The organism is Nonomuraea wenchangensis (assembly GCF_900111685.1).
GTDB lineage: Bacteria > Actinomycetota > Actinomycetes > Streptosporangiales > Streptosporangiaceae > Nonomuraea > Nonomuraea wenchangensis.
The window spans coordinates 226,724-282,307 of record NZ_FOHX01000011.1 but is presented as its reverse complement, the minus strand read 5'-3'; the positions used below and the strand labels follow the sequence as shown (position 1 = coordinate 282,307).

Below are 55,584 nucleotides of genomic sequence, written 5' to 3'. Positions count from 1 at the left end.
GCGCGACGGCGGGCAGGGTTGGGTGAGTTTGTGGGTGTGTTGGGGCAAATCCGCCGGACGGTGTGTGGCGAGGAGGCACTCGGCGACGCTCGCAACGGTAACCTCTCCTGAGGTGACCGGAATCGGTTGGGTGGATGAGGAGACGCAGTGAGTCAGCAGCGGCGGGGATTGGGCAAGGGGCTCGGGGCGCTCATCCCGACCGGTCCCATTGTTGACGGCCCCGGGATGGCGACGGCGACCGCCCCGGCCAATGGCAACGGCGCGCCCTCGGTGAGCGAGGCCGGCCCGAAGCCGATCGCTGGAGCGTACTTCAAGGAGGTCGCGCTCAAGGCGATCGTCCCCAACCCGCGTCAGCCGCGTAAGGTTTTCGACCCGGAGCGGCTGGATGAGCTGGTCGCGTCCATCCGTGAAGTGGGGCTGCTGCAGCCGATCGTGGTCCGGCCGGTCGGTGGCGGCCAGTACGAGCTCATCATGGGGGAGCGGCGCTGGCGGGCGTGTCAGAAGGTGGGCCTCGATCCGGTGCCCGCGATCGTCCGCAACACCCAGGACACCGACCTTCTCCGTGATGCCCTCATCGAGAACCTGCAACGAGAGCAGCTGAACGCGCTCGAAGAGGCGGCGGCGTACCAGCAACTGCTTGACGACTTCCAGGCGACGCACGAACAGCTGGCCGCGAAGGTGGGCCGTTCGCGCTCGCACATCACCAACACCCTTCGGCTCCTGAACCTGCCGCCGGAAGTTCAGCCCAAGGTCGCCGCCGGGCTCATCAGCGCTGGACATGCCCGCGCGCTGCTCGGGCTCAGCTCGGCCGAGGAGCAGATCGCGTTGGCCAAGCGGATCGTCGCGGAGCTCCTGTCGGTGCGGGCGGTGGAGGAGATCGTCGCCATGGGGAGCGCCAAGGCGGCGAAGGGGCCGACGCGGGAGCGTCCGGTCGCCAAGCCCACCGCTCCCGGTCTCACCCACCTCGCCGACCGGCTCTCCGATCACTTCGAGACGAAGGTGAAGGTGGACCTCGGCCGGAGGAAGGGGCGGATCGTGGTCGAGTTCGCGACGATCGACGATCTGGAGCGGATCATCGGGACAATGGCTCCGGAGGCGGTCCGGGCGATGCGCGAGGCCGAGGAGTAAGGACGCCGCCACCACCGCCACCTCTATCTGTTGCTGTTTCACGTGAAACAGTGGCTGTCAGCCCCGGCTTCGGATGTGTCCGGAAGTCGGGGCTGACGGCTTTTCGGGGTTTCACGTGAAACAGAGGTGGCGGGTTTCACGTGAAACAAAGGGGGGTCAGAGGGCGGCTGCGGCCTTGTGGAGGTCGGTGAGGAAGTCGTCGACGTGTTCCGGGGTGGTGTCGAAGGCGGTCATCCAGCGCACGATGCCGGCCGGCTCGTCCCAGTAGTGGAAGAGGTAGCGGCGGCGGAGGGTTTCCGTGACGGCGTGCGGAAGCTGGGCGAAGACGGCGTTGGATTCGACGGGGTAGGCGAGGGACGTCCCAGGGACGTCCGCGAGACCGGCGGCCAGGCGGGCGGCCATCTGGTTGGCGTGGTGGGCGTTGCGGTGCCAGAGGTCGTCCGAGAGCAGAGCGGTGAGCTGGCTGGAGATGAAGCGCATCTTGGAGGCGAGCTGAAGGGACTGCCGCCGGAGGAAGGGCACGGCCTCGGCGAGGGACGGGTCGAGGACGACCACGGCCTCGGCGGCCAGCGCGCCGTTTTTGGTGCCGCCGAAGCTGAAGACATCCACGCCGACGTCGGTGGTGACGGCCTTCAGGTCGCAGCCGAGATGGGCGGCGGCGTTCGCCAGCCGGGCGCCGTCCACGTGGAGGCGTAGGCCGGCGGCGTGCGCCGTCGCGGCGAGGGCGGCGATCTCGTCGGGGGTGTAGCACGTGCCGAGCTCCGTCACCTGCGAGATGGAGACGACCGCCGGCTGCGACTCGTGCGGATTGCCGAGGCCGCCCAGGCGGGACTCGAGGTCGGCCGGGCGGAGCTTGCCGTGCGAGGTGGGGACCGTCATCAGCTTCACGCCGAGCAGGCGTTCGGCGGCGCCGCCCTCGTGGGTCGCGATGTGCGCGCTGTCGGCGCAGACGACGGCGTCGTAGCGGCGGGGGAGGGTGAGGGCCAGGCCCACCATGTTCGCGCCCGCGCCGTTGAGCACCGCGAAGCCCTCCGCCTCCGGGCCGAACACCTCCTTGACCTTCTCCGCGAAGCCGGCGGTCCAGGTGTCGTCGCCGTAGGCGGGGGCGTCTCCCCGGTTCGCCGACGCCATGGCTTCGAGGATGTCCGGGTGGACGCCCGCGTGGTTGTCGCTGGCAAAGCTCTTGGGGTACATCGGATCGATCAGCACACGGTAAGGCTACGACCCGGGGTCAGGCGCGGGCGCGGGCGGCGGCGTTCTGGAGGAGGGCTCGGCAGAGGTCGCCGAGGTCCTGGCCGGCCGCCTCGGCGGCCATAGGGAGCAGCGAGGTCTCCGTCATCCCCGGCGCCACGTTGACCTCCAGGAAGTGCGGGACGTCGTCCGCGTCCACGATGAGGTCCGTACGGGAGATGTCCCGCAGACCGAGCGCCGTGTGGGCGGTGACCGCGGTCTCGGCGCACGCGGCCGCGGCGGCGGGGGACAGGCGGGCCGGGGCGAAGAACTCGGTGTGCCCGGCGGTGTAGCGGGCCGCGTAGTCGTAGACGCCCTTGTCGGGGACGATCTCGACGGCGGGAAGGGCGATCGGGCCGTCGCCGACGTCCACGACCGAGACGGCGACCTCCACGCCGTCGACGTAGCGCTCGATGAGGGCGGTGTCGCCGTAGGCGAAGCAGCCGACCATCGCGGCGGGCAGCTCCTCGGCGGTGCGGACGATGGAGGCGCCCAGCGCGGAGCCGCCCCGCGCCGGCTTGACGAACAGGGGCAGGCCGAGCCGCTCGATGATCCGGCCGAGCACGACCGTGGCGCCGAGGTCGTGGAAGGTCTCCTTGGGCAGCGTGACCGACTCCGGCGTGCGCAGGCCGACGGAGCGGACGACCGCCTTGGCGGTGGGCTTGTCGAAGGCCACCCGGCAGGCGTCGGGGTCGGCGCCCACGTAGGGGACGTCGAGGAGTTCGAGCACGGAGCGGATGGCGCCGTCCTCGCCGGCGCCGCCGTGCAGGGTGACGAACACCGCGTCCGGAGGATCGGCGAGGACCGAGGGCACGAGGGAGGCGTCGGTGTCGCGGGTCTCGACGTCGACGCCCGCGGTGCGCAGCACCTCGCTGACCCGGCGGCCCGAGCGCAGGGACACCTCCCGCTCGTAGGACAGGCCTCCGGCCAGCACCAGCACGTGGCCCAACTCGCTCATCACTTCTCCTCTGCTGACAGAACGCTGTCCGAGCGTACCGGCGTGGAGGGCGAACGGTGTACGTGAGGTGGTCGGGCGGAGTGGTGTCCGGCCCGGCGCGGGCGGCCGGGCCGGACGAGGGTCAGGCGAGGTCGGGGCCGGGCGTGTCGACGCCGCTGTGCTCGCGTACGGAGCCGGTGCCGAACGTGTCGCGCAGCTGCATCTCCTGCTCGATCACGCCGGCGAGCCGGCGCACGCCTTCGCGGATCCGGTCGGGCTCGGGATAGCAGTAGGACAGGCGCATGTGCCGAGCCCCGCTGCCGTCGGAGAAGAAGCCGGTGCCGGGGACGAAGGCCACGCGCTCGGCCACGGCCCGCGGCAGGATGGCCTTCGAGTCGAGCCCTTCGGGAAGGGTGGCCCAGACGAAGAAGCCGCCGGCCGGCCGGGTCCAGGTGACCTCGGGCGGCATCAGCGACTCAAGTGCGTCGAGGAGCGCGTCGCGCCGTTCGCGGTAGAGCTCGCGGAACGTCTTGATCTGCTCCCGCCACGGCTGCGTGGCGAGGTATTGGCCGACCGCGAGCTGTGTGAACGACGAGTGCGACAGCACCGCGGACTCCATGGCGAGCACGAGCTTGTCGCGGATCGCGTGCGGGGCGAGCGCCCAGCCGACCCGGAAGCCCGGGGCCAGCGTCTTGGAGAACGAGCCCAGATAGACGACCCCGTCGGCGTTGTCGGCCCGCAGCGCGGGCATGGGCTCGCCGTCGAAGCCGAGCAGCCCGTACGGGTTGTCCTCGATGATCAGCACCCCGGCGCGCTGGCAGATGTCGAGCACCTGCTGGCGGCGGGCGATGTTGAGGGTGACGCCGGCCGGGTTCTGGAAGTTGGGGATCGTGTAGAGGAACTTGATGGGCGCGCCGGCGGTCTCCAGCGCGTAGATGGTCTGGGCCAGGGACTCGGGCACGATGCCCTGATCGTCCATGGCGATGTGGACCACCTTGGCCTGGTAGGCGGAGAACGTGCCCAGCGCCCCTACGTACGAGGGGCCCTCGGCGAGCACCACGTCGCCCGGGTCGATGAAGATGCGGGTGATCAGGTCGAGCGCCTGCTGCGAACCCACGGTGACGACCACGTCGTCCGCCGCGGCCTGGATCCCCTCAAGGCGCATGACGTCGCAGATCTGCTCGCGCAGATGCGGATCGCCCTGGCCGGAGCCGTACTGGAGCGCGACCGGGCCGCGCCGGGTGACGAGCTCGGAGACGAGCTCGCCGACCATGTCGAGAGGAAGGGCGGTGACGTACGGCATGCCGCCCGCGAGCGAGACCACCTCGGGCCTCGACGCGACGGCGAAAAGAGCTCGGATCTCGGAGGCGACCATCCCGGTAGCTCGCGCGGCGTACCGATCGACGTAGGCGTCGATGCGCGACCCTTGGGTCGGCGCTGGTGTCTGACCGTGATCAAGCTCTTCCGTCACGGCCCACCTCCTAGGTGTCATATCGGGCGGAAATACCAGATTACGCCAGCCGGACATGTCGTACGTGACAGGGCTACGCCGTCGTGGTGTCCGCTGACGTTCTCTTCACTGAGCTACGATGCCACCTGGGGACGCGGTTTTCGCGCGCTTTTCCGGGTCAACGATAGGGGCGGTAGTTGTCGCGCCGGCTGGTCAACATAACCCTGGACAATCTTGAAGATCTGCCGCGGCGGTGCCGGCGGTGCGTGTTCTGGGAGCTCGACCCGATGAGCGGGGAGCGCGCGGTGGACTCCGGGGATCCGGGGCTGGAGAAGGAGGCCTGGCTCTCCGCCACCCTGCTGGAGTGGGGGAGCTGCGGCAAGATCGCGTACGTCGACGGCGTGCCTGCCGGGTTCGTGCTCTACAGCCCGCCGCTCTACACGCCGCGGTCGGTGGCGTTCCCCACCTCGCCGGTGAGCGCCGACGCGGTGCTGCTCATGACGGCGCACATCATTCCGGAGTTCTCCGGTGGCGGGCTGGGGCGGATGCTCATCCAGGGGATGGCCAAGGATCTGACGCGGCGCGGGGTGAAAGCCATCGAGGCATTCGGGGATCTCAAGTGGGAAGAACCTAGTTGCGTGGTTCCTGCCGAGTATCTGCTTTCTGTGGGATTTAAGACTGTTCGTCCGCATTTGCGTTTTCCGCGGTTGCGGCTCGAACTGAAGAGCGCTGTGTCGTGGCGGGAGGACGTCGAGGTGGCGCTGGAGCGGTTGCTCGGGTCCATGAGCCCCGAGCGGGCCCTGCGTCCCGTGTGACGGCCTGCCGCGCGGCGGGGCACCCACGGGAGCTCCCGAGGGGAGCACGGTCCTCCTGCCACCCACTGGGACCCGTCCAGAGGTGCCGGGAAGCAGGAGAGCCTCCCGCGTGGTCGCGGGAGGCTCTGTGCGGGGCGAAGCGCACCACGAGAGACGATCGTCAGGACCGCCGGAGGACGCGGCCTAGATGACGCCGTCGAGCTCGCGCAGCAGCATGGCCTTCGGCTTGGCGCCGATGATCTGCTTGACGACCTCGCCACCCTTGTAGACGTTCATCGTCGGGATCTGGAGCACACCGTACTGGCGCGGGATCTCGGGGTTCTCGTCGATGTTGAGCTTGACGATCTCCAGCTTGTCGCCGTGCTCCTTGGCGATCTCCTCGAGGATGGGCGAGACCTGACGGCACGGGCCGCACCACTCCGCCCAGAAGTCGACGAGCACGGGCTTGTCGCTCTTGAGTACCTCGGCTTCGAACGTGGCGTCGGTGACTGCCTTCACGGTGCGCTCCTTACTTGTCGTTGTCGGCGAGCCAGCGCTCGGAGTCGAGCGAGGCCGCACAGCCGGTGCCGGCCGCGGTGATGGCCTGGCGGTAGGTGTGGTCGACGACGTCACCCGCGGCGAACACGCCGGGGAGGTTGGTCGCCGTGCTGGGGGAGGCGACCTTGATGTAACCGTTCTCGTCCAGGTCGATCTGGCCCTTGACCAGGTCGGTGCGCGGGTCGTGGCCGATCGCGAGGAACAGCGCGTCGGTGGCCAGCTCGCACTCCTCGCCGGTCTTGACGTTGCGCAGCTTGACGGCCTCCACCTTGGTGTCGCCGAGCACGTCGACGACCTCGGAGTCCCAGACGAAGCGGATCTTGTCGTTGCCGAGCGCGCGGTCCTGCATGATCTTGCTGGCCCGCAGCTCGTCCCGACGGTGGACCACGGTGACCATGCGCCCGAACCGGGTGAGGAACGTGGCCTCCTCCATCGCCGTGTCGCCGCCGCCGACGACCACGATGTCCTTGTTGCGGAAGAAGAACCCGTCACAGGTGGCGCACCAGGACACGCCGTGGCCGGACAGGCGCTTCTCGTTCTCCAGGCCGAGCTCGCGGTAGCCGGAGCCCATGGCCAGGATGACGGACTTGGCGTAGTAGGTGTCGGTGTGGGTCTTGACGACCTTGGGCTCGGCCGCGAGGTCCACCTCGACCACGTCGTCCGCGACCAGCTCGGCGCCGAAGCGCTCGGCCTGCTTGCGCAGGTTGTCCATGAGGTCGGGCCCCATGATGCCGTCGGGGAACCCGGGGAAGTTCTCCACGTCGGTGGTGTTCATGAGCGCGCCGCCGGCGGTGACGGAGCCCTCGAAGACCAGGGGCTTGAGCTCGGCGCGCGCGGAGTAGACGGCCGCGGTGTAGCCGGCTGGCCCGGATCCAATGATGATCACGTTACGAACGTCGCTCAACGCTCCACGCCTTCCTCGTCTGCGATTGCACCGGCGTCAACAGATCCTAGGCCGCCCTGATTCCCCTCCCTACCCGCGACCCGGCCGCAGGCCGCACGAATCGCGCGGCGACCTGCGGCGGGACCTCGTTGCGCGTACTTTTCCACAGGGTTGTGCACAGGACAAAAAAGAAGAGCCCGCCGAAGCGGGCTCTTCACAGGTACAGGGACTACCAGCGCCCGAGGGCCGCCTTACGCAGGTTCTTGCAGTTGAACGGGTCGACGATGTCGATGCGGATCCTCTTGGCCGTCCGGTCCTTCCAGGAGACCACGACGAGCGCCTCCTGGCCGTTGTACTGCCCCTGGTCGGCCGCGAAGGTCTCCAGGCCGTTGCGCTCGCCCACCTTGGCGACGCACTTGGCCGCCTTGGCTGCCGCGTTGTCGCCGCCGAGCGGCTGCTGCGCCTGCGCGAAGCCGAAGAACTGCTCCATCGGCTGGCGGAGGGCGTAGTCGCTGTAGTTGTAGCCGCTGTCGGTCAGTTTGTACGCCGGCGCCACCAGCGGGCTCTTCGACACACCGGTGGACGGCAGCGCGACCGGCGCGGAGCCGCCCGACGAGCCGCCGGAGGCGAGCAGGTTGGTCGAGACCACCGCCGTGCCGACCACGGCCGCGGCCGCCGCGGCGGCCACCGCGGGCAGCGCCCACCGGCGCTTCCTGGCCGAGCGGGTCCTGGCGGGGACGATGGTGCCGTCGTCGGAGACCACCCCGAGGCGTACCGGCTCATGGACGTCCGCCGTGGAGCCGTTGACCGAGCCCACGGGCTCTGGCGCCCCGACCGGCCGCTCCCAGGGGGCGTCCCGCATGAGCTCGTCCCAGTCCGGTGGCTCCGCGAGACCGACGCCGCCGCGCCCTGTCTCGGCCTCGGCCGCCAGGGCCTTGTCGATGCGCAGTGCGACGCCCATCGGCATGGCCGGTGTGGGGGTCGCCGCGAGCACCTCGCGAACCGCCGCCAGGTCGGCCAGCAGCTCCCCGCAGGGGTCGCAGACCGCGAGATGTTCGCGGACCTGGCGTGCCTCGACAGCGTTCAGGAGACCCTCGGCCAACTCGGCGAGAGTTTCCAGATCGTAGTGCGTATCACCCGTCACGAAGTTCTGCTCCCTTCGCGGATGAGACGCGATTGAGGTCTGATCGGTTCCGCAGATGCGAAAGAATTGGGGCAAGTTTCGCGCGCCCGCGGGCGCACCGGCTCTTCACGGTGCCGCTCGGCACCTCCAGCACCTGAGCTGCGTCTTCGACCGAATAGCCCATCATGTCGACGAGCACCAGGGCCGCGCGCTGGTCGGCGGGCAGCAGTTTCAGAGCGGCCGAAACCTCCATGGAGACCTCGCGCTCCAGGGTCTGGTCCGGCAGGGGCGTCTCGCGCTCGGCAGCCTCGATGAGCTCGTCGTCGGCCACCGGCCGGACGGACTTGCGCCGCATGCGGTCGAGACAGGCGTTGACCACGATGCGGTGCAGCCAGGTGGTGACGGCGGCCTCGCCGCGGAACGTGGCGGCCTTGCGATAGGCGGAGACGAAGGCGTCCTGCACGGCGTCGGCGGCCTCGTCCGGGTCACCGAGCGTGCGCAGGGCGACCGCCCACATGCGGTCGCGGTGCCGTTTGACGATCTCGCTGAAGGCGTGAGGATCCCCGTTGATGTGCGCGGTCAGCAGGTCGGCGTCCGTGACCGCAGGCCGATCCGCTGCTGAAGGTGTCTCGGGTGGGGAGTTCACAAGAGAGTTTCCTGATTATGCCGATCCGGGAGAGTGCACCACTACTTCATAGATGGTGCCATGAAACTTGCCCGCATCTGCCGGAACACGCGTAAACCAGATCAAAACGTACTGTCCGGTTGCGGCTTGATCGGGCTTCAACGTGGTCTTGCCCGAGGCGTCCTTCGCCGTCGCGACCGTCTTCAACGAGCCGAGCTCGGGCGCGTCGCCCACCTTCAGCTCCACGTTCGCGCCCGGGCTGCTGCCCAGCGTCGCCACCACGTCACTGACCTGCACGGACTTGCCCATGTCGAGCAGCAGGCCGACGCCCTTCTTGAGGTTGCCGAGCTCTGGGCTGGTGTAGCCCTCGGTCTCCCAATAGGTGCTCGGCTTGCCGTCGATCGCCAGCCCGGCCTTGTCCGACTTCTCGTCGCCGTCGTTGCCGAGCGGGTCGAAGCCCCGGGCCTTGGCCGGCTTGACCGTCTGCGCTGGCGTGGAGGAGGACGGGCTGGTGGCGCTCGGCGTGGTCGGCTGGGCCTCGGGCTCGGTGCCGCTGCCGAGGCTGCGGCCGACCGTCCACGCCCCCACGCCGACCGCGGCGATGACCAGCAGCACCACGATCGTCATGAGCACCCGGTTGAGCGCGCTGCCGCCGCCCTGCTGCCGCCGCTGCACGGGCGGCAGCGGCGCGACCGTGGTCTGGTTGCGGTGGGTGACGTCGAGGCCCTCGGTGTGCGAGGCGGAGGCCACCGCGGGCGTGCTCGGGTAGGAGATCGGGATCGGCATCGGACGGGCCACGCCGGCCAGCGCCTCGGTGATGTCCGCCGGGCTGGACAGCGCGCCCTGGCCCTTGCGCGACTCGGGCAGGCAGGCCCGCACCGTGACAGTGTCGAGATAGCCGGGCACGCCCGCGGTGACCTGGCGCGGCGTGCAGAAGTGGCCGTCGGTCATGGGGGCGGCGGGCAGGCCGCCCTCCTCCTCGTCGCCCGGCCAGTGGCCGGTCAGGCCCGCGTACAGCAGCCGGCCGAGGCCCTCGGCGTCGTCGAGCGCCGGCTGGTCGGTGGTCAGGCCGTACATCGCGGCGTCGACGGCCACGCCCAGCACCTTGACGGTGTTGCCGGTCGTCCACACCAGGTGGGCCGGGCGCAGGCACAGGTGGTAGAGGCGGGCCTCGTGGGCGTGCGCCAGGGCCTCGGCTGCCTCGGCCACCAGGCCGGCCGCCCGCTCGGGCTCCAGCGGGCCGTTGGCCAGCAGGTCGGTCAGCGTCTCCCCGGTGACCCACTCGCTGACGACGTAGGCGTGCTTGTCGTCCTCGGCGGCGTCGAAGACCTGCGTCAGACGCGGGTCGGTGAGCCGGCTCGCCGCGCGGGCGGCTGTCACGACCTCGTGCACGCGCGGGAAGTCGGGTGCGAACGTGTGCACGGCCACCGGCCGCGCGAGGATCTCGTCGATGGCCTTCCACAGCGTCGCGCCGTCGGACTCGCTGACGCGGTCCTCAAGCCGGAAGCGCTCGGCGAGGCGGGTGCCGGGGGCGACGGCCGACGTGCTCACAGGCTCACTCCGCTAGGCCGATCGGACATGGTTGGACTCGCCCGCGTGGTGGTGTCCCACGAAGGCACGCTATGCCGGGTGGATCCGCCCACGCCCCTCCTGCTTCCATTCGCGCGTGTCGGACTCCATCGTAGTGCCGAGTTTCTTTACCGACCTACCCGTCGCGCGACCATCCCAACGATCGAGTTGACCTCCGGTATGCGCATTCTGTGAGCCACACCGAGGTAGAGCACCAGGCCGAGCCCGCCGCCGACCGCCAGGACGATGAGCGAACTGACGAAACGCAGCCCGCCGAACGCCTCCGTGACCCCCCAGACCGCGGCCAGGGCCAGCACGGCGGTGGGCAGCGAGGCGAGGTACATCCGGGTCATCGCCATGCCGACCGTCCACCCGTCGAGGCCGCCCACCCGGCGGGCGGCCAGCATCCAGGCGAGCAGCGCGCCCAGCCCGTACGCGATCGCGTACGCCAGCGCCAGCCCCATGACCGCGTACCTGGCGGGCAGCACCAGGTAGAACACCACCATCAGCCCCGCGTTGACCGCGGTCGTCCCGGCCCCGACGTAGACCGGCGTCCGCGTGTCGCCGAAGCTGTAGAAGACCCGCAGCAGGAGCTGGAAGACCGCGAACGGCACCAGCGCCAGCCCGTACACCTGCAGCACGTTGCCGATGTAGACGGCGTCGGCCACGCTGTTGGCGCCGTGGCCGTAGATCGGCACGGTGATCGCCGGCCCCAGCACCATGAGCAGCAGCGACACCGGCACCATCAGCGCGCAGATGAGCCGCACGCTGGAGCCGAACTCCTCGCGCACGTCGGCGAGCCGGCCCTCGCCGACCGCCCGGCTCATGCGCGGCAGCATCGCCGTGATGACGGAGACGCCGACCACGCCGTACGGGAGCTGGAAGAGCTGGAAGGCCAGCGTGTAGGGGCTGATGCCGTGGCCGGACACCTGGTCGCCCGCCGAGGACGACAGGTTGGTGGTCAGCATGAAGCCGAGCTGGGTGACGACGACGTAGCCGATCGTCCAGACGCCGGCCTTGCCCATCTCGCCGAGGCGGGCGTTGCGCAGGTCGAAGCGGGGCACGAAGGAGAACCCTGCCCGGCGCAGCGCGACGATCAGCACCGCCGCCTGGGCCACGATGCCGGCCGTGGTGCCGAGCCCGAGCAGCGCCAGGTCGGCGGTGGTGACCGCGTCGATGTTGTCGCGGCCCTGGCTGACCAGCGCGTACGTGACGAACACGCAGATCACGACCAGGTTGTTGAGCACCGGCGCCCACATCGGGGCGCCGAACCGGTCACGGGTGTTGAGTATCGCGCCCGCCACCGCGCCGATGCCGAAGAAGGCGAGCTGCGGCAGGATGAACCGGGCCAGCATGACGCCGACCTCGTACTTCCTGCTGCCCGGCGCCCAGTCGGTGTAGAGGTCGATGAGCAGCGGCGCGGCGAGCACGGCCAGCACCGCGACGACGGTCAGCGCGACCGTCGCGACGGTCAGCAGCCGCTGCTCGTAGGCCCGGCCGCCGTCGGGGTCCTGCTGCTGCGCCCGCACGATCATCGGCACCACGACGCTGCTCAGGACGCCCAGCAGCAGCAGGTCGAGGATGCTGTACGGGATCGCGTAAGCCGCGTTGTAGGAGTCGCCCAGGGCCCGCGTGCCGATGGCGTAGGCGAGCACCATGGTGCGTACGAACCCGGTGACCCGGGACACCATCGTCCCGGCCGCCATCAAGGCGCTGGCCCGCAGCATGCGGCTCATTCGGTCTCACTCTCCCGGTTTCCCGCGGACGCCGCGCGCCTGCGCTCCGCCCTGCGCCGCAACACCCGCGTGACCACGGCCGCCAGCATGACGGTGAGCCCCGCCCCCACGATCACCGCGGCGATGCCGGTGTAGCCGGTGGTGCGGATGGTGAGGCGTTGCGGCTTGCCGTAGGCCTTGCCGTCGGCCGTCCTGAGCTGGACGGTCACCGTGGCGTCGCCGCTGGTGCCCGGCGTGGCGTTCATCGGCACCTGGACCGTGCCGCTCTGCCCGGGCCCGATGGACAGCGGCTCGTCGTCCTGCTCGTAGGTGACCTGCAGCAGTTTCTGGTCGTCGGAGCGGACGTCGATGAAGATCCTGATCTCGGCGCCGCTGGCGTTCTTCACGCTGATGGGGACCACGCCGTTGCTGCCGGCCAGCGTGCGCGGCCGGTCGGGCCCCGCGCCGGTGATCTGGACGCGGTCCATGCGCTCGGTCACGGCCTTGCTCACCGCGGTGGTCACCGAGCGGCCCATGCGGGTGCTGTTGCGCCAGGCCGAGGAGGTGGCGCGCAGCACCGCGGCGTCGAACGTGGACTGCGGGCGCGTGGCCGAGATCAGGGTGGTGAGCTGGGCCCGCTCCGCGGTCTCCTTCACCGGCGCCAGGTATTTGCCGCTCAGCTCCTCGCGGCGGTTCTGGTCGGTGTAGGTCAGGCCGGCGCGCGGGACGGACGCCTTGCCCGCCTTGATCGTCTCCAGTGCGGTGAGCTGCAGCCAGGGCAGCTGCTTCGCGGTCTTGAGCAGGCCGGTGACGAGCGTCGGGTTGGGGTCCCAGCGCCGGGACGGCGCGACGACCAGCGACCTCGGCAGGGTCTGACCGGGCTCGGCGGCGATCATCGCGGTCTCGGCGATGAACCGCTGCGTGCTGAGCAGCAGGGACGTGCTGGTCTCCGGCTCGAACAGGCGGCTCAGCCCGGGGTCGGAGACCAGCGCGGTCACCGGCCCCTCGACCGAGTCGAGGGTCGAGGCGGCGTCGGGCGTGACGGTGAGCTGCTGCGCCGCCGGCAGGTTGGCGGCGTCGAGCAGGACCGTGTCCACCTTGTCGTCGCTGACCGAGAGCAGGTCGAGCGCGTCGGGGTCGAGCAGGCCGCCGGCCGGCCAGTTGATCGTCGTCCTGACGTCGCGGCCGAGCAGCTCCTTGGCCTTCTTGCCGCCGAGCGCGATCGCCCGGTTGGGCTGGTCGTCGAGTCCCTGGTGGGCGAGCGCGGTGAGGTCGGGGTCGGCGTACGGGACCGCGACGACGGGGGCGGCGGCGAGTGCGGTGCGCAGATCCTGCAGCCACCGGCCGGCCGCGGGATCGGCGGGCCGGCTCTGCTCGCCGTCCTTGGTCTTGACCTTGTAGCCCTTGGCCATGGTGTTGAGGTCGTCGAGCAGCGAGGGGTCGACGAACCACGTGACGCTGCTGGGCGCGGACTGGGCGATGCGGAGCAGGTCGGCGAGGCGGCCCTTGCCGGCGATGGCCTGGCTCAGCTTGTCGTCGACGAACACGGGGTCGTCGGTGGCCCGGTGGGGCTGGTCGATGACCGGCAGGGCGACGGCGAGCCTGGTGCGCGGCAGCTTCTGCGGGGTCGGCGGCGCGTACGTGAGGAAGGTGCGCTCGGCCTGGAGCGGCACGCGATATTGGGCCACATCCACGGCGATCTTGTAGACGCCGAACTCGCGCAGGCCGAGCTGCACCGGCGTGGCCTGGATCTCCCAGCGGACGGCTCCGCCGGCGGCGAGCGGCTGCAGGTCCATGTAGGAGTTGCGGGTGGAGACGTTGACCGGCAGCGTCGCGGTGGACTGGTCGCTCATGTAGGCGTCCATGGAGGCCCGGTCGGGCAGTTTCTGGGCGTCGTAGCGCAGGCGCACCTGGAGGCCGGCCATGTCGGCGCCGGTGTCGTTGCGTACCGTGCCGCTGATCTTGATGATGTCGGTCGGGGATCGCGGCACCGCGGGCGTGATGGCGGTGATGGCGACGGAGAGGGTCTGTCTGCTGGTCTGAGCGCTCGTGGCAGCCGTGCTCGGCGCCGCCGCCATGGTGGGGGCGAGCAACGCGGCGGACAGCACGGCGAGCAGCGCGGTCTTACGGATCACGCGGCTGCCCGGGCTGGAGTACGACGACGCACGCCCGCAATGGTACGGGTTCAGTGCCGCCGCGCGACCGCCGCACGTGATCCTCCGGGCCTCGCCAGGCGGAGGTCGACCGTCTTGCCTGGCAGGAGAGTCAGCAGGTCGAGCGCACGAATGCGGAGCGCCGTGCGGCGCTCGCCGGTGGCGGTGAAGATCGGCCCCGCGCCGGCGCTCAACCGGTCGTCGAGCAGACCGGCCACGGCTCCGGGACGCGGGCCTGCGGACACCGGGGAGGCGACGGCCACGACGGCCTCGCCGCCGACCCTGGTGGCCACCTCGAACACCGTGACCGTCAGGCATCGCCCGGGGGCCGCGGAGAGCGCCTGGGGAAGCTCTTCCGCGCGAGCCAAGGGGCGCGGAAGGCGTACGATCTCATGATGGACCTGGTGGGCGAGGAGCCAGCGGTGGATCGCGAGGGCGTCCTTCATGTAGACCTCCTGACCTCGTTGCCATGGCCCCCGACGGTCCCTTGACCGACGGTAACCCGGACCTCATGTGGCTCGGGGGATATGTTCCGGATGACGAAGGACCGACCCGGTTGTGGTGGATGCAACTTTGACCGAAGGCCAGCGGCGGGCGATGACCGACCTGTTCCGCAAGATCGCCCCGGTGGCCGACGAGCTCGGCCGCCTGTTCGCCGCGCAAGGGCACGAGCTGGCCCTGGTGGGCGGCCCGGTGCGCGACATCCTGCTCGGCCGGGTCGGCAACGACCTCGACCTCACGACCGACGCGCGCCCCGAGCGGGTGCTGGAGATCGTCCGTGACTGGGCCGACTCGGTGTGGACGATCGGCATCGACTTCGGCACCGTCGGCGTGCGCAAGGGCAGTTGGCTGATCGAGATCACCACCTACCGCAGCGAGTCGTACGACCCGAAGTCGCGCAAGCCCGAGGTCATGTACGGCGAGACGCTGCAGGCCGACCTGGAGCGGCGCGACTTCGCGGTCAACGCGATGGCCGTGCGCCTGCCCGGGCACGAGTTCGTCGACCCCTACGGCGGGCTCGACGACCTGGCCGCGAAGGTGATGCGCACTCCCGGCCCGCCCGAGCGCTCGTTCGGCGACGACCCGCTGCGCATGCTGCGCGCGGCCAGGTTCGCCTCGCAGCTCGGCTTCGCCGTCGATCCCGCCGCGCTGGCGGCGATGACCGCGATGGCCGAGCGGATCGAGATCGTCTCCGCCGAGCGCATCCGCGACGAGCTGGACAAACTGATCTGCGGCGCCAACCCCCGCGAGGGGCTGCGGCTGCTGGTCGAGACCGGCCTCGCCGCCCACGTGCTGCCCGAGCTGCCGAGGCTCCGCCTGGAGATCGACGAGCACCACCGGCACAAGGACGTCTACGAGCACACGCTCACCGTGCTCGACCAGGCCATCGCCCAGGAGGAGGACGGCAAGCCCGACCGCATCCTGCGCTGGGCGGCGCTCATGCACGACGTCGGCAAGCCCAAGACGCGCCGGCACGAGGCGGGCGGCCGGGTGTCGTTCCACCACCACGAGGTGGTCGGCGCCCAGATCACCAAGAAGCGCATGAGCGAGCTGAAGTTTCCCAAGGACGTCGTGGCCGACGTCTCCCGGCTGGTCGAGCTGCACCTGCGCTTCCACGGCTACGGCACCGGCGAGTGGACCGACAGCGCGGTGCGCCGCTACGTCCGCGACGCCGGTCACCTGCTCTCCCGGCTGCACAAGCTGACCAGGGCCGACTGCACCACACGCAACAAGCGCAAGGCGTTGGCGCTCTCGCGCACCTACGACCACCTGGAGGAGCGCATCGACCGGCTGGCCGAGGAGGAGGAGCTGGCCAAGATCCGGCCCGAGCTCGACGGCAACGAGATCCAGCGGGTGCTGGGCGTCGGGCCGGGGCCGGTCGTGGGCAGGGCCTACAAGTTCCTGCTCGACCTCAGGCTCGACAAGGGCATGATCGGCAAGGAGGCCGCGACCGAGGCGCTGCTGGAGTGGTCGAGGTCAGCCGAGCTCGGCTGAGGGCGGCCCAGGTCGGCCGAGTTCCGCACGTGAGCGCGCGGCGATCGCCCGGTAGGCGAGCGCCGCGAGCGGATAGCCCACCGACATGATCGCCACCGCGAGGTACGACTTGCCGTCGGCCGGCAGGATCGCCGCCGACAGGGCCGCGGCGAGCACGTACATCCCGTTGAAGAGCATGTCGTAGATGGAGAACGCGCGCCCCCGGTAGATGTCCGAGACGTCGCGCTGCACGGTGGTGTCGGCGCAGATCTTGACGCTCTGCCCGGCCACCCCCAGCACGAACCCGGCGGCGGCGAGACCCCACTCCTGGAACGGCAGCACCAGCACCGCGGTGAGCACGCCCGCCGCGGTCAGCGCGATCGGCACCCAGCGCTCGATGGTGAACCGCTCGGTCGCGTAGGGGGTGATGAGCACCGCCACGAAGTAGCCGACGCCGGAGGTGGCGACGACCAGGCCGATGCCCTTGAGCGCGGCGTCGGGATCGCCGTCGGTGAAGTAGTAGCGGTAGAGGATGATGCCGAGGGCGGTCGCGATGCCGTAGAAGAAGCGGTGGGCGGCCATCGCGCCCATGGTGCCGGCCGCGATCCGGTGGCCGAGCAGGTGCCGCGCGCCGTCGGTCAGGCCGACCACGACGTTGCGCAGCGCCTCGCGGGCCTGCGGCTGGTCGAGGTCGGGCCAGGGGCCGAGCAGCATGCGCTCCATGCGGCGGGCGATCAGCGAGCTCAGCGCGAACACCACGCCGGAGACGACCAGCAGCACCGCCACGCCGGAGTCGTCGCCGCCGACCAGCGAGCGCAGCAGGAAGCCGACGCCCACGCCGACGAACGTCACCACCGTGCCCGAGGTCGGCACGACGGCGTTGGCCGAGAGCAGCCGCTCGGTCGGCACGACGTGGGGGAGCGAGGCGCCGAGCGCGGCCAGGAAGAACCGGTTGACCGCGAGCACGGCCAGCGCCGCCGCGTAGAAGGCGGGGTCGGGCGCGTCGGCGGCGACCAGCCAGGCGGCCACCAGCAGCAGCGCGCCGCGCGCCACGGGCGCGAGCACCAGGACCTGCCGCCGCGGCCACCGGTCGATGAACACCCCCACGAACGGCCCGAGGAGGCTGTAGGGCAGCAGCAGCACCGCCAGCCCCGCCGCCACCTGCAACGCGGTGGTCTGGCTCTCAGGGCTGAAGAAGGCGAACCCGGTCACGGCGAACTGGAAGATCCCGTCGGAGAACTGGGAGACCAGCCGTGTGCCGAACAGGTGCCTGAAGTCTCTGCCCCGGAGGACCACGCGGAGATCGGCGACGAAGGACACGCGGTCAGCCTAGCCAAGCCCGCGCCGGTCCCGATGCGCGAGAGGCGGGCGCAGCGGGCCGGTCCGGATGTTTCTCGTGGTGGCCGTCATTGCGTACGCTTCAAAGCGTGACGACCGAGGAACACGTTGTGCTGGTAGACCGTGACGGCCGCGCGCTCGGCACCGCGCCCAAGACGTCGGTGCACGGTCCGGAGACGCCGCTGCACTTGGCGTTCTCCAGTTATGTCTTCGACGGCGAAGGCCGGGTGCTGCTCACCAGGCGGGCCGACCACAAGGTCACCTGGCCGGGGGTGTGGACCAACAGCTGCTGCGGCCACCCGCTGCCGGGCGAGGCGCTCGGCCGGGCCGTGGTGCGGCGGCTGGCGTACGAGCTGGGGCTGCGCTCCGCGGGCGCCGACCTGATGCTGCCGGGCTTCTCCTACCGCGCCGTCATGGCCAACGGCATCGTCGAGCACGAGCTCTGCCCGGTCTACCGGGTCGTCGTCGAAGGGCCCGCGCAGCCCAACCCGGAGGAGGTGGGGGAGACGATGTGGATGCCGTGGAAGGAGTTCGCCGAGGGGGCGCAGAACGGCCTGCTGGCGCTCTCGCCGTGGTGCCGCGAGCAGGTGCCGCTGCTCGCCGAGCTCGGCTGCGACCCGCTGACCTGGGAGCCGGCCTCCGCCGCCGAGCTGCCGCCGGCCGCCCGGGGCTGAACGCGCGAACGGCGCCACACTCCAGCGGGAGCGCGGCGCCGTTCGCGTAGGTCAAGCGGGTCAGCGGGTCAGCGCTCGACCTCGCCCCGGATGAACTTCTCGACGTACTCGCGGGCCTCGTCGTCGGAGAACTGCTTCGGCGGCGACTTCATGAAGTAGGAGGAAGCCGACAGGATCGGCCCGCCGACACCCCGGTCGAGGGCGATCTTGGCGGCGCGTACGGCGTCGATGATGATGCCGGCCGAGTTCGGCGAGTCCCAGACCTCCAGCTTGTACTCCAGATTGAGCGGCGTGTCGCCGAAGGAGCGCCCCTCCAGCCGCACGTACGCCCACTTGCGGTCGTCCAGCCACGGCACGTGGTCCGACGGCCCGATGTGCACGTCGGCCTTGCCCATCTCGTGCGGGATCTGCGAGGTGACCGACTGCGTCTTGGAGATCTTCTTCGACTGGAGGCGCTTGCGCTCCAGCATGTTCATGAAGTCCATGTTGCCGCCGAAGTTGAGCTGGTAGGTGCGCAGCAGCTCCACCCCGCGGTCCTCGAACAGCTTGGCCAGCACGCGGTGCGTGATGGTGGCGCCGACCTGCGACTTGATGTCGTCGCCGACGATCGGCACGCCCGCCTCGGTGAACTTCTCGGCCCACTCGGGGTCGGAGGCGATGAAGACCGGCAGCGCGTTGACGAAGGCCACCTTGGCGTCGATCGCGCACTGCGCGTAGAAGCGGTCGGCGTCCTCCGAGCCCACCGGCAGGTAGGACACCAGGACGTCGACCTGGTTGTCGCGGAGCACCTGGACCACGTCGACCGGAGCCTCGTCGGACTCCTCGATGATCTCCTGGTAGAACTCGCCGAGGCCGTCGAAGGTGTGACCGCGCTGGACCGTCACCCCCAGGGGCGGCACGTCACAGATCTTGATCGTGTTGTTCTCGCTGGCGACGATCGCCTCGGAGAGGTCGCGGCCGACCTTCTTGGCGTCCACGTCGAACGCCGCGACGAACTCGACGTCGCCGACGTGGTAGTCGCCGAACTTCACGTGCATCAGGCCAGGGACCCGTGTGTCCGGGTCGGCGTCCTTGTAGTAGTGAACGCCCTGGACCAGCGACGACGCGCAGTTGCCGACACCGACAATGGCCACGCGAACCGAACCCATCGCACTCGCTCCCTTACTCATCAGTTGACGTGGTATCCCTCTCGGGCCCTTCAGAGGCCCGACGCTCCGTTGCGATCAGCTCGTTGAGCCAGCGCACCTCGCGCTCGACCGACTCGAGCCCATGACGCTGCAGTTCGAGCGTGTAACTGTCGAGACGCTCCCTGGTGCGCGCCAGCGCCGTCCGCACCGCGTCGAGCCGCTCCTCAAGCCGGCTACGGCGGCCTTCGAGAATGCGCAGCCGCACCTCGGCCTCGGTGTGCCGGAAGAACGCGAAGTGCACACCGAAGCTCTCGTCCTCCCATGCGGAGGGCCCGGCCTGCGTCAGCAGCTCCTGCAGCCGTTCCTTGCCCTCGGCGGTCAGCCTGTAAACGATCTTTGATCGGCCGCCGACGATCGCGGTGGGAGCGGGCTGCTCCTCCGTGATGAGGCCGCGAGCGAGGAGCGATCGCAGACAGGGATACAGAGAGCCGTAGGAGAACGCGCGAAACATGCCCAGCAGGGCATTGAGGCGTTTGCGCAGCTCGTAGCCGTGGAGTGGCGTCTCGTGCAGCGACCCGAGCACGGCCAGTTCCAGGACCCTGCCCTGTCCACCGGCCATGGGAACCGCCCTCCTCTCGCGTCGATGTATCGAGCCGATACATCCCCAGGATACGTCGCTCCGCTATATCGCGGCAATCTGTGGATTTCCCAAGGCGTTGGGATGATCCGCTGAAACGCCGTAGTCTGGCGCTCATGTGGTCACAGCGAAGGGTGGTGGATTACGGCCTCGCGAAAAGGGCGGTCGTCCGCTCCCTGCGTTCCGGGCGCACTTCGCGCGGCGACGTCTGTGACGCACAGCCGTACCTCCTTCGCGCGGCACGCCACTTCGGCGAGCCGACCGAACGTCTCTGCCCGGTGTGCGAGAGGGAGAACGTCACCCACGTGACGTATGTCTATGGCGATTCGCTCGGCTCACATGCCGGACAGGCAAAGGCCGCTTCGGAACTCGCCGCCATGGCACATGATTACGATGAGTTCCGGGTGTACGTCGTCGAGGTCTGTCAGGGTTGTTCCTGGAACCACCTGACGGTTTCGTACGTCCTCGGGAACGGACCGCCTGAGCCCGCAGGCCAGGCGTGACTACACCACCGAGGGCGGCCGAGGAACCTCACGCCCAACCGCCGCTTTTGTTCCGACGACAGTGCGAGGACGTGTGAGTAACAGCATGAATGAGGGAACGGCTCGCCCGGGGAGGCGCCGTCGCTCCACTTCATCCCGTTCTGTGCCCCAAGGTTCTCCACCTCAAACCGGCGAATCTTCCTGGAACCAGCCGCAGCCGCCGCGTCGTCCTGAAGCCGCGTACGAGCAGACGGGCGCGATGGCCGCCCAGCAGTACGACGGGCAGCCCTCGCAGGCTTACGGCGCGCAGCCTTACGAGCCGCAGCCGCCCCGGCGCGAGCCCATGCCGCCGCGGCGCGAGGGCGTCCCCCCGGGTGCCCCCGGCCACGGCGACCAGCCGCCGCCGCGTCCCGGGCGCCGCGCCCGGCAGGATCGTGCCGACACCCGCGCGGTCAGCAACCAGGACACGATGATGGCCGAGGGCCCGCGCCGCTCGCGCAGGCGCGCCCAGGGCGGCCCGCCCGAGCCTCCCGGCCCTCCCGGCCCGCCCGGCGAGAAGGACGACGGCGGCCGCGGCGGCTGGCGCCGGTTCCTGCCGAGCTGGAAGCTCGTCGTCGCCGGCTTCGTCGTCATCGCGGCCGGCCTGTTCGGCATGATCATGGTCGCCTACGCCAACACCGATGTGCCCACCGGCACCCAGGCCGACGCGATCGCCCAGCAGAGCACGATCTACTACGCCGACGGCAAGAGGGAGATCGCCAGCCTGGGCACGAAGCGTGAGATCGTCAAGCTGTCCCAGATGTCCCCGGTCCTGCGCGACGCGGTGATCGCCATCGAGAACCCCGAGTTCTACGACGACTCGGGCATCTCGATCTCCGGCATCTTCCGGTCCGTCTACATGACCGCGACCGGCCAGCAGGTCCAGGGCGCCTCGACCATCACCCAGCAGATGGCCCGCAACTACTACGACGGCCTGAGCCGCGAGGTGTCGGTCAAGCGCAAGGTCAACGAGATCTTCATCGCGGTCAAGCTCAACCAGACGCTGCCCAAGGACGAGATCCTCCAGCGCTACCTCAACACGGTCCCCTTCGGCCGGGCCTACGGCGCGGAGGCCGCCGCGAAGGCGTACTTCAACACCTCCGCCGCGAAGCTGACCCCCTCGCAGGCCGCCTACCTCGCCGCCCGCATCCAGCAGCCGGCCTGGACGCCCGAGGCGGACGGCCTGAAGAACCGCTTCCAGACCGTCGTCCAGTACATGGCGAGGCAGTGGCCGGACAAGTACGGCACCCTCCCGCAGACCGCGAAGTTCCCCAAGGTGGTCAAGCAGAACACCAACAACGAGATGGGCGGTCTCAAGGGCTACATGGTCGAGGTGGTGCTGAGGGAGCTGGCGTCCCGTGGGCTCAGTGAGGACGAGGTCCGCAGCGGCGGCTTCCGCATCGTCACCACCTTCGACCGCAAGCTCATGCTGGCCGCCAAGGAGGCGGTGACCAGCACGATGTCGTCGATGAGCAAGGAGTACCACGCCGGTCTCGCCGCGGTGGACCCGAGGAACGGCAGGGTGATCGCCTTCTACGGCGGCACCGACTACGTCTCCGACCCCTGGAACGAGCCCTTCGACTCCAAGAAGCAGGCCGCCTCCGCGTTCAAGCCGTACGTGCTGGCCGCCTGGCTCCAGGCCGGCTACTCGCTCAAGAGCTACGTGCCCGGCAACGAGACGGTGCCGAAGGTCCTGCCCGGCCAGCAGCCCGGCGGCATCAAGAACAGCCACAACGTCGGCGTCGCGGTAGACGTCGTCAAGGCCACCGCGGATTCGGTCAACACCGCGTTCGTGTCCATGGCGTACAAGCTGCCCGGTCAGCTCGACGAGGTGCGCAACCTCGTCGAGGCGGCCGGGTTCAACCCCAAGGACATGAAGGCCGACATCGAGGAGCACCACTACCAGTTCGCCATCGGCAGCGCCCCGGTCACCCCGGTCGACCAGGCCGCCGGCTACTCCATCTTCGCCAACGGCGGCAAGTACACCCGCTGGCATGTGATCAAGGAGGTCAAGCAGGGCAACAAGCTGGTCTACGGCGAGCAGCGGGTGTCGAAGAACGTCATCGACGCCGGCGTGGCCGCCGACGCCACCGTGGCCATGCAGGAGGTGCTGCGCAGCGGCACCGCGCGGGGCAAGGGCCTCGGCAACCGCCCGGCCGCCGGCAAGACCGGCACCAACAACGACGAGAACGGCGCCTGGTTCGTCGGCTACACCCCGCAGATCTCCACCGCGGTCGGGTTCTACCGCGAGCAGTGCGTGACGAAGAGCGGCAAGACCGTCCCGCCGCTCCACTCCAACTGCCCGATCACGCCCAAGGGCAAGCCGAGCAAGAAGTACGGCCCCGACAACCCCTACACCACGCCGCGCGAGGTCTCGCTCGGCTTCGAGGGCGCCGGCCCGCCCACCATCGCCTGGCAGAAGTTCATGCTGGCCGCGCACGAGGGCAAGCCGATCGAGCAGTTCCCGCAGAAGTCCGACGTGGGCCTGCCGGAGAACATCGTGCCGAGCCCGACGCCCACGCCGACGGCGACGAAGACCCACGACCCGTCCGACGTCGACGACCCCTTCGGCGGCAACGAGGACAACGGCAACGGCAACCAGGACTGCCTGGTCCAGCCCTGTAACGAGCAGGGCCCCGGCGATGAGGACAACTTCGGCATCAACGACGACGGCGGCGTCGACCAGGGCGACAACGACGGGTTCGGCGGGTTCGGCGGCGCGTTCGCGCCCGGGCCGCGTCCCTCGGGACGAGAGGACTGGTGAACAGCCTCGCGGCACGCGTCCCGCTGGCGGCGCGTGCCATCCCCTTCCTGCCTCTGGGGCTGATCGCGGCCCTGGGGGCGAGCCTCGCGTACGTCGTGCGCCTGCCCTGCCGCACCGGCGGCTGGAACGACCAGGTCACGACGTACACGAACTTCTGCTACACCGACATCTACCCGCTGTTCTTCGACCGCGGTCTGTCCACCCAGAACCCCTACTTCGCCGACGTGCCCTTCGACAAGCAGGTCGAATACCCGGTGGTGCTGGGCGAGGTCATGCAGGTGATCAGCTGGGTCGTCCGGTGGGTGGAGGACGACGTGGTCGGGCAGGCGGTCAAGTTCTACGACCTGACCGTGATCCTGCTCGGCGTCTGCCTGGTGATCGGCGTGCTGCTGATGGCCGCGGTGGCCGGGCCCACCCGCCGCTGGGACGCGCTCTGGTACGCGATCTCGCCGGCCGTGGTGCTGGCCGCGTACATCAACTGGGACCTCGTCGCGGGCGCGCTGTCGATGGGCATGCTGCTGGCTTGGGCCAGGCAGCGGCAGGTGCTCGCCGGGGTGCTGCTGGGGCTGGCGATCGCCACGAAGTTCTACCCGCTGATGTTCGCCGGGGCGCTGTTCCTGCTCACCCTGCGCACCGCGAAGTGGCGGCCGTTCCTGGTCACCATGGGCTCGGCGGCGGGCGCGTGGCTCGTCGTCAACCTGCCCTTCATGCTCCTGGCGTGGGAGGGCTGGCGCCGGTTCTACGTCTTCTCCGCCGAGCGCGGGGTCGACTGGGGCTCGCCGTGGCTGTTCTTCCAGACCAAGGGCTGGCACATCCTCGGCGAGAAGGACGTGAGCACGCTCGGCATGGTGTCGCTGGCGCTCATGTGCGCGGGCATCGCGGTGCTGGCGGTGGCCGCGCCGCGCCGGCCGCGGCTGGCGCAGCTCTGCTTCCTGGCGCTGGCCGCGTTCATGATGACGAACAAGGTGTGGTCGCCGCAGTTCGTGCTGTGGCTGGTGCCGTTCGCGGTGCTGGCCCGGCCCAACTGGAAGCCGCTGGCGCTGTGGCAGCTCGCCGAGCTGTGGTATTTCGCCGCGATCTGGCTCTATCTGCTCTCGCAGTCGCCGCTCGACCGGGACGATCTGGGCATCGGCGATGACACCTACTTCACGGCGGTCTGGGGGCGGATCATCACGATCGCGATCATGATGGCGTTCGTGGTGCGCGACATCCTGCGCCCTGACAAGGACGTGGTCCGGCAGGCGGACCTCGACGACCAGTCGGGCGGGGTCTTCGCCGGCGCGCCCGACCGGTTCACGCTGGCCACCGTCCTGCGATGATCACTCGCGCCGCCGCACGGGACGCGCTGCTGCTCTGGTTCGGCTCGCGGGCCGGGCTGCTGGTGGCGACGTTGCTCGGCGCGACGTTCGCCGGCTACGCCGACCGGTGGCGCAAGTGGGACGCCGGGCTGTTCATCACCATCGCCCAGTACGGCTACGACGGCGAGCCGGGCCGTCCCCCTGACGCCGGGCTGCCCGCGTTCTTCCCCGGCCTGCCGGCCGCGCTGCGGGTGGTGCACCTCGTGGTGCCCGACTGGGAGACGGCCGGGCTGCTGATCTCGCTGGTGGCGGGCGCGGTCGCGATGGTGGCGCTGGCCCGGCTGGCCGAGTTCGAGGGCGCCGACGGGTGGATGGCGGTGGCGGCGCTGCTGACCTTCCCGCTGGCGGTGTTCCTGTCGGCGGGCTACAGCGAGGCGTTGTTCCTGGCCTTCGCGATCCCGGCGTGGCTGGCCGCCCGGCAGGGCCGCTGGGCGGCGGCGGCGCTGCTCGCGGCGGGGGCGTCCGGCGTGCGGATCACCGGGTTGTTCCTGGCGGTGGCGCTGGTCGTGGAGTTCGTGGCGCGGCGGGAGTCGCCGCGCCGGGCGGGGTGGCTGGCGGTGCCCTTCCTGCCGCTGGTGGCGTACTCGTTCTACCACTACTCCCGCTCGGGCGACTGGCTGGCGTGGAAGCACGCCCAGGAGGCCGGGTGGGGCCGGGAGTTCGTCTGGCCTTGGGAGGCGTGGCGGACGACGTGGGGCTCGGCCATGGGCGGCGACGAGTTCGCGGTGGCCTTCCGCATGGAGATCGCCGGAGCCGTGGTGGCGGTGGCGGCGCTCGCGTGGCTGCTCGCGCTGCGCCGGTGGAGCGAGCTGGTCTACACGGGGGCGCAGGCAGGGGCGCTGATGACGTCGGCGTACTACCTGTCGATCCCGCGTTCGCTGCTGCTGTGGTTCCCGCTGTGGGTGCTCGTGGCGAAGGTGGCGACCAGACGGCGATGGGTGATCGCGGTGTACGTGATGGTGTGCGGGCCGCTCATGCTGCTGAACACGCTGCGTTTCCTCAGCGGCGCGTGGGCAGGGTGAAACCCTTACCCGTTTTTCCGTCTCGGTAATCCAGGGAAGTTATCCACAGCCTGTGTGTAAAGGTCACAGGTTCTTCCGCAGGAACGCGATGTCGTCCGCCTGACCGTCGCCCGGCGTCTCCACCACGACGGGCGCGCCGGCCTCGCGGCAGACCGCCAGGATCAGCTCGGGGTCGATCCTGCCCTGACCGAGGTTGGCGTGCCGGTCGGCGCCGGAGCCGAACTCGTCGCGCGAGTCGTTGCAGTGGACGAGGTCGATCCGGCCGGTGATGGCCTTGACCCGCTCGACCAGGCCGACCAGCTCCTCGCCGCCCGCGTGCGCGTGGCAGGTGTCGAGGCAGAAGCCGACGTCGAAGCCGTCGAGGGCGTCCCAGAGCCGGCCGATGCGCTCCAGCGTGCGGGCCATGGCGTTGCCGCCGCCCGCGGTGTTCTCGATCAGCACGGGGATCGGGCTCTCCATGCGCTCGAACACCTTGCGCCAGTTGTCGAAGCCGGTCTGCGGGTCGTCGCTCTTGTTGACGTGCCCGCCGTGCACCACCAGGCCCTTCGCGCCCAGCCCGGCGGCCGCCTTGAGATGCTGCTCCAGCAGCTTGCGGCTGGGGATCCTGATGCGGTTGTTGGTGGTCGCCACGTTGATCAGATAGGGGGCGTGGATGTAGACGTCCACGCCTTCGACCGGCTTGGCGGGCAGCACCGGCTTGGCGTAGCCCTGGGGGTCGCCGAGGAAGAACTGGACCACCTCCGCGCCGATCTCCCCCGCGCGGGCGGCCGGGTCGTCCTGATCGACATGAGCTCCGATGCGCACCATGTCACCGAGCTTATCCGTTTGGTGCACGCACCAGAGGGCAGTCGCCAAGGGCCCCCTACCCGAGGAGAATCGACATGTCGAGGTGGCGCTTACGTGCGCTGATCGTCTTGGTCTACGTGATCGTCGGCATCTACGTGGCCTGGGTCTACGACTACATCACACCCGGTCTGCTCAGGGACGTCGCCGAGGCGTTGCTGGCGGTGTTCCTCTGGTTCCTGGTGCTGCTGGGGATCGACCTGCACATCGGTTGAGCGACATAGCACGAGCGACACAACACGAGCGACACAGCACAACGGCCCCGGTCGAACCGGGGCCGTCGCCTTGCGGAGTGATCACTAGGGGAGGAACCCGCCGTGGGCGATGCCGAGCGCGGCACCCACGAACGAGCCGACCAGCCCGACGATGTTGACCGAGCGCTGCGGCGTGGTCACCGAGACGTACTGGGAGAACATGCCGACGGCGAAGCCGAGCGTGCCCGCCCAGGACGAGACGACGTGCGCGGCCGGCCAGAAGGTAGAGATGAAGGCCACGAGACCCAGCACCAGCGTGGCCACCGACAGGATGTTCTCGGTGGGGTGCGAGACCCCGTCACTGTTGAGCGTGAGCCTGAACCGCTCCCCTTGGGAGGGCTGAAGCACATGTGGCACTGCCACCACCCCCTTGTCTGCTAGATGCCTTCCCATGTACCAGTGGCTGGTAACCTGGGACACGCTGCGTTGTGATGGGTGATCCATCGCCCCGGCGGCGCCGAAATGGGCGTCCCCGGTTCATGCGTCAGCATCCTCCTGTCACGGCAGAGCGTCGTGACCGCAAAAGTCCAGAGGAGGTCGGAGTCCGCATGCGTCGTTACGAAGTAATGGTCATCCTGGACCCTTCACTCGACGAGCGCACCGTCGCGCCGTCCCTTGACCAGTTCCTCACCGTGGTCCGCAATGACGGCGGCACCGTGGAGAAGGTCGACGTCTGGGGCCGCCGCCGGCTCGCCTACGACATCAACAAGAAGTCGGAAGGCATCTACGCCGTCATCGACCTGTCCGCGGAGCCCGCGACGGTCAAGGAGCTCGACCGGCAGATGAACCTCAACGAGGGCATCCTGCGCACGAAGGTGCTCCGCCCCGACGTGCACTGACTGCCGACTTTTTGTCGGGAGGCAGCCGTAGTCTGAGCCGTAACCCAAGAAGAGGCGTGCAGGAAGGCGAGCGCAAGCCATGGCAGCAGGCGACACCGTAATCACCATCGTCGGCAACCTCGTCGACGACCCCGAGCTGCGCTTCACCCCGACGGGGCAAGCGGTGGCTCGTTTCCGCGTCGCGTCCACTCCGCGGTTCATGGACCGCCAGACCAACGAGTGGAAGGACGGCGAAAGCCTCTTCCTGACCTGCAACGTGTGGCGGCAGGCGGCGGAGAACGCCGCCGAGAGCCTGCAGCGCGGCATGCGGGTCATCGTGCAGGGGCGGCTCAAGCAGCGGTCCTACGAGACCAAGGAAGGCGAGAAGCGCACGGTCTACGAGGTCGAGGTCGACGAGGTCGGCCCGTCTCTGCGCAACGCCACCGCCAAGGTCAACCGCACCTCCCGTCAGGGCGGTGGCGGCGGCTTCGGCGGCGGCCCGGCCGACGACCCGTGGGCCTCCGCGACCCCGGCCCCGCCTCAGGGAGGCGGCGGCTTCGGCGGTGGCGGTGGCGGCTACGGCGGTGGCGGCGGCCAGCAGAGCGGCGGCGGCTTCGGCGGCGGCAACGACTTCAGCGACGAGCCTCCCTTCTAATCCCTGTCCATCAGTCCGAGACCATTCCCGCCCGAAAGGCGGGGCTCTGAGAGGAGCACCACGATGGCCAAGCCGGCACTGCGCAAGCCCAAGAAGAAGGTTTGCCTGTTCTGCCACGACAAGATCTCCTATGTCGACTACAAGGACACGGCCCTGCTGCGGAAGTTCATCTCCGACCGTGGCAAGATCCGTGCGCGCCGGGTGACGGGCAACTGCACCCAGCACCAGCGCGATGTCGCGACCGCGATCAAGAACGCCCGTGAGGTGGCTCTGCTGCCCTACACGAGCACCGCGCGCTAAGGAGGTTCTGTCGACATGAAGCTCATCCTCACCAACGAGGTCTCCGGCCTCGGTGCCCCTGGCGACGTCGTCGAGGTCAAGGACGGCTACGGCCGTAACTACCTCATTCCCCGCGGCTACGCCATGCGCTGGACGCGCGGCGCCGAGAAGCAGATCGATACCATCCGCAAGGCTCGCGACGCCCGCGAGATCCGTGACCTCGGCACCGCCAAGGAGGTCGCGGGCCAGCTCGGCGCGCTGAAGGTGCGCCTGGCCACCCGCGCAGGTGACTCCGGCCGCCTGTTCGGCTCGGTCACCACGGGCGACATCGCCGACGCCGTCAAGGCCGCCGGCGGGCCCGTGCTCGACCGCCGCCGCATCGAGATCGTCAACCCGATCAAGAGCGTCGGCTCGCACCGCATCACCGTGAAGCTGCACCCCGAGGTGTCGGCTTCGCTGGACGTCGAGGTCGTCGCCGACTGAGGTCGGCCCCGACGAAGCCCCTCACCCTGTGGTGAGGGGCTTTTTCCTGCTCCCGTACAATTCCACTCGTTCCCCGGTACGTTCCCCCTGGAGGCTTGGCCATGGCCCGTCCCCTCATGCTGCTCGCGCTGGCCGTGGCGCTCGTCGGTTGCGCTCCCGTTGACGAGCAGGCGCCCACCGCCTCCTCGGCCCCGGCCGCGCCCAGCGCCTCCACGGCGTGCACGAAGGAGCAGCTCACCCTGGTCAACGCGGGCAAGCTGACGATCGGCACCGACAAGCCCGCCTACGAGCCGTGGTTCAAGGACGACGACCCGAGCAACGGCCAGGGCTTCGAGAGCGCGGTGGCCTTCGCCGTCGCCGGCGAGCTGGGCTTCGACCGCAGCGAGATCGAGTGGGCGACGGTCAAGTTCGACTCGGCGTTCGCGCCGGGCAAGAAGACCTTCGACTTCGACATCAACCAGGTGTCGATCACCCCCGAGCGGGCCGAGGTCGTCGACTTCAGCAACGGCTACTACGCCGTTAAGCAGGCGGTGGTGGCGCTCAAGGGCGGCAAGTACGCCACCGCCAAGACCCTCGCCGAGCTGCAGGACGCCAAGATCGGCGTGCAGGTGGGCACGACCTCCTTCGACGCGGTCAAGAGCGTGATCAAGCCGTCCGCCGACCCCAACGTCTACAACGAGCAGGTCGACGCCATCAACGCGCTGAAGAACAAGCAGGTGGACGCGCTCGTCGTGGACCTGCCGACGGCCTTCTACGTGACCGCGGCGCAGGTCGAGGGCTCGCAGATCGTCGGCCAGTTCAGCTCGACCGGCGGCACGCCGGAGGAGTTCGGCCTGGTCATGGAGAAGGGCAGCGCGCTCAAGCCGTGCGTGGACAAGGCCGTTGACGCGCTGAAGTCCAAGGGCGAGCTGGCCAAGATCGAGCAGGAGTGGCTGGGCTCGGCGGTGGGCGCGCCCGAGCTCTCATGAGCGACCGGATCAGCCCCGTAGAGGGCCCGGGCGACTGGGTCAAGAGCGAGCGGCAGCACGAGCGGGAACGGCTCCGCCGGTCCCACGGGCGCCGCTCGGCCTCGATCGCGACGGTCTCGACGGTGGTGTTCCTCGTCCTCGTGGTGTGGGGGGTCACGAGCTCGCCCGGCTGGCCCCGGGTGGCGGCGACGTTCTTGGACGGCGAGGAGTTCGTCCACGCGCTGCCCGACGTGCTGAGCGGGTTCGTGCTCAACATCAAGATGTTCCTGATCACCGAGGTGCTGGTCCTCGCCGTCGGCCTGCTCGTGGCGCTGGCGAGGGGGATCAGGACGCCGGCGTTCTTCCCGATCAGGGCGCTCGCCACGCTCTACACCGACATCTTCCGCGGCGTGCCGACGATTCTGTTGATCCTGCTGGTCGGGTTCGGGCTGCCCGCGCTGCGGTTGCAGGGCATCCCCACGGACCTGGCGACGCTGGGGATCATCGCGCTGACGTTGTCGTACGGCGCGTACGTCGCCGAGGTCTTCCGCTCCGGCATCGAGTCGATCCATCCGAGCCAGGTGGCCGCGGCGCGCTCGCTCGGGCTGAGCCACGCCAAGACCATGCGCTTCGTGGTGCTGCCGCAGGCCACCCGCCGGGTGGTGCCGCCGCTGCTCAACGACTTCGTCTCGCTGCAGAAGGACACCGCGCTGGTCGCCGTCATCGGGCCGCTGGAGGCGCTCAGGATGGCACAGATCCACGTCGCTCACTCGTTCAAGTACTCGCCCTACCTGGCGTCGGCGCTGCTGTTCCTGCTGCTGACCATTCCGCTGGCCCGGTTCACCGACCACCTGGCCGCACGGACCAGGAGGAGGCGCGGCGCATGAGCCTGCTGAGCATCGACGGGGTGTGGAAGCACTTCCACGGGCAGAGCGTCCTGCGGGGCATCGACCTGGAGGTGGACGCGCACGAGGTGGTGAGCCTCATCGGCGCGTCGGGCTCGGGGAAGTCGACCCTGCTGCGCTGCGTCAACCTCCTGGAGACGGTGGACGACGGCGTGATCCTGCTCGACGGCGAGGACATCACCGACCCGCGCATCGACGTGGACGATGTGCGCAAGCGCATCGGCATCGTCTTCCAGTCGTTCAACCTGTTCCCGCACATGACCGTGCTGGACAACATCACGCTCGCCCCCCGCCAGGTGCACCGCGTGGCCAAGGCGCAGGCGGAGGAGCAGGCGCACGAGCTGCTGGTGCGGTTCGGGCTGGAGGGCAAGGCGCGGGCCTTCCCCGACCAGCTCTCCGGCGGGCAGCAGCAGCGGGTGGCGATCATCCGCGCGCTCGCCACGCAGCCCCGGCTGATGCTGCTCGACGAGGTCACCTCGGCGCTCGACCCGCAGCTCGTGGTGGAGGTGCTGGCGATCATCAGGGAGCTGAAGGACTCCGGCATGACGATGGTCCTCACCACGCACGAAATGAGCTTCTGTCGCGACATCTCCGACACGGTGTGCTTCCTCGACGGCGGCGTACTGGTCGAGAAGGGGCCGCCCGAGCAGCTCTTCGACGCGCCGGAGCACCCGAGGACCAAGGAGTTCCTGCGCAGCGTGGTGCACTCGGGCCGCTTCTAGCGCCGGTGCCGCCCCCCGCTGCGGGCGGGCACCGGCGCGGCCGGGCGGGCGAGCACGCTGTGGCGACGCCCGTAGGCGAGATAGACCCCCAGCCCGAACAGCATCCACAGCGCGAACCACAGCCAGGTGAGCAGCCGCAGGTTCACCATGAGCCAGAACGTGGCCACGAGCGACAGCGCGGGCACCACCGGCGACAGCGGCACCCGGAACCCGCGTTCCAGGTGCGGCATCCGCCGCCGCATCACGATCACCCCGGCCGCCACGAACCCGAAGGCGAACAGCGTCCCCAGCACGACGAGCTCCTGCAGCGTGAGCACCGGCACGAACTCCGCCAGCACGATCGCGACGCCCCCGATCACCAGCGTCACCCGCGAGGGTGTGTGGTAGCGGCGGCTGACCGCGGCGAGGCCGCGCGGGATGAGCCCGTCGCGGGCCATCGAGAACAGCACCCTTGTCTGCCCCACCATCAGCACCAGGATCACGGTGGTCAGCCCGAGCAGCGCGCCCACGTCGATGACGTGCGCCATCCAGCCCTCGCCGGCCGCGCGGAACGCGCTGGCCAGCGGCGCGTCCACGGAGATCTTCGTGTACGACACCATGCCCACCATGACCAGCGCCACCGCCACGTACACGACGGTGGCCACGACCAGGCTGCGGATCATGCCCCTCGGGACCGCCCGCGGCGCGTTCACGGTCTCCTCGGCCGCCGTCGCGACCACGTCGAAGCCGATGTAGGCGAAGGCGATGGCCGAGGCCGCCGAGAAGATCCCGAACCAGCCGAACGCGTGGCTCTCGCCCACCACGATCTCCAGCACGGTCGCGGGAGCGGTGGCGAGGGTCTTCGGCGGGACGTAGAAGTCGCCGAAGTTGCGGGCGTCCAGGTGCGGCAGGCCCACGACGATGACCGCGCCGATCGCGAGCAGCTTGGCCGCCACCATGACCCACAGCGCGCGCAGCCCGACCCGGGCGCTGAGCGCGACCACGCCGGTGAGCAGCACCAGGATCGCCAGTACGAGCAGGTCGGCGACCCGGCCGGGGGAGGGGAGGCGGACGCCGGCGTTCGCCAGCGCGCCGACCGCGATCTCGCCCCACGCGCGGGCCACGACGGCGGCGGCGAGCTGCAGCTCCAGGATCAGCGCCCAGCCGATGACCCAGGCCCAGACCTCGCCGAAGATGACGTAGGTGAAGGTGTAGGCGCTGCCCGAGGCCGGGATGGTGGACGACAGCTCGGCGTAGCACAGGCAGGCGAGCAGGCACGCGATGCCCGCGATCATGAAGGAGAGGATCACGCCAGGCCCGGCCGCGGTCGCGGCCTGCCGCCCGGCGACGGAGAAGATGCCGGCGCCGATCATCACGCCGAGGCCGAGCACGACGAGGTCGGCCGGTCGGTAGACCTCTGCCAGACTGTGCCGGGCGCCGGTGCGTAAGCCGGTGGCCGCGGAGGGCGGCAGTCGTCGCAAGATACTGGTCAAGGAACACCCCGCTCAGGGAACGCTCCGACTCTGTCTCACCACTTGGACAACAGCAAGCACGGGACGATTACGCCCCGGTCACCAGCCAGGCGGTGCCCGCCGCCCGCCTGGTGAGGGTGACGAGCCGGGCGATCATCCACACCCCGAGCGCGCACCACAGGGCGACCACGCCGAGCCCGGAGGCGAGGAAGGCGGCCGGCAGGTACGCCAGCGTCGTCCACACCCCCGCCCACGCCAGATAGCGCTGGTCGCCCGCCCCGATGAGCACCCCGTCCAGCACGAACACGATCCCGCACACCGGCTGGAACAGCGCCACCGGCCACAGCAGCGCCAGCAGCAGCTCCGTCACCTGTGGGTCGGCGTCGAACAGCCCGGGCACCAGCGGGCGCGCGAGCAGCACCAGCAGGCCGAGCACCGCGCCCGACCAGAGGCCCCACTGGACCATGCGCCTGGTGGCCGCCCTGGTGGCGGCCACGTCCCCGGCGCCGAGCGAGCGGCCGGTGATGGCCTGGCCCGCGATGGCGATGGCGTCCAGGGCGAAGGCGAGCAGCGTCCACACCTGGGTGGCGATGGCGTACGCGGCCAGCTCGGCCTGGCCCATCCTGGTGGCGATCATCGTGGCCGCGACCAGCACGACGCGCAGGCACACGGTGCGTACGAGGAGGGCGAGCCCCGCCGTGCCCGCCTGCCTGATGCCCCCCAGGCTCGGGACGAGCGAGGTGCCGAGCCGCCGCGCGCCCCTCGCCACCACGACCAGGTAGACGGCCCCGCCGAGCGTCTGGGCCAGCACTGTGCCCCACGCCGACCCGGCGATGCCCCAGTCGAGCCCCAGCACGAACCAGGCGTTCAGCGCCGCGTTGAGCGCGAACGAGCCGACGGCCACGGCCAGGGGCGTGAACGTGTCCTGGAGCCCGCGCAGCACGCCGGTGCCGGCCAGCACGACCAGCATCCCGGGCGCGCCGAACAGGCTGATCCGCAGGTACGTCACCGCCTCCGCGGACTGGCCCGGGTCCGCGCCGAACAGGCTCACCAGGGCCGGGGCCAGCGGCCAGACGACCGCGATCAGCGCCACGCCGATGGCGAGGGCCAGCCAGACGCCGTCCACGCCGCTGCGCATCGCCCGGTCGCGCCGGCCCGCCCCGGTCTGTCGGGCGACGGAGGCCGTGGTGCCGTAGGCGAGGAAGACGCACAGGTTCATGAGCGTCCCGAGCACGGCTCCCGCCACGCCCAGCGCGCCCACCGCCGTGGTGCCGAGGCCGTGGCCCACGATGGCGTAGTCGGCGAGCAGGAAGAGCGGCTCGGCCACCAGCGCGCCGAACGCCGGGATCGCCAGCCGGAGAATCTCCCTGTCTCTGGACGTAATGGGCATTCATCCATTATGCCCATTACACGACATGCGGCGCCAACTTTCTTTCCTCCACAGCCGGTGGACAACGTTTCCGCAGGTAGAAGGCTTGCTGACGGAAATCCTCAGAAGTTATCCCCAGGCGTCATCCACAGGCATTTCACATGTTGGGGGCAGTCGTACACAGCTTGACCACAGGGTTGTCCACAGGCCACGTTGGCGTCCGGGCCCCAGGTCCGGGAAACTGTCAGACCGGTCGACTACAAGTGGGGGTGGTGCGACCGCCTGCAAGGTTGTTCGAGGGGGCGCGGTGAGCATTGACGAAGAGATCCCGGCGGGGCCCGGTTTCGAGCGCACGCCGCCGCACAACATCGAGGCGGAGCAGTCGGTCCTCGGCGGCATGCTGCTGTCCAAGGACGCCATCGCCGACGTGGTCGAGATCATCCGCGCCGACGACTTCTACCGCCCCGCTCACCAGATGGTCTACGAGGTCATCACCGACCTCTACGGCCGAGGCGAGCCCGCCGACGCCGTCACCGTCTTCGACGAGCTGCAGAAGCGCGGCGAGATGGCCCGCGTGGGCGGCGCCGCCTACCTCCACACGCTCACGGCCGTCGTCCCCACGGCCGCCAACGCCGGCTACTACGCCAAGATCGTCCGCGAGCAGGCGATCCTCCGCCGCCTCATCGAGGCCGGCACCCGCATCGTCTCCTACGGCTACGGCGGCCAGAACGAAGAGGTCGACGACCTCGTCGACCGCGCCCAGGCCGAGATCTACAAGGTCACCGAGCGCCGCACCTCCGAGGACTACGCCCCCCTGGCCGACATCATGCCGGGCGCCCTCGACGAGCTGGAGGCCATCGGCAGCCGCGGCGGCCAGATGGTCGGCGTGCCCACCGGCTTCCAGGACCTCGACCAGCTCACCAACGGCCTCCACCCCGGCCAGATGATCGTGGTCGCCGCCCGACCCGCGATCGGGAAGGCGCTGGCGCTCGACACGCCGCTGCCCACGCCCGACGGATGGACGACCATGGGCGACGTCAAGGTGGGTGACCGGCTGATCGGCGCGGACGGCAGGCCCACCAGGATCGTGGCGGCCACTGAGGTGATGCACGGCCGCCCCTGCTACGAGGTGGAGTTCAGTGACGGCACCGTGATCGTCGCGGACGCCCAGCATCAGTGGCGCACCATCACCCGTGCCCAACGCAAGCAGCGCCGGAGCGGCCCTTCCTACCACTGGGCCCGGGAGGCCGTCGAGAAGGTCAGGATCGCCTACGAGGCCGCGCTCGGCGACCGGGAGAGGCTGGTCACGCACCAGGAGGCGCTTCAGCTCGTGGGGGAGGAGTTCCGCCATGTCCTGCACGTCGTGCAGAAGCAGGTGGGCATGGCGGACAAGGTGGTCGCCTCCGTCGGTGGCGCGATGCGCAGCTACGAGTGGCGCACTCCCGCCTACCGGGCGATAGATCTCTTCGCCGCCCTGCACGCCAGGGTCACCACGCCCAAGAACGCCACCATCACGGCGGTTCCTCGCCAGACGGTCACCACTGAGGAGATCGCCGCAACCCTGCGCACCTCCGACGGTCGGCCGAACCACGCGGTGGCGGTGACCGCGCCGTTCGACCTCGACGAGCGTGCACTGCCGCTGGCGCCGTACGCGCTCGGCATCTGGCTGGGCGACGGTCACAGCGCGGGCGCCCGCATCAGCACGGCCGATCCGGAGGTCATCACCAATCTCGAAGCCGAGGGCCTGTGCGTCACGCGCGTGGGTTCCTCCATCTCCTACCAGCTCACGCTGCCGGCACCGGACTCGCCGGCCGGCCGCACGTGTGTGGTGTGCGGCCAGGAGTTCGTCCCACGGACTTCACAAGTCCGTACGTGCGGAAGGAGCTGCGGCGGACGGGCACGCTTCGTCTCGGCGCCGGTGCCCGTCCCCACGTGCCCCGACTGCGGCGCCCCGACAAGCGGATTGCGGCGCTGCCAGGCGTGCCATCGCTCACACGGAACCGTGCAGGGCATTCTCCGTACTCTGGGCGTGCTTCACGACAAGCACATTCCCGCCGCCTACCTCCGCGGTTCGGAGGGGCAGCGGCGAGCCCTGCTGGCCGGGCTGCTCGACTCGGACGGTCACGTCAACACCGGAGGCCAGATCCAGTTCGCCGTCACCAACCGGCGGCTGGCCGCCGACGTCCACGAACTGATCCTCAGCCTCGGCTACAAGGCGACCATGCGGACCAAGCAGGTCAGAGGGAGGAGCGCGGACTCCTCCACGGTCTACATGATCAACTTCACTGCGTCCGACAAGCTCTTCCGCCTGCCCCGCAAGGCCATCCGGCAGACCGGCGAAGCTCGTCCCAGCACCAGGCTCCGCTACATCGTGGACGTGCGTGCGATCGCGAGCAGGCCGGTCCGCTGTGTCCAGGTGGACAACGACGATCACATGTACCTTGCCGGCCGCACCTGCATCCCCACCCATAACAGCACCCTTGGTCTGGATTTCGCCCGTTCCGCGGCGATCAAGAATGGCATGACCACCGTCATCTTCTCGCTGGAGATGTCGCGCAACGAGATCACCATGCGACTGCTGTCCGCCGAGGCCCGGGTCGCGCTGCACGCCATGCGCTCCGGCATGATGAGCGACGAGGACTGGACCCGGCTGGCCCGGCGGATGAGCGAGGTGGCCGAGGCGCCGCTGTTCATCGACGACTCGCCCAACATGTCGATGATGGAGATCCGGGCCAAGTGCCGCCGGCTCAAGCAGCGCAACGACCTCAGGTTCGTGGTCATCGACTACCTCCAGCTGATGAGCTCGCCGAAGAAGACCGAGAGCCGCCAGAACGAGGTGTCGGAGATCTCGCGTGCCATCAAGCTGCTGGCCAAGGAGCTGGAGGTGCCGGTCATCGCGATCTCCCAGCTCAACCGTGGCCCCGAGCAGCGCACCGACAAGCGCCCGCAGGTGAGCGACCTCCGCGAGTCGGGCTGCCTCACCGCCGGCACGCGTGTCCTGCGAGCGGACACCGGCGCGGAGACGTCGCTGGGCGAGCTGCTGGAGTCCGGCGCGCGCGACATCCCGGTGTGGTCCCTGGACGAGAAGCTGCGGCTCGTCCCGCGGACGATGACGCACGTGTTCCCCAGCGGCACGAAGGAGGTCTTCCTGCTGCGGCTCAGCTCCGGCAGGGAGATCGAGGCGACGGCCAATCACCCCTTCATGACGTTCGACGGGTGGCGCCCGCTGGGGGAGCTCGCCCCCGGAGCACGCGTGGCCGCACCGCGGCACGTTTCCGCGCCCCGCGGCCTCCAGGAGTGGCCGGACGACCAGGTGACCCTGCACGCACACCTGGCCGGGGAGGGCGGAGCCGTCCCCGAGGGGGTCTTCTCCCTCCCCAAGCGGCAGATCGCGCTGTTCCTGCGCGGGCTGTGGGCGAGCGGCGGCCAGGTCGGGTGGGACGACGAGGTGGGCGAGGCGCGGCTCTCCTGCACCTCCACGAGCCGCCGCCTGGTCGACGACGTCGCGCGGCTGCTGCTGAGGTTCAACGTGATGACGAGGATCGAAGAGGTCAGGCAGGCCCATCGGCTGTGGGTCACCGGAGCCGACAACCAGCTCCGGTTCCTCGACGACATCGGCGTCGCCGGTGAGCGGTTCGAGCCGCAGGCCGGGCGGTGCGCCGCCGCCCTCCGGCGGCTCGTGGGCGACACCGGCGCCGGCGCCGTTCCGCGCCAGGTCTGGGACCTCGTCGGCGACTCGCTGGCGGTGCGGGGCGCCACGAAGGGCGCTCCGGGCCCGGAGCGCCTGCGCCGGATCTCCACGATCCTCGACGACGCCGACCTTGAGCTGCTGGCCACGAACGACGTGTTCTGGGACGAGGTCGCCTCCGTAGAGAGCCTCGGCGAGCAGCCGGTGTACGACGCCACCGTCCTCGGCACCCACAACTTCGTGGCCAACGGGATCAGCGTCCACAACTCCATCGAGCAGGACGCGGACATGGTCATCCTGCTGCACCGGGAGGACGCCTACGAGCGGGAGTCGCCGCGGGCGGGTGAGGCCGACCTGATCGTGGCCAAGCACCGTAACGGTCCCACGGCGACGGTCACGGTGGCGTTCCAGGGTCACTACAGCCGGTTCGTGGACATGGCCCAGCACTGAGGGCTTTGACGGGCATTGGAGTGAAGCGCGCGGGTTCGCGGATTCCTCGTCTCCGAGCCCGTGGAACTCGTTCGTGATGGGGGGCGAGCGATCGCATGCGCCGGTGTCATCCGCGCGCTGGTCAGCCCGGCCGTCTCCAGACCCGTCGCCCTACCGGACATGGCGTCGCCTGGCGACCACAGGTTGACAACGAGCGCCCCATTCCAACACCCTTTCACTATTCGAATAGTGAAAGGGTGTTTTGTTTGATCGAGTTCAACTTGGACCGCGGCTCGGGGGTCTCGACGTACCTGCAGCTCGTTCACCAGGTCAAACAAGCGCTCCGGCTCGGTACGCTGCGGCCCGGCGACCAGTTGCCGACCGCCCGCGAGGTGGTCGAGAGCCTGGCCATCAACCCCAACACCGTGCTCAAGGCGTACCGGGAGCTGGAGCGCGAAGGGCTGGTCGAGGGGCGGCCGGGGATGGGGACGTTCGTCCGGCAGGGCATCACGGGGGCGACGCTCGCCGAGCACACGCGGCTGCGGCGCAGCCTGGAAGCCTGGGTGCACGACGCCCGCGCGGCCGGGCTCGATCAGGAGGACCTGCGGGTGCTGTTCACCGTGGTCCTGGCCGACGCCGCGAAGGAGGGCGTGGCATGAGTCCCGCGCTGGAGGCGACCGGGCTGGGAGTCCGCTATCGCCGCACGTGGGCGTTGCGCGACTGCTCACTGTCCGTGCCCACCGGGCGCGTGGCGGCGCTTGTAGGGCCCAACGGAGCGGGCAAGACCACACTCATGCACGCGGCCGTCGGCCTGCTACGGCCCGCGCGAGGCAGCGTCCGCGTGGCCGGCGAGGCGGCGTTCGTGGCACAGGACAAGCCGCTGTACGAGAGCTTCACCGTCGCCGAGATGCTCACCTTCGGCCGCCGCATGAACACCCGCTGGGACGACGCCGCCGCTGCCGACCGGCTCGCCGGGCTGGGCATCCCTCTGAAGCGGAAGGTGAGCGGGCTGTCCGGCGGGCAGCAGGCGCAGGTCGCGGTCACGCTGGCACTCGCCGGCCGGCCCGACCTGCTCATACTGGACGAACCGCTGGCCAACCTCGACCCGCTCGCCCGCCACGACGTGATGCGCTCGATCATGGCGGAGGTAGCCGGACGGGAGCTGACCGTGCTGCTGTCCTCGCACGTCGTCTCCGACCTGGAGGAGACCTGCGACTGGCTGGTCGTGCTGAACGGGGGTCGGCTGCAGGTCAGCGGCGACATCGAGGAACTGCTCGACGGGCATCTTGTGCTCACCGGGCCGGACGAGGCATCGGCGGCCGGCACGCAGATGGTGGGCGGGAGCCGTACCGGCAGGCAGGTCAGCATGCTGGTCAGGGGCGCGCCACCGCTCGATCCACGCTGGCAGGCGCGCCGCCCCGGGCTGGAGGAGCTTGTCATGGGCTACCTGCGCAGCCCCGAGTCGGCGGCGCTACCGGGACTGACGGGGGTGGGCGCGTGATCTGGGTGACGTGGCGCCAGCACCGGGCGCAGATCCTCGTGACGGCGACCTTCCTGGTACTGCTGGGGGTGCTGCTGCTGGGTTCGGCGATGGAAGCGAGCCGGTACGTTGCCGAGCACGCCCCGCCCGGCTGTCCCGGGGCCGCCGTGGCGTGCGGAGACCTGGCGGTGGCGCTCGGGCAGCGCTACGACGCGGTCTACTCGGTCTTCGGCTGGATGCCGCTGGTGGCGCCGGCGCTGATCGGGGCGTTCTGGGGCGCGCCACTACTCGGCCGCGAGTACGAGCGCGGCACCCACCGCCTGGCCTGGACCCAGGCTGTGCCCGTGTGGCGGTGGTTGGCAGTCAAGCTGTCGCTCCTGGGCGGGGCAGTCGTGGCGGGCGGGCTGCTGCTGTCGCTCATGGTGAGCCTGTGGCGGCCGGTGTTCAGGACGGGGGTCGACTCCACGTTCGGCAACATCGGCGTGTTCAACATGGTCGGGGTGGAGCCGGCGGCGTGGTGGCTGTACGCGTTCGCGCTCGGCACCGCGGCCGGCACCCTGTTCCGGCGTACACTGCCCGCGATGGCGCTGGTCGTGGCCGGTGTGGCGGTGTCGATGTTCACGCTGTTCCAGCTGAGTGACTACTACGCCGAGCCGGCACGTACCGAGCTGTCCGGCACCGTGCTGCTGGACGATCCCGACGCCCGGCTGGTGAGCGCCGCCTGGGTGGAGCCGTCCGGGAGGGAGGTCGCCGAGCCGGCCGACAGCGGCTGCCCGCGGCGGGTGGACGTGGGGCAGAGCAGCAAGAATGCTGAGGCGTGGCAGGCGTGCCTGTTCGGCAAGGGCTACCGGTACGCGGTGTACTACCATCCGCCGTCCAGGTTCTGGCGCTTCCAGTGGACCGAGGCGGGGATCCTGGCGCTCGCGTCGGCGGCCCTCGGCGGCCTGGCCGTGCGCCGCACCCTCCGCCGCCCCGGCTGACAGGCCTGTTCTGTCAGCCGGGGCGAGGCCCGGACTGGCGACTGTTGTCGCGGCACCGCGACGGGTTGCGGGATACTGCTGCTCGCTCCCTTCCCGGCAATTAGCCCAGCGCAGACGCCCTGCGGCCGGAGCCCGACAAGGCGACGAACCCTCCATGTGATGAAGCAGACAGGCGGCGGCGGAATGGAGCTGATCATCCCGGTGCTGCAGCGGATGACCGTAATGAAGGGAAGTCCGCCATGACCATCCTCGTCGCCTACGACGGCTCGGCCGACGCGCGCGCCGCCATCGAGTTCGCCGCCAAGCACCTCGCCGCCGGGCCCGTCGTCGTCCTGACCGTGTGGGAGCCGCTGCTCGTGCAGTTGCGTAAATACCCCCTCGCCGCCGGCGTGCTCACGCCCGAGGCCGAGGACGAGGCGCGGGCCCAGGCCGAGGCCAGCGCCAGGGAGGGCGCCGAGCTGGCCGTCGCGTCGGGCCTCGCCGAGGTGACCCACCGGGCCGTGGCCGACAACGAGTCCGTGTGGAAGACGATCGTGGACGTGGCCGACGAGCTCGACGCCTCGCTCATCGTCACGGGCTCGCGGGGTCTGGCCGGGGTGCGTTCGGTGCTGCTGGGCAGCGTCTCCAACCACGTGCTGCACCACGCGCAGCGGCCCACGCTCATCGTCCCGCCCGCCCAGCGCACGGCGGGCTAGGGCCGGTCCCCGGCCGTGTTGCAGCAGGCTCCTGGCGGCGGGGACAGCCGGGTGTCGATGCGCCGGGCTCCCGGCCCCTCGTCGCCGAGCCGGTCGTGCGGGTTGGCGACGGGGCACAGGTCGAGCGACAGGCAGCCGCAGCCGATGCAGTCGGTGAGGTCGTCGCGCAGCCGCTGGAGCTGCAGGATGCGGTCGTCCAGCTCGCCGCGCCAGGCGGCCGAGAGCCGGGCCCAGTCGGCGCGGGTGGGGGTGCGCTCGCCGGGCAGCTCGTCCAGTGCGTCCTTGATGGTCTTGAGCGGGATGCCGATGCGCTGCGCCAGCCGGATGAAGGCGACCCTGCGCAGGCTGTCGCGGCTGTAGCGGCGCTGGTTGCCGGCCGTGCGGCGGCTCGTGATGAGGCCCTTGGCCTCGTAGAAGTGCAGGGCCGAGACGGCGACGCCGCTCCGCTCGGCCAGTTGCCCGACCGTGAGCTCCTTGGTGTTCCAGGCGACCTTGGTCATACCGGAAGCTTAGTTGAGGTTGCTCGGGAAGCGGCGCGCCGCAGTCACTCCCACCGGAACAGCCGTACGGCGAGCCCGCCGAAGACCACCAGCCCGGCGGCCATCACGATCAGGTGCAGCGGCTGCGGCGCGTGGCCCGCCCAGGTGTCCTTGAGCGCCTGGGCGAACGGCCCGGCCACCGAGTAGTCGCTCACGGTACGGAGGGCGTCCGGCATGGCCTGGCGCGGGATCCACATGCCCGCGACGAACATCAGCGGGAACATCACCAGCGACCCGATCCCCGGCGCAGCCTTGCCGTTGGGCGCGAGGGCGGCGATGACCAGCCCCATCGCCATGAGCGCCGCCGTGCCGAGCAGGAACACCAGCACGAAGCCCGGCCACTGCCCGGGAGGCGCGGCGTCGAAGACCAGCATGGTCCCGACGACGAGGATGGCCGTGGCCACGACCGCGACGGCCAGGTTGATGACGAGCTGCACGGTCAGCATCCGCGCGGGGCTGACCGGCGTGGTGGACATCCGCCGCAGCACACCCTGCTCCCGGTACGTCGTGAGCACTGCGGGAAGCACGCTGCACACCAGCGTGAGCAGCGAGAGCAGGACCATGAGGCTCGGCCACTGCGCGTCGACGAACCGTTCGCCGGTCTCCGTCGCCTCGCCCATGCCGGGGATGGTGAGCCCCAGCACGACCAGGAGGACGACCGGCAGCGCGATGGAGAAGGCCAGCGACGGCCAGTCGCGCAGGTAGAGCTTGGTCTCCACGAGGAGCATCTTCTTCATGACAGCTTCCTTCCTGTGAGCGCGAGGAACGCGTCGTCCAGCGTGGCCTGCTCGATGCGCAGGTCCCCGGGCACGATGTCGTGCCGGGCGAGGGCGAGGGTGACGGTGGCGGCGAGGTTGCCGGCGCCGCTGACGGCGACCTGGTCGCCGTGCCGCTCGACGGCGCGCACCCCGGGGAGGGCGAGCAGCACGTCGTCCGTGACCGGCGCGGAGGGCCGGAAGCGTACCCGTTGCTCCCCGCCGACCTGCTCGATCAGCCCGGCGGGCGTGTCGGTGGCGACGACCTTGCCGGCGTCGATGAGCGCCAGCCGGTCGCAGAGCCGTTCGGCCTCCTCCATGAAGTGCGTGACCAGCACGATCGTCACCCCGGACGCGCGGATCTGCTCGACGAGCTCCCAGACGTCGCGGCGGGCCTGCGGGTCGAGGCCGGTGGTCAGCTCGTCGAGCACGGCCACGCGCGGCCGGCCGACCAGCGCCAGCGCCACGGACAGCCGCTGCCGCTGCCCCCCGGAGAGCTTCTTGAACGTCGTGTGCCGCTTGTGGCCGAGCCCCACCCGTTCCAGCAGCTCGTTCCAGTCGGCCGGGTCGGGATAGAAGGAGGCGTAGAGGTCCAGCGCCTCCCACACCTTGATCTTCTCCGGCAGGTTGGCGCTCTGGAGCTGCATGCCGAGCACTTCGCGCAGCTGGGCGCGGTCGCGGCGGGGGTCGAGCCCGGCCACCCGTACGGTGCCGCCGTCCGGCGCCCGCAGGCCCGCCACGCACTCGACCGTCGTGGTCTTGCCGGCGCCGTTGGGCCCGAGGATGCCGAAGATCTCACCCTCGGCGACCTCGAACGACACGTCGTCGACCGCCAGGTGTTTGGGGTACTGCTTGCGCAGGTTCCTGACCTCGATGATTTTCATGGCTACGACGGTAGGAACGCCGCGTCCGCTGGGGAATGCGGCTGGATGCCGGGCAAGGGTGTACCTAGGTGCAGTGACCCGGAGGTCATGGCTTGGGCACACTGGGAGCATGTTGAGGAGGTACGGCCGGGTCGCGACGCTGCTCGCGCTGCTCGTCGTCCAGGTGCCGCTGATCGCCGTGTCCCTCGTGATGCTGGTGCTGTCGGTGGCGTTGGGGATGGTGTTCCTGTTCCCGCCGCAGGTCCGCATGGTGCGCCGGGTGGCCGAGCTCAACCGGCGGCTCATCCGGAGCTGGACCGGCCTGGCCATCGAGGCCCCCTACCTGCCGAAGCCGCCGCCCCCGGTGCCGCAGGCGGACGGCTTCTACCGCCACGACCGCACCCTCTACAAGACCCCGCGCATCCCCGCGTGGAACGACCGCTGGAAGTGGCTGATCACCGACCCGGCCACCTGGCGCGACGACTGCTGGCTGCTGCTGGACCCGCTGATGAAGCTGACGCTGGCGCCGGTGTTCCTGCTGCTCCCGGCCCAGGGCCTGCGCCTGTACGCGCTGTGGAGCGACCTGCTGCTCGGCGCGACCGCCAACAGCCGCCTGGCCAACCAGGTCACCCACCTCAGGCGCACCCGCAACCTGGCCACCGACTCCCAGGCGGCCGAGATGCGCAGGATCGAGCGTGACCTGCACGACGGCACGCAGGCGCGGCTGGTCGCCATCGGCATGACGCTCGGCGCGGTCGAGCAGCTCGTGGACCAGGATCCGTCGGCGGCCAAGGCGCTGCTGGCCAAGGCCCGCGAGGCGTCCTCGGAGACGCTGACCGAGCTGCGCCGGGTCATCCGCGGCATCCATCCGCCGGTGCTGGCCGAGCGCGGGCTCGGCGACGCCGTACGCGCCCTCGGCATGGACAGCCCGCTGAAGGTCTCCGTGGACGTGGACCTGCCGAACCGCCCGGACGCGCCGGTGGAGGCCGCGGCCTACTTCGCGGTCAGCGAGCTGCTGTCCAACGCCGCCCGGCACGGCGAGGCCCGTACGGCGGCCGTGGACATCAGCTCCAGGGAGGCCGACCTGCGCATCACGGTCACCGACGACGGCATGGGCGGCGCCGACCCCACCAAGGGCAGCGGCCTGGCCGGCATCGAGCGGCGCCTGGCCGCCTTCGACGGGGTGCTCGCGCTGAACAGCCCGCCGGGCGGCCCCACCACGGTCACGATGCACCTGCCCAAGGTGCTGCCCCAGCACTGGGCGTCGGACCTGCCCAAACTGCCCCGCCACAAGATGGTCATCGTCGGGTTGCTGTGGGCGACCGCCTGGTGCCCGACCTTCCCGCAGGGTTTTGTGGCGGCCATCTTCAAGCTCATCGACTTCGACGAGAAGACCTGGTTCCTCGCCCTCCACCTACCGGAGCCCTGGCAGTGGCCGACGATCACCGCGATGATCGCGCTCGGGCTGACCATGCACATCATGGCCATCCGCATCCCGGCCGTGCACAACCGGGAGCGCTGGATGATCGAAGCCACCCCGACCAAACCCTGGTGCCCATGAACGTGCTCATCGCCGAAGACCTCTACCTGCTCAGGGACGGCCTGGTGCACCTGCTCCAGGCGCACGGCTTCACCGTCGTGGGAGCGGTGGACAGCGGCCCTGAGCTGCTCAAGGGGCTGCTGGAGCTGCGGCCGGACGTCTCGATCGTGGACGTGCGCCTGCCGCCCACGTTCACCGACGAGGGACTTCAGGCCGCGCTGGCGGCCAGGAAGTCGGTGCCGGGCCTGCCGATCCTGGTGCTGTCGCAGCACGTCGAGCAGCTGTACGCGCGCGAGCTGCTGGCCGACGGCTCCGGCGGCATCGGCTACCTGCTGAAGGACCGCGTCTTCAACGCCGAGCAGTTCGTCGACGCCGTACGCCGGGTCGCCGAGGGCGGCACCGCGATGGACCCGGAGGTCATCGCCAAGCTGCTGGCCAGCAACGCCAGGCGCGAGCCGCTGGCCGCGCTCACGCCGCGCGAGCGGGAGGTGCTGGAGGCCATGGCGGAGGGCCGCTCCAACGCGGCCATCTCCCAGCGGCTCTACCTGAGCGAGAGCGCCGTCGCCAAGCACACCGCCAACATCTTCGCCAAGCTCGGCCTCGCCCCCTCGGACGACGACAACCGCCGGGTGCTGGCCGTTCTCGCCTACCTCCAGAGCCGCGCCTGACTCTCCCGCACCACCGGCACCACTGCGGGCCCGGGGTTGTCGGTGGCCTCGGCTATTTTCGTAGGGGCATGGCGACGAAGGGGTGTGACAGGTGAAAATCCGGGTTAACCGCGATGTTCTGGCAGAAGCGGTGGCATGGGCTGCCCGAGTCCTGCCCAGCCGCCCTGTGGTGCCCGTCCTGTCCGGGCTGCTGCTGGAGGCCGGCGAGGAGCTGACGTTGTCGGCGTTCGACTACGACGTCTCGGCGCGGGCCACGATCGACGCCGACGTGGCCGAGGAGGGCACCGTGCTCATCCCGGGCCGGCTGCTCGCCGAGATCAGCCGCAGCCTGCCCGCCGACGACGTCGAGATTGTCACCGAGGGGCCCGAGGCGGTGCTGACCTGTGGCAGCGCCGAGTTCGGGCTGGTCACCATGCCGGTCGAGGACTTCCCGACCCTGCCCGCGATGCCGCCGGTCGTCGGCGCGGTGGGCGGCGGCGTGTTCGCCTCGGCCGTCGGCCAGGTCGCCCCGGCCGCGAGCCGCGACGACACGCTGCCGATGCTCACCGGCATCAGGGTCGACATCGACGGCGAGTCGGTCGCGATGGCGGCCACCGACCGCTACCGCATCGCCGCCCGCGACTTCACCTGGCGCCCGGCCACCCCCGACGTGTCCGTCTCGGCGATGGTGCCGGCCCGGGTGCTGGTCGAGGTGGCCAAGTCGCTGCGCGGCGGCGAGGTCGCGGTGGCCATGGGCGACGGGGTGGCCGGGTTCGAGAGCGTCGGGCGCAGCACGACCGTGCGGCTGCTCGACGAGCAGTTCATCGACTACCGTTCCCGGCTGAGCAGCGACTGGTCGATCCGGGCCGACGTGGCGGTGGGTCCGTTCGTCAACGCGATCAAGCGCGTGGCGCTGGTGGCCGAGCGCAACACCGCGATCCGGCTGTCGTTCACGCAGGGGCAGGTGCTCATCCAGGCGGGCGGCGGCGACGTCGGCCGCGGCACCGAGGTGGTGCCGTGCGAGCTGCGCGGCGACGACATCCAGATCGCCTTCCAGTCGCAGTTCCTGCTCGACGGGCTGGTGGGCATCGAGGGCGAGCTGGCCCGCATCAACCTGGAGTCGCCCACCCGGCCCGCGCTCATCCAGGACGTCCCCGGCGACGCGCAGCCGGCCTTCCGCTACCTCGTCATGTCCCTGCGCCAGAGCTGAGCCCGGCGGCCCCTCACGGGCCCGGCGTGCTGGTCTGGCGTTCGGCGACGAGCTTGAAGACCCTCTTGAACTCCGCGTACGCCCGCTCGCCCACGGCCCGCGCGTGCGCGGCCTCCATCTCGGCGAGCACCGCGTCCGACCTGGCGAGGAAGTCGAGCCCCTTCCCGGTGGGCACGATCAGCTTGGCGCGGCGGTCGGCCGGGTCGGGCCGCCGCTCCACGTAGCCGAGCTCGACCAGCTCGTCCACCAGCGTGCCGATCACCTGCTTGTGCTGCCCCGACTGGGCGGCCAGGTCGGTGGCCCGGCTGCCCTCCTCGTCGAGGTAGGCGAGCACCGCCCCGTGGCGCGGCCGGAGTCGCGGATGCCCCTGCTCGCCCAGCTTGGCGAACAGCTCACGCTGCAGGGCGAACAGCGTCCGGCTGGACAGGATGCCGAGGTCGGGCTGCTCGCGTTGACGCCGGCTCCTGCGCACCTCACACCCCTCCGGGGCCGTCAGGAGTCGCCGGACTCGGTGAGTGCGATGAGGATGTGCTCCATGCAGGCGTGACCGGCCCGCTCGGCCGCCGTGGCGTCGCCGGCCGCGATGGCGCGGGCGATCGCGTCGTGCGGGATGTAGGTCTTGTTCAGCGACGTGCCGGCCGCCGTGATGCTGGCCCGCAGCGCCGCGGAGAAGTCCTCGTACAGGTCGATGAGGACGAGGTTGTGGGTGGCGTGCGCGACCGCCATGTGGAAGGCGAGATCGGCCTCGACGAAGTATTCGGGGTCGTCGAGGTCCCACGCGCGCTCCCGCTCGGCCAGGGCGGCCTCGATGCGGGTGATGTCCTCGTCGGTGCGGCGGGTGGCGGCGAGGCGCGCGGACTCGACCTCCAGCGCGCGTCGCACCTCCAGGATCTCCAGCTGCTCGGCCTGCTTGAGCCGGCGCAGCATGGCGCCGGAGAGCTCGCTGGTCGCCCGGACGTAGGTGCCGTCGCCCTGTCGGCACTCCAGCAGCCCGGCGTGCGTGAGCGCGCGTACGGCCTCGCGAACGGTGTTGCGCCCGACCCCGAGCTGCTCGGCCAGCACGGTCTCGGTCGGGATCTTGCCGTTCATCGTCCACGACCCTGAGGTGATCTGCTCCTTGAGCTGATCGATCACCTGGTCGACGAGCGAAGCCCGCTGCGCCGTACGCAGACTCACAGTCCGCCTCCTCCGGGAAAGCCAGTCATCCCATGAGTCAATGACTGGTAGACCCTAATTATTCCAGACTCGGAACGCCAAATCTGGAGCTCCCGGAGGAATTCAGCGGGACACGGTCGTGTCGGTCGTCACCGCCACCATGGACGAACGGACTCCGGCGGCTTCGAGCGCCTTACGATACGCGGCGGTCTGCTGTGCGACGGACCCCACACGACCGTGCAGGTCACCCAGCTCCCGCCAGCACCGTGCGGCCTGCCGGTCGGTGCCGAACACCGGTCGGTCGAGCGCGCTCAGCAGCCGGTGCGCGGTGGCGAGCTCGGCCGCGGCGTCGCCGCCCAGCTCCAGCGCCACGGCGGCGAGCACCAGACGGGCCTCGGCGGCCGACGTGCCGAACTCCTCGCCCGCCAGGCCCAGCGCCCGACCGGCCAGCTCCGCCGCGTGCGCGAGGTCACCGGAACGCACCCGCACCCGGGCGTGCACGACCAGGCTCTCGGCGTAGGCGGCGGCGGCCGACGGGAAGGCGGCGAAGACCGCGGACGCGCTCGACACCAACTGCTCGGACTCCTCGAGCGGGGCCGTGACCATCCTCGCCCAGTGCATGGCGGCCCGGGCGAGCTGCAGCGCCAGCCGCGTCTCGCGACCGGCCATGATCGCGTCGTCGGCCAGCCGCACCGCGAGGGCGGAATCCTCGCCCGCCGCGGCGGCCGTGCTCGCCTCCCACAGCGACCGGATCTCCCCGGAACGGTCCACAACCGGGGAAAAACCGGTCATGTCGAGGACCTTCTTGACGTAGGTCAGCTCGGGGGAGTCGCTCTCGTTCTCGCCGCGCGCCTCGACCAGCGCCGCCGCCAGATCGACCGCTATCTCGCCCTCGGTCACGTTGAGCCGCTCGGCCTGCTCCAGGGCGTGCGCGGCCAGGTCGCGGGCGCGCAGCCGGTCGCCGGCCCGCTGGTAGCAGCGGCTCAGCGCGATGGTCAGCGGCAGGTCGGCCAGCCGTTCGGGGTGGGCCGCGGCCTCCCTGCGCAGGCGCTCGAACGCCTCGACCGCCTGGCCGAGCCGGCCCTGCGCCTCCAGTGCCCGCGCCCGCCCGAACCGGGCCTGCGCCGTCAGCATGGCGTTCTCCTCGTCGGCCGCCTTCACGATCTCGGTAAAGCGGTCGGCGGCGACGGCGGGATCGCCGTGCTGGAGCTCAAGCTCGGCATGCCGCAGCCCGAGCTCGGTGTCGATGCGCTGCCGAGGCTCGATCCCGTGAAGGAGGAACTCGGTGGTGCATCCGAGCCGCTCGGCCAGCAGCCGGGCCACTACAGGAGTCGGCGTGCGCTTGCCCGACTCGATGAGCGAGACATAACTGTCAGACAGGTCGGGTCCGGCCAACTGGGCCTGCGACATCCGCCTGTTCAGCCGCAATCCACGGACGCGGTCACCGATGGTTCCCTGACTCGGCATCTCATCTCTCAGGGCGGGGAAGGGTCAACAACACGCAATGATTGCATGAAGTAGCCGAATCTGGTATCCCTGCGTGAAGAATTTGCCGCGCGGAGATTAATCGTCGCTGTCGTCCTTGCTGGGGAAAAGCATCTGGCAGACCTCAAGGTAGAGGGTCTCCGGATACGGAATGTACTCGACCGTTGACAGAGCCTGGTCCTGACCTGCGGACTCGAGGATGAACTCGCCGTAACCGAGCATGCGCCCGAGCAGCGAGCGCTGGAAGCTCATGTCCGTGACCTTGCCCAGGGGCATCATCGCGACCTTGCGGGTGATGAGCCCCGTGGTGAGCAACATCCGCTTGGAGGTCACCACGAAGTAGTCGACCGACCACTCCGCGACCTTCCATACGAAACGGATCAGCAGCAGGAGCCACAGCCACCACACGACGACGAGCGCCGTGCCACCCGCCGAGGTGCCGCCGAAGAACTTGCTGAGCAACGCGGCGACGACCAGGCCGCCGAAGACCTCGGCGACCGGGCGGAGCAGGATGGCGGGGTGGCGCCGCACCATGAGGACCTGCTGTTCCTGTGGGAGGAGGTAACGGTTGACCGACGCCGGGGCTGAGTCCCCGTGGGTCACCAGTCTCATGAGAGGTTGTTCACAAACTGCGCCAGTGAGTCGGCTGCGTTGAACACCGTGTCGAACGCCCCCTTCACCGCGTCAGCGGCATCAGCTGGTCGGGCCAACAGGTAGTAAGCGACAAAACCGATGCCGCTGTATGTGAGGACTTTTTTGACCTGCACCGTCGTCGCCTCCGAGCCACTTACCCACTCCCGCCGTATACATTACCCACCCGGGTGCCCGGGTAAAGGTGAGTTGGCGGGTTAGTTTTGATCTTGGTCTAACCGCGCTCGCTGGCCACCAGAGCCAGCACGTGAAGGTGCTTGCGCGCGATGCGCTCGACGAGGCTGGGATGGGCGTAGCCGGTGACCTCCAGCGCGCCGTAGTGCGCCGCCTCGACGCAGCGCGTGACCGTGGTCGAGGAGTGGACGCCCGCGAACTCGTCGCGCAGCACCGCCTCGACCTCGGCGTACGGCATCGGATCGGCCTCGGTGTGCTCGTTCACGAGGACACCTCGTCGGCCGGCATGTCGCTCATCGTGCTCCCCCACGCGCATGTTGCCTTCGCGTCTCTTCGTACCCACCTAACCACAGAATGTAACGAAGTGACGACCGAGTGTGACGGAAAAACCGGCCCCGCGAGCGAATCGCGGGACCGGTCCAAAAGAGCGGCTGAGCGGAGTCAGACGACGCCGTAGAGGCGGTCGCCCGCGTCGCCGAGGCCGGGAACGATGTAGCCGCTCTCGTTGAGCCGCTCGTCGAGGGCCGCGGTCACGACGCGGATGGGCTTGCCGGAGTTGGCGAACACCTTGTCCATGTAGGCGAGCCCCTCGGGGGCGGCCAGCAGGCAGATGGCGGTGACGTCGACGGCGCCCCGGTCGAAGAGGAACTGCACGGCCGCCGCCAGCGTGCCGCCGGTGGCGAGCATCGGATCGACCACATAGCACTGCCGGCCGGACAGGTCGTCGGGCAGGCGGGTGGCGTACGTCTCCGCCTGGAGGGTGGACTCGTTGCGGATCATCCCCAGGAAACCGACCTCGGCCGTGGGCAGCAGCCGGGTCATGCCGTCGAGCATGCCGAGCCCGGCCCGCAGGATCGGCACGACCAGGGGGTAGGGCTTGGCCAGCCGCACGCCGTGCGCGGTGGCGACCGGGGTCTGGACGGTGACGTCGGTGATCCGCACGTCGCGCGTGGCCTCGTAGGCCAGCAGGGTCACCAGCTCGTCGGCGAGCCTGCGGAAAGTCGGCGAGTCGGTGCCGGCATCACGCAGCGCGGTGAGCTTGTGGGCCACGAGCGGATGGTCGACGACGAGGGTTTCCATGGAGGACAACGGTATCCCCTGGGAGACACCGAGGCACCTCGCGGTTTTGGTTTTGATCACAATTTGGTCGGAGAGGCACACGCCGGGTGCCCGGTTCTGGAACGATTGGGTGCTGGTGATATCTGTCGTGTCAGAAATCGGGTGGGGATGGCGATGACGGACGAAGACGCGCTCGACTTCGCCATCGTGGTCTATCGCGAGGACGAACGGTGGCACGCCGAGCTGTTGCCCGTCGCGCTCACCTCCGACCTGCACGGCCTGATCCAGGTGCTCAAGCAGCAGCCGAGCGAGAGCGGCACGATCGCGCTGGTCGCCGTGGGCGACGAGTTCTTCGTGGCGCTGCGGGGCCTCGGCGACCGGGTGGACGTCTTCCTCTCCGACATCGCCGCCTCCTGGGACTTCCCGCTGGCCCGTCAGGTGCTCGAATACCTGGACGTGCCCGTCCCCGACGAGGAGGAGCTCGACGAGATCCTCCAGGACGAGGAGACCGTGCTCCCCGCCGGAGATCTGTCGATCTTCGCCGATCTCGGGTTGGACGAGATGGAGCTGGGCATCCTCTCCGGCGACATCGACCTGTTGCCCGAAGACGTGCTGTCCAGCATCGCCGCGCGGCTCGGCTTCTCCGAGCCGTTCGAGCGTGCCATCGAATCGGTCTTCGGCTGACCCCCCTGGAGCGCGGACATGGCGGCCAACACCTTCTCTGCGGCCTTTGTGTGGACCCCCGACGGCTGGAACGGTGCCGAGGTCGATCTGAGCGAAGCTGAGATCGTCGACGACTTCGGCGACGCCGTGACGGAGACCTTGGGGCTGATCGGCGACGAGCTCGCCCTCCTGTGCGTCGAGGTCGAGGACGAATGGTTCGCCCTCGTGCGCTACCGCGGCGACGACGAGCCGCGGGTCTTCCTGTCCGACGCGCACGCCATCGCCTCCGACCGGCTGGGCGAGCTGTTCGCCGAGTTCGCCGGCGTGGCGCCCGACAAGGAGGGCAACAGCCTCGGCGTGCGCCCGGCGGGCGACTTCGAGCTGCTGAGCGACCTCGGCGTGAGCTCGGAGGAGCTGCTGGAGCTCAGCATGGAGGAGGGCCTGCTGCCGGCCGACATCCTGTCGGTGATCGCCGAACGGCTGTCGTTCGCCGACGAGCTCGACCGGCTGCGCTGAGCCGCGCCGTCGCGAGGTCCTGCCGGGTGACGTACGAGGAGGCCATGCGCCTGGCCCTGGCCGAGGCGGCCGCGGCCGCCGCCAGGGGCGAGATCCCCGTCGGGGCGGTCGTCCTCGACGAGCGCGGCGAGCCGCTGGCCGCGGCCGGCAACGACCGCGAGTCCACCGCCGATCCCACCGCGCACGCCGAGGTGCTCGCGCTGCGCGGGGCCGCCGCCGCGCGCGGGGGCTGGCGGCTCAACGGGTGCACGCTCGTGGTGACCCTGGAGCCGTGCACGATGTGCGCGGGAGCCGCCGTGCTGGCCCGGGTCGAGCGCGTCGTGTACGGGGCCGTGGACGAGAAGGGCGGGGCCGTGGGCTCGCTCTGGGACGTCGTACGCGACCGCAGGCTCAACCATCGGCCCGAGGTCGTCATGGGGGTTCTGGCGGAGGAGTGCTCCGGCGTACTCAAGCGGTTCTTTGCCACTCGCAGAATCCGGTAAGCTCGTTCGCGGTGGTGTCGCCTAGTGGCCGAGGGCGCACGCCTCGAAAGCGTGTGATGGGGCAACTCATCCGTGGGTTCAAATCCCACCACCACCGCGCCTCGACGAAGGGCCTCCGGACCACCGGGGGCCCTTCGGCGTTTCCCGGCCCTTCGCTAGCCGAGCCGCCACTCGCCCTTCTGGGTGGCGAGGCCGCCGTCCAGCGCGAACCTGAACGTCGCCGGTGTGGCCGTCTCCGGGATCTCGAACACGAGCGCGCCTCTCCTGCTCTCGCCTGCGCCGATCGTGACCGTACCGGTGCCGTCGAACGGCTGCGCCTCCCGTACCCGTGCGGTCGGGTTCGCCCGGTACTCCTGGCCCGCGCCGTCCACGAGCAGCGCGCCGATGCCGAGGGTGTCGCTGTAGGCGGACTGGCCCTGGTTGGCCAGCGCGAGCTGGACGGCCACGTAGCGGTTGCCCGTCGCCGGCTTGAACAGCTCGTCCGCCGGGGTGGCGGGGGAGACGAGCTGCTCGACGGTGACGGCGACGATCACCCCTGGATCGGTGCCGGTGAGGGTGAGCGGCCGGCCGAGCGCGGCGGCGGCGGACTGCTGGTCGCCCGGCGTGGTCGACGGCACGGGCTCCGGCGACGGCGACCCGCTCGCGGGCGGCCCGCTCGGGTCCTGGTCGAACAGGACGTCCGGCGCGTCGTCGTCGGTCCCCGCCTCGGCCGCGTGCCGGGCGGCCACGCTCGCCTCGCCGGCGGTGAGCACGAAGTAGACCGATCCCGCGCCGCTCAGCAGCAGCAGCGGCAGCCCGATCGCGAGGAGCAGGATGAGCGCGAGATTGCCCCGGTCGGGCGGCAGGGGGTCCGGTAACGGAGGCTCGTACGCGTATCCGTAGCCGTACCCATACCCGTAGGGCGGCGGTGGCGGCGGGTAGGACACGGCGCTCCCTCAAATGATGTTGAAAGGCTCTGCTTCGACGCCCGAGACTCCCTCATGGTTGGCATAACAAAAGAGAGCCGCGTTTCGCGACTCCCTTTTTCGTGGCCATGGCCGGCTCAGTCGGGCAGTTCGAGAACCCTCGCGTGCAGGATGGACCGCTGATGCAGGGCCGCGCGCAGGGCGCGGTGCAGACCGTCCTCCAGATACAGCTCGCCCTGCCACTGGACCACGTGCGGGAAAAGGTCCCCGTAGAAAGTGGAGTCGGCGGCGAGCAGCGAGTGCAGGTCGAGCATGGCCTTCGTGGTGATCAACGAGTCGAGCCTGACCTGCCGTGGAGGGATCTGCGCCCATTCGCGGTTCATCAGACCGTGGTCGGGATATGGACGTCCGTCGCCGACTTGCTTGAAGATCACCCTGCTGATTTTAGGACGAAATCGGATTCCTCGCGCTGATAGTCGGGATCAGCCAAGGCTGGACTGCGCGCAGTCGCCGGGCCCGCCGTTCTGGTAACCGCGCTGGAAGGCCGCGACACGCTGCTTCGAGGAGCCGTGCGTGAACGATTCCGGATCGACCCTGCCCTGCGAACGCTGCTGAATTCTGTCGTCGCCCACGGCGGCCGCGGCGTCGATCGCCTCGGCGATGTCGGCGTCCGTGAAAGGCTTCTCGTAGAAACCGGTCTCGACCGCGTTGCGCGCCCAGACGCCGGCGTAGCAGTCGGCCTGCAGCTCGACGGGGACCGAGCTGTTGCCGTTGGAGAGCTGGCCGCGCAGGTTCTGGACGTGGTGGCCGTACTCGTGGGCGATCACGTATGCCTGAGCGAACGGCCCGCCCTTGGCCCCGAACTGGCTGTGGAGCTGGTCGAAGAAGCTGAGGTCGAGGTAGACGCGCCGGTCGTTCGGGCAGTAGAAGGGGCCGACGGCCGAGTCCGCGGCACCGCAGCCGGTGTTGACGCTCTCGCTGAACAGCACGGTCCTGGCCTGGCTGTAGTCGCCGGCCATCTCGCTCTTCCAGTAGCTCTGGATGCTGTTGACGACGCCGACGACCCGGCAGCGTTCGTTCTGGTCGGCGTCCTTGCCCGTCTTGCACTGCTCGGACAGGTCGGCCGCGGGCCGGCCCTGGGACGGCTGGCTCTCGCCGCCGCCTCCGCCGACGTTGTTGAGCACGAACACCAGCACCAGCACGATGAGGCTGACGATGCCGCCGCCGCCGATGACCATCCCGCCGGGGAAACCGCCGGCGGAGAAGCCGCCTCCGCCCCTGCCCGCGTCCTCCACCTGTGAGGCGTCGAGGTCAACCTGGTCCTTGAAGTCCATAGTCAACAGTCCTTCCGGGGGTGCCCGA

Annotated in this window: 58 protein-coding genes and 1 tRNA gene; 28 read left to right on the top strand and 31 right to left on the bottom strand. The window is 70.1% G+C overall.

Features of this window, described 5'->3' with window-relative positions; genetic code table 11:
- The first annotated feature begins 147 nt into the window (after positions 1-147).
- On the top strand, positions 148-1,128 hold the full coding sequence (locus BMW85_RS30695; RefSeq protein WP_091088331.1) for a ParB/RepB/Spo0J family partition protein: 981 nt from the start codon (positions 148-150) through the stop codon (positions 1,126-1,128).
- A 156-nt stretch (positions 1,129-1,284) separates the two neighbouring features.
- Here the strand turns inward: BMW85_RS30695 and BMW85_RS30690 are convergent, their stop codons facing one another.
- The 3 genes from BMW85_RS30690 to BMW85_RS30680 all read right to left on the bottom strand — a co-directional run bounded on the left by BMW85_RS30690 (position 1,285) and on the right by BMW85_RS30680 (position 4,787).
- Positions 1,285-2,337, bottom strand: coding sequence for a threonine aldolase family protein (locus BMW85_RS30690; protein WP_218155979.1), 1,053 nt, complete (start codon positions 2,335-2,337; stop codon positions 1,285-1,287).
- A gap of 22 nt (positions 2,338-2,359) precedes the next feature.
- Positions 2,360-3,316 (bottom strand): D-alanine--D-alanine ligase family protein, encoded by a 957-nt coding sequence (locus BMW85_RS30685; protein WP_091088330.1) that lies wholly within the window; start codon positions 3,314-3,316, stop codon positions 2,360-2,362.
- 121 nt (positions 3,317-3,437) lie between these two features.
- Positions 3,438-4,787 carry an aminotransferase-like domain-containing protein gene (locus BMW85_RS30680; RefSeq protein ID WP_425434383.1) on the bottom strand — a complete coding sequence of 450 codons (1,350 nt, stop codon included), beginning with the start codon at positions 4,785-4,787 and terminating at the stop codon, positions 3,438-3,440.
- Positions 4,788-4,942: 155 nt separating this feature from the next.
- On the opposite strand from BMW85_RS30680, the gene BMW85_RS30675 reads away from it, so the two are divergent.
- Positions 4,943-5,560 (top strand): GNAT family N-acetyltransferase, encoded by a 618-nt coding sequence (locus tag BMW85_RS30675; protein ID WP_091088326.1) that lies wholly within the window; start codon positions 4,943-4,945, stop codon positions 5,558-5,560.
- Between the two features lie 183 nt (positions 5,561-5,743).
- On the opposite strand, the gene trxA is transcribed toward BMW85_RS30675, so the two are convergent.
- The 8 genes from trxA to BMW85_RS30635 all read right to left on the bottom strand — a co-directional run bounded on the left by trxA (position 5,744) and on the right by BMW85_RS30635 (position 14,611).
- Positions 5,744-6,058: a thioredoxin gene (trxA, locus tag BMW85_RS30670; protein ID WP_091088323.1), complete on the bottom strand. Its 315-nt coding sequence runs from the start codon at positions 6,056-6,058 to the stop codon at positions 5,744-5,746.
- Positions 6,059-6,068: 10 nt separating this feature from the next.
- Positions 6,069-7,001, bottom strand: coding sequence for a thioredoxin-disulfide reductase (trxB, locus tag BMW85_RS30665; RefSeq protein WP_091088321.1), 933 nt, complete (start codon positions 6,999-7,001; stop codon positions 6,069-6,071).
- A gap of 208 nt (positions 7,002-7,209) precedes the next feature.
- Positions 7,210-8,124, bottom strand: coding sequence for an anti-sigma factor family protein (locus BMW85_RS30660; RefSeq protein WP_143082442.1), 915 nt, complete (start codon positions 8,122-8,124; stop codon positions 7,210-7,212).
- Complete coding sequence (gene sigM, locus BMW85_RS30655) at positions 8,114-8,749, bottom strand: RNA polymerase sigma factor SigM (RefSeq protein ID WP_091088316.1); 636 nt, start codon at positions 8,747-8,749, stop codon at positions 8,114-8,116. The genes BMW85_RS30660 and sigM overlap by 11 nt, the downstream gene beginning before the upstream one ends.
- Before the next feature lie 15 nt (positions 8,750-8,764).
- Complete coding sequence (locus BMW85_RS30650; RefSeq protein WP_091088315.1) at positions 8,765-10,279, bottom strand: protein kinase family protein; 1,515 nt, start codon at positions 10,277-10,279, stop codon at positions 8,765-8,767.
- 146 nt (positions 10,280-10,425) lie between these two features.
- The gene (gene murJ / locus BMW85_RS30645) at positions 10,426-12,033 is read right to left on the bottom strand and encodes a murein biosynthesis integral membrane protein MurJ (protein WP_245775162.1); all 1,608 of its coding nucleotides are present in this window, start codon (positions 12,031-12,033) and stop codon (positions 10,426-10,428) included.
- Positions 12,030-14,147: a DUF6049 family protein gene (locus BMW85_RS30640; protein ID WP_091088312.1), complete on the bottom strand. Its 2,118-nt coding sequence runs from the start codon at positions 14,145-14,147 to the stop codon at positions 12,030-12,032. Before BMW85_RS30640 ends, murJ begins: the two co-directional genes overlap by 4 nt.
- A 50-nt stretch (positions 14,148-14,197) precedes the next feature.
- Entirely contained in the window at positions 14,198-14,611 is a 414-nt protein-coding gene (locus BMW85_RS30635) for a hypothetical protein (RefSeq protein ID WP_091088309.1), read from the bottom strand.
- Positions 14,612-14,762: 151 nt separating this feature from the next.
- Here BMW85_RS30635 and BMW85_RS30630 point away from each other — a divergent pair, with 151 nt between their 5' ends.
- Positions 14,763-16,160, top strand: a complete 1,398-nt coding sequence (locus BMW85_RS30630) for a CCA tRNA nucleotidyltransferase (protein ID WP_218155986.1) — start codon at positions 14,763-14,765, stop codon at positions 16,158-16,160.
- Here BMW85_RS30630 and BMW85_RS30625 read toward each other — a convergent pair.
- The gene (locus BMW85_RS30625; RefSeq protein ID WP_091088304.1) at positions 16,143-17,459 is read right to left on the bottom strand and encodes an MFS transporter; all 1,317 of its coding nucleotides are present in this window, start codon (positions 17,457-17,459) and stop codon (positions 16,143-16,145) included. The genes BMW85_RS30630 and BMW85_RS30625 overlap by 18 nt on opposite strands.
- Positions 17,460-17,566: 107 nt before the next feature.
- On the opposite strand from BMW85_RS30625, the gene idi reads away from it, so the two are divergent.
- On the top strand, positions 17,567-18,151 hold the full coding sequence (gene idi / locus BMW85_RS30620; RefSeq protein ID WP_091088302.1) for an isopentenyl-diphosphate Delta-isomerase: 585 nt from the start codon (positions 17,567-17,569) through the stop codon (positions 18,149-18,151).
- 68 nt (positions 18,152-18,219) lie between these two features.
- Here the strand turns inward: idi and BMW85_RS30615 are convergent, their stop codons facing one another.
- Positions 18,220-19,299, bottom strand: coding sequence for an inositol-3-phosphate synthase (locus tag BMW85_RS30615; protein WP_091088299.1), 1,080 nt, complete (start codon positions 19,297-19,299; stop codon positions 18,220-18,222).
- Positions 19,300-19,312: 13 nt separating this feature from the next.
- Positions 19,313-19,897, bottom strand: a complete 585-nt coding sequence (locus BMW85_RS30610) for a PadR family transcriptional regulator (RefSeq protein ID WP_091088297.1) — start codon at positions 19,895-19,897, stop codon at positions 19,313-19,315.
- A 134-nt stretch (positions 19,898-20,031) separates the two neighbouring features.
- Between BMW85_RS30610 and BMW85_RS30605 the strand changes: the two genes are divergently transcribed.
- The 4 genes from BMW85_RS30605 to BMW85_RS30590 all read left to right on the top strand — a co-directional run bounded on the left by BMW85_RS30605 (position 20,032) and on the right by BMW85_RS30590 (position 25,580).
- Complete coding sequence (locus BMW85_RS30605; protein ID WP_020543057.1) at positions 20,032-20,418, top strand: DUF5318 family protein; 387 nt, start codon at positions 20,032-20,034, stop codon at positions 20,416-20,418.
- A gap of 238 nt (positions 20,419-20,656) precedes the next feature.
- Complete coding sequence (locus tag BMW85_RS30600; protein ID WP_177240957.1) at positions 20,657-23,200, top strand: transglycosylase domain-containing protein; 2,544 nt, start codon at positions 20,657-20,659, stop codon at positions 23,198-23,200.
- Positions 23,197-24,519 (top strand): glycosyltransferase family 87 protein, encoded by a 1,323-nt coding sequence (locus BMW85_RS30595; protein ID WP_091088292.1) that lies wholly within the window; start codon positions 23,197-23,199, stop codon positions 24,517-24,519. The genes BMW85_RS30600 and BMW85_RS30595 overlap by 4 nt, the downstream gene beginning before the upstream one ends.
- Complete coding sequence (locus BMW85_RS30590; protein ID WP_091088289.1) at positions 24,516-25,580, top strand: mannosyltransferase family protein; 1,065 nt, start codon at positions 24,516-24,518, stop codon at positions 25,578-25,580. The genes BMW85_RS30595 and BMW85_RS30590 overlap by 4 nt, the downstream gene beginning before the upstream one ends.
- A 63-nt stretch (positions 25,581-25,643) precedes the next feature.
- Here BMW85_RS30590 and BMW85_RS30585 read toward each other — a convergent pair whose 3' ends face one another.
- Positions 25,644-26,387, bottom strand: coding sequence for a deoxyribonuclease IV (locus tag BMW85_RS30585; RefSeq protein ID WP_177240956.1), 744 nt, complete (start codon positions 26,385-26,387; stop codon positions 25,644-25,646).
- Positions 26,388-26,461: 74 nt separating this feature from the next.
- Between BMW85_RS30585 and BMW85_RS49820 the strand changes: the two genes are divergently transcribed.
- Complete coding sequence (locus BMW85_RS49820) at positions 26,462-26,638, top strand: hypothetical protein (protein WP_177240955.1); 177 nt, start codon at positions 26,462-26,464, stop codon at positions 26,636-26,638.
- An 84-nt stretch (positions 26,639-26,722) separates the two neighbouring features.
- Here BMW85_RS49820 and BMW85_RS30580 read toward each other — a convergent pair whose 3' ends face one another.
- Positions 26,723-27,034 (bottom strand): hypothetical protein, encoded by a 312-nt coding sequence (locus BMW85_RS30580; protein ID WP_245775161.1) that lies wholly within the window; start codon positions 27,032-27,034, stop codon positions 26,723-26,725.
- A gap of 191 nt (positions 27,035-27,225) precedes the next feature.
- Here BMW85_RS30580 and rpsF point away from each other — a divergent pair, with 191 nt between their 5' ends.
- The 7 genes from rpsF to BMW85_RS30545 all read left to right on the top strand — a co-directional run bounded on the left by rpsF (position 27,226) and on the right by BMW85_RS30545 (position 31,486).
- A complete protein-coding gene (rpsF, locus tag BMW85_RS30575) occupies positions 27,226-27,516 on the top strand; it encodes a 30S ribosomal protein S6 (RefSeq protein ID WP_055504125.1) in 291 nt (96 codons plus the stop codon).
- Between the two features lie 79 nt (positions 27,517-27,595).
- Entirely contained in the window at positions 27,596-28,150 is a 555-nt protein-coding gene (locus BMW85_RS30570; RefSeq protein ID WP_091088284.1) for a single-stranded DNA-binding protein, read from the top strand.
- Between the two features lie 63 nt (positions 28,151-28,213).
- Complete coding sequence (gene rpsR, locus BMW85_RS30565; protein WP_020543048.1) at positions 28,214-28,450, top strand: 30S ribosomal protein S18; 237 nt, start codon at positions 28,214-28,216, stop codon at positions 28,448-28,450.
- A 15-nt stretch (positions 28,451-28,465) separates the two neighbouring features.
- A complete protein-coding gene (gene rplI, locus BMW85_RS30560) occupies positions 28,466-28,912 on the top strand; it encodes a 50S ribosomal protein L9 (protein ID WP_091088283.1) in 447 nt (148 codons plus the stop codon).
- Between the two features lie 101 nt (positions 28,913-29,013).
- Positions 29,014-29,880 (top strand): ABC transporter substrate-binding protein, encoded by an 867-nt coding sequence (locus BMW85_RS30555; RefSeq protein ID WP_091088280.1) that lies wholly within the window; start codon positions 29,014-29,016, stop codon positions 29,878-29,880.
- Entirely contained in the window at positions 29,877-30,746 is an 870-nt protein-coding gene (locus tag BMW85_RS30550; protein WP_091088278.1) for an amino acid ABC transporter permease, read from the top strand. The genes BMW85_RS30555 and BMW85_RS30550 overlap by 4 nt, the downstream gene beginning before the upstream one ends.
- The gene (locus tag BMW85_RS30545) at positions 30,743-31,486 is read left to right on the top strand and encodes an amino acid ABC transporter ATP-binding protein (RefSeq protein ID WP_091088275.1); all 744 of its coding nucleotides are present in this window, start codon (positions 30,743-30,745) and stop codon (positions 31,484-31,486) included. The genes BMW85_RS30550 and BMW85_RS30545 overlap by 4 nt, the downstream gene beginning before the upstream one ends.
- On the opposite strand, the gene BMW85_RS30540 is transcribed toward BMW85_RS30545, so the two are convergent.
- Positions 31,483-32,958: an APC family permease gene (locus BMW85_RS30540; protein ID WP_245775160.1), complete on the bottom strand. Its 1,476-nt coding sequence runs from the start codon at positions 32,956-32,958 to the stop codon at positions 31,483-31,485. The two genes, BMW85_RS30545 and BMW85_RS30540, sit on opposite strands and share 4 nt — an antisense overlap.
- A 67-nt stretch (positions 32,959-33,025) precedes the next feature.
- Entirely contained in the window at positions 33,026-34,327 is a 1,302-nt protein-coding gene (locus BMW85_RS30535) for an MATE family efflux transporter (protein WP_091088271.1), read from the bottom strand.
- Between the two features lie 286 nt (positions 34,328-34,613).
- On the opposite strand from BMW85_RS30535, the gene dnaB reads away from it, so the two are divergent.
- The 5 genes from dnaB to BMW85_RS30510 all read left to right on the top strand — a co-directional run bounded on the left by dnaB (position 34,614) and on the right by BMW85_RS30510 (position 41,578).
- Positions 34,614-38,444 carry a replicative DNA helicase gene (gene dnaB, locus BMW85_RS30530; protein ID WP_091088269.1) on the top strand — a complete coding sequence of 1,277 codons (3,831 nt, stop codon included), beginning with the start codon at positions 34,614-34,616 and terminating at the stop codon, positions 38,442-38,444.
- A 245-nt stretch (positions 38,445-38,689) separates the two neighbouring features.
- Entirely contained in the window at positions 38,690-39,082 is a 393-nt protein-coding gene (locus BMW85_RS30525) for a GntR family transcriptional regulator (protein ID WP_091088266.1), read from the top strand.
- Positions 39,079-39,924, top strand: coding sequence for an ABC transporter ATP-binding protein (locus tag BMW85_RS30520; RefSeq protein ID WP_091088264.1), 846 nt, complete (start codon positions 39,079-39,081; stop codon positions 39,922-39,924). The genes BMW85_RS30525 and BMW85_RS30520 overlap by 4 nt, the downstream gene beginning before the upstream one ends.
- The gene (locus BMW85_RS30515) at positions 39,921-40,883 is read left to right on the top strand and encodes an ABC transporter permease (protein WP_091088261.1); all 963 of its coding nucleotides are present in this window, start codon (positions 39,921-39,923) and stop codon (positions 40,881-40,883) included. The genes BMW85_RS30520 and BMW85_RS30515 overlap by 4 nt, the downstream gene beginning before the upstream one ends.
- 239 nt (positions 40,884-41,122) lie before the next feature.
- Positions 41,123-41,578 carry a universal stress protein gene (locus BMW85_RS30510; RefSeq protein WP_091088259.1) on the top strand — a complete coding sequence of 152 codons (456 nt, stop codon included), beginning with the start codon at positions 41,123-41,125 and terminating at the stop codon, positions 41,576-41,578.
- On the opposite strand, the gene soxR is transcribed toward BMW85_RS30510, so the two are convergent.
- The 3 genes from soxR to BMW85_RS30495 are packed head-to-tail and all read right to left on the bottom strand — an operon-like array spanning position 41,575 to position 43,756.
- Complete coding sequence (gene soxR, locus BMW85_RS30505; RefSeq protein WP_091088256.1) at positions 41,575-42,078, bottom strand: redox-sensitive transcriptional activator SoxR; 504 nt, start codon at positions 42,076-42,078, stop codon at positions 41,575-41,577. The genes BMW85_RS30510 and soxR overlap by 4 nt on opposite strands.
- Before the next feature lie 44 nt (positions 42,079-42,122).
- Positions 42,123-42,854, bottom strand: a complete 732-nt coding sequence (locus BMW85_RS30500) for an ABC transporter permease (protein ID WP_091088253.1) — start codon at positions 42,852-42,854, stop codon at positions 42,123-42,125.
- On the bottom strand, positions 42,851-43,756 hold the full coding sequence (locus BMW85_RS30495) for an ABC transporter ATP-binding protein (protein WP_091088251.1): 906 nt from the start codon (positions 43,754-43,756) through the stop codon (positions 42,851-42,853). The genes BMW85_RS30500 and BMW85_RS30495 overlap by 4 nt, the downstream gene beginning before the upstream one ends.
- A 109-nt stretch (positions 43,757-43,865) precedes the next feature.
- Here BMW85_RS30495 and BMW85_RS30490 point away from each other — a divergent pair, with 109 nt between their 5' ends.
- The 3 genes from BMW85_RS30490 to dnaN all read left to right on the top strand — a co-directional run bounded on the left by BMW85_RS30490 (position 43,866) and on the right by dnaN (position 47,132).
- Positions 43,866-45,296, top strand: a complete 1,431-nt coding sequence (locus BMW85_RS30490) for a sensor histidine kinase (protein WP_091088248.1) — start codon at positions 43,866-43,868, stop codon at positions 45,294-45,296.
- A complete protein-coding gene (locus BMW85_RS30485) occupies positions 45,293-45,943 on the top strand; it encodes a LuxR C-terminal-related transcriptional regulator (protein WP_091088245.1) in 651 nt (216 codons plus the stop codon). Before BMW85_RS30490 ends, BMW85_RS30485 begins: the two co-directional genes overlap by 4 nt.
- Before the next feature lie 91 nt (positions 45,944-46,034).
- The gene (dnaN, locus tag BMW85_RS30480) at positions 46,035-47,132 is read left to right on the top strand and encodes a DNA polymerase III subunit beta (protein ID WP_091088242.1); all 1,098 of its coding nucleotides are present in this window, start codon (positions 46,035-46,037) and stop codon (positions 47,130-47,132) included.
- Between the two features lie 13 nt (positions 47,133-47,145).
- Here dnaN and BMW85_RS30475 read toward each other — a convergent pair whose 3' ends face one another.
- From BMW85_RS30475 to upp, 7 genes are all read right to left on the bottom strand, one after another.
- Positions 47,146-47,604: a MarR family winged helix-turn-helix transcriptional regulator gene (locus BMW85_RS30475; RefSeq protein WP_091088241.1), complete on the bottom strand. Its 459-nt coding sequence runs from the start codon at positions 47,602-47,604 to the stop codon at positions 47,146-47,148.
- 20 nt (positions 47,605-47,624) lie between these two features.
- Entirely contained in the window at positions 47,625-48,308 is a 684-nt protein-coding gene (locus tag BMW85_RS30470; protein ID WP_091088238.1) for a FadR/GntR family transcriptional regulator, read from the bottom strand.
- Between the two features lie 102 nt (positions 48,309-48,410).
- Positions 48,411-49,754, bottom strand: coding sequence for a helix-turn-helix domain-containing protein (locus BMW85_RS30465; RefSeq protein WP_091088237.1), 1,344 nt, complete (start codon positions 49,752-49,754; stop codon positions 48,411-48,413).
- A 96-nt stretch (positions 49,755-49,850) separates the two neighbouring features.
- On the bottom strand, positions 49,851-50,384 hold the full coding sequence (locus BMW85_RS30460) for a PH domain-containing protein (RefSeq protein ID WP_091088235.1): 534 nt from the start codon (positions 50,382-50,384) through the stop codon (positions 49,851-49,853).
- Positions 50,381-50,539 carry a hypothetical protein gene (locus tag BMW85_RS49815; RefSeq protein WP_177240954.1) on the bottom strand — a complete coding sequence of 53 codons (159 nt, stop codon included), beginning with the start codon at positions 50,537-50,539 and terminating at the stop codon, positions 50,381-50,383. The genes BMW85_RS30460 and BMW85_RS49815 overlap by 4 nt, the downstream gene beginning before the upstream one ends.
- Positions 50,540-50,637: 98 nt before the next feature.
- The gene (locus tag BMW85_RS30455) at positions 50,638-50,862 is read right to left on the bottom strand and encodes a hypothetical protein (RefSeq protein WP_091088233.1); all 225 of its coding nucleotides are present in this window, start codon (positions 50,860-50,862) and stop codon (positions 50,638-50,640) included.
- Positions 50,863-51,038: 176 nt separating this feature from the next.
- Entirely contained in the window at positions 51,039-51,677 is a 639-nt protein-coding gene (gene upp, locus BMW85_RS30450; RefSeq protein WP_091088230.1) for a uracil phosphoribosyltransferase, read from the bottom strand.
- A gap of 147 nt (positions 51,678-51,824) precedes the next feature.
- Here upp and BMW85_RS30445 point away from each other — a divergent pair, with 147 nt between their 5' ends.
- The 4 genes from BMW85_RS30445 to BMW85_RS30430 all read left to right on the top strand — a co-directional run bounded on the left by BMW85_RS30445 (position 51,825) and on the right by BMW85_RS30430 (position 53,414).
- Positions 51,825-52,340 (top strand): tRNA adenosine deaminase-associated protein, encoded by a 516-nt coding sequence (locus BMW85_RS30445; protein WP_020543023.1) that lies wholly within the window; start codon positions 51,825-51,827, stop codon positions 52,338-52,340.
- Between the two features lie 18 nt (positions 52,341-52,358).
- On the top strand, positions 52,359-52,835 hold the full coding sequence (locus tag BMW85_RS30440; protein ID WP_091088227.1) for a tRNA adenosine deaminase-associated protein: 477 nt from the start codon (positions 52,359-52,361) through the stop codon (positions 52,833-52,835).
- A 44-nt stretch (positions 52,836-52,879) separates the two neighbouring features.
- Positions 52,880-53,317: a nucleoside deaminase gene (locus tag BMW85_RS30435; protein WP_091088428.1), complete on the top strand. Its 438-nt coding sequence runs from the start codon at positions 52,880-52,882 to the stop codon at positions 53,315-53,317.
- Between the two features lie 10 nt (positions 53,318-53,327).
- A tRNA-Ser gene (locus tag BMW85_RS30430) sits at positions 53,328-53,414 on the top strand.
- A 58-nt stretch (positions 53,415-53,472) separates the two neighbouring features.
- On the opposite strand, the gene BMW85_RS30425 is transcribed toward BMW85_RS30430, so the two are convergent.
- The 3 genes from BMW85_RS30425 to ypfJ form a co-directional block, all read right to left on the bottom strand.
- Positions 53,473-54,243 (bottom strand): DUF4352 domain-containing protein, encoded by a 771-nt coding sequence (locus BMW85_RS30425; protein ID WP_091088226.1) that lies wholly within the window; start codon positions 54,241-54,243, stop codon positions 53,473-53,475.
- Positions 54,244-54,359: 116 nt separating this feature from the next.
- Positions 54,360-54,656: a type II toxin-antitoxin system VapB family antitoxin gene (locus BMW85_RS30420; RefSeq protein WP_091088223.1), complete on the bottom strand. Its 297-nt coding sequence runs from the start codon at positions 54,654-54,656 to the stop codon at positions 54,360-54,362.
- A gap of 48 nt (positions 54,657-54,704) precedes the next feature.
- A complete protein-coding gene (gene ypfJ, locus BMW85_RS30415; protein WP_091088222.1) occupies positions 54,705-55,556 on the bottom strand; it encodes a KPN_02809 family neutral zinc metallopeptidase in 852 nt (283 codons plus the stop codon).
- Positions 55,557-55,584: the final 28 nt, after the last annotated feature.

Bases quoted from the DNA above. Each gene is read 5' to 3' on its own strand.
- BMW85_RS30685 (WP_091088330.1), bottom strand. From the start codon at position 3,316: ATGAGCGAGTTGGGCCACGTGCTGGTGCTGGCCGGAGGCCTGTCCTAC.
- BMW85_RS30680 (WP_425434383.1), bottom strand. From the start codon at position 4,787: ATGACACCTAGGAGGTGGGCCGTGACGGAAGAGCTTGATCACGGTCAG.
- murJ (WP_245775162.1), bottom strand. From the start codon at position 12,033: ATGAGCCGCATGCTGCGGGCCAGCGCCTTGATGGCGGCCGGGACGATG.
- BMW85_RS30635 (WP_091088309.1), bottom strand. From the start codon at position 14,611: ATGAAGGACGCCCTCGCGATCCACCGCTGGCTCCTCGCCCACCAGGTC.
- BMW85_RS30630 (WP_218155986.1), top strand. From the start codon at position 14,763: ATGACCGACCTGTTCCGCAAGATCGCCCCGGTGGCCGACGAGCTCGGC.
- BMW85_RS30615 (WP_091088299.1), bottom strand. From the start codon at position 19,299: ATGGGTTCGGTTCGCGTGGCCATTGTCGGTGTCGGCAACTGCGCGTCG.
- BMW85_RS30610 (WP_091088297.1), bottom strand. From the start codon at position 19,897: ATGGCCGGTGGACAGGGCAGGGTCCTGGAACTGGCCGTGCTCGGGTCG.
- BMW85_RS30605 (WP_020543057.1), top strand. From the start codon at position 20,032: ATGTGGTCACAGCGAAGGGTGGTGGATTACGGCCTCGCGAAAAGGGCG.
- BMW85_RS30600 (WP_177240957.1), top strand. From the start codon at position 20,657: ATGGCCGCCCAGCAGTACGACGGGCAGCCCTCGCAGGCTTACGGCGCG.
- BMW85_RS30590 (WP_091088289.1), top strand. From the start codon at position 24,516: ATGATCACTCGCGCCGCCGCACGGGACGCGCTGCTGCTCTGGTTCGGC.
- BMW85_RS30585 (WP_177240956.1), bottom strand. From the start codon at position 26,387: ATGGTGCGCATCGGAGCTCATGTCGATCAGGACGACCCGGCCGCCCGC.
- BMW85_RS49820 (WP_177240955.1), top strand. From the start codon at position 26,462: ATGTCGAGGTGGCGCTTACGTGCGCTGATCGTCTTGGTCTACGTGATC.
- rpsF (WP_055504125.1), top strand. From the start codon at position 27,226: ATGCGTCGTTACGAAGTAATGGTCATCCTGGACCCTTCACTCGACGAG.
- BMW85_RS30570 (WP_091088284.1), top strand. From the start codon at position 27,596: ATGGCAGCAGGCGACACCGTAATCACCATCGTCGGCAACCTCGTCGAC.
- rpsR (WP_020543048.1), top strand. From the start codon at position 28,214: ATGGCCAAGCCGGCACTGCGCAAGCCCAAGAAGAAGGTTTGCCTGTTC.
- rplI (WP_091088283.1), top strand. From the start codon at position 28,466: ATGAAGCTCATCCTCACCAACGAGGTCTCCGGCCTCGGTGCCCCTGGC.
- BMW85_RS30555 (WP_091088280.1), top strand. From the start codon at position 29,014: ATGGCCCGTCCCCTCATGCTGCTCGCGCTGGCCGTGGCGCTCGTCGGT.
- BMW85_RS30550 (WP_091088278.1), top strand. From the start codon at position 29,877: ATGAGCGACCGGATCAGCCCCGTAGAGGGCCCGGGCGACTGGGTCAAG.
- BMW85_RS30545 (WP_091088275.1), top strand. From the start codon at position 30,743: ATGAGCCTGCTGAGCATCGACGGGGTGTGGAAGCACTTCCACGGGCAG.
- BMW85_RS30535 (WP_091088271.1), bottom strand. From the start codon at position 34,327: ATGCCCATTACGTCCAGAGACAGGGAGATTCTCCGGCTGGCGATCCCG.
- BMW85_RS30520 (WP_091088264.1), top strand. From the start codon at position 39,079: ATGAGTCCCGCGCTGGAGGCGACCGGGCTGGGAGTCCGCTATCGCCGC.
- BMW85_RS30510 (WP_091088259.1), top strand. From the start codon at position 41,123: ATGACCATCCTCGTCGCCTACGACGGCTCGGCCGACGCGCGCGCCGCC.
- soxR (WP_091088256.1), bottom strand. From the start codon at position 42,078: ATGACCAAGGTCGCCTGGAACACCAAGGAGCTCACGGTCGGGCAACTG.
- BMW85_RS30500 (WP_091088253.1), bottom strand. From the start codon at position 42,854: ATGAAGAAGATGCTCCTCGTGGAGACCAAGCTCTACCTGCGCGACTGG.
- BMW85_RS30495 (WP_091088251.1), bottom strand. From the start codon at position 43,756: ATGAAAATCATCGAGGTCAGGAACCTGCGCAAGCAGTACCCCAAACAC.
- BMW85_RS30490 (WP_091088248.1), top strand. From the start codon at position 43,866: ATGTTGAGGAGGTACGGCCGGGTCGCGACGCTGCTCGCGCTGCTCGTC.
- BMW85_RS30485 (WP_091088245.1), top strand. From the start codon at position 45,293: ATGAACGTGCTCATCGCCGAAGACCTCTACCTGCTCAGGGACGGCCTG.
- BMW85_RS30465 (WP_091088237.1), bottom strand. From the start codon at position 49,754: ATGCCGAGTCAGGGAACCATCGGTGACCGCGTCCGTGGATTGCGGCTG.
- BMW85_RS30460 (WP_091088235.1), bottom strand. From the start codon at position 50,384: ATGAGACTGGTGACCCACGGGGACTCAGCCCCGGCGTCGGTCAACCGT.
- upp (WP_091088230.1), bottom strand. From the start codon at position 51,677: ATGGAAACCCTCGTCGTCGACCATCCGCTCGTGGCCCACAAGCTCACC.
- BMW85_RS30445 (WP_020543023.1), top strand. From the start codon at position 51,825: ATGGCGATGACGGACGAAGACGCGCTCGACTTCGCCATCGTGGTCTAT.
- BMW85_RS30440 (WP_091088227.1), top strand. From the start codon at position 52,359: ATGGCGGCCAACACCTTCTCTGCGGCCTTTGTGTGGACCCCCGACGGC.
- BMW85_RS30435 (WP_091088428.1), top strand. From the start codon at position 52,880: ATGCGCCTGGCCCTGGCCGAGGCGGCCGCGGCCGCCGCCAGGGGCGAG.
- ypfJ (WP_091088222.1), bottom strand. From the start codon at position 55,556: ATGGACTTCAAGGACCAGGTTGACCTCGACGCCTCACAGGTGGAGGAC.